Annotated in this window: 50 protein-coding genes and 1 tRNA gene (1 of these 51 running past the window's edge); 35 read left to right on the forward strand and 16 right to left on the reverse strand. The window is 65.4% G+C overall.

Features of this window, described 5'->3' with window-relative positions:
- From GVL61_RS19485 to GVL61_RS19495, 3 genes are all read right to left on the reverse strand, one after another.
- The coding region (locus GVL61_RS19485) for a hypothetical protein (protein ID WP_159982327.1) at positions 1-707 on the reverse strand (707 nt) is incomplete at its 3' end.
- Between the two features lie 122 nt (positions 708-829).
- Positions 830-2029 carry an acyltransferase gene (locus GVL61_RS19490; RefSeq protein ID WP_159982328.1) on the reverse strand — a complete coding sequence of 400 codons (1200 nt, stop codon included), beginning with the start codon at positions 2027-2029 and terminating at the stop codon, positions 830-832.
- Entirely contained in the window at positions 2019-4325 is a 2307-nt protein-coding gene (locus GVL61_RS19495) for a polysaccharide biosynthesis tyrosine autokinase (protein WP_159982329.1), read from the reverse strand. The genes GVL61_RS19490 and GVL61_RS19495 overlap by 11 nt, the downstream gene beginning before the upstream one ends.
- Positions 4326-4417: 92 nt before the next feature.
- Here GVL61_RS19495 and GVL61_RS19500 point away from each other — a divergent pair, with 92 nt between their 5' ends.
- Complete coding sequence (locus tag GVL61_RS19500) at positions 4418-5617, forward strand: glycosyltransferase (protein WP_159982330.1); 1200 nt, start codon at positions 4418-4420, stop codon at positions 5615-5617.
- Positions 5610-6752 (forward strand): glycosyltransferase family 2 protein, encoded by a 1143-nt coding sequence (locus tag GVL61_RS19505; protein ID WP_235037807.1) that lies wholly within the window; start codon positions 5610-5612, stop codon positions 6750-6752. The genes GVL61_RS19500 and GVL61_RS19505 overlap by 8 nt, the downstream gene beginning before the upstream one ends.
- A 98-nt stretch (positions 6753-6850) precedes the next feature.
- Here the strand turns inward: GVL61_RS19505 and GVL61_RS19510 are convergent, their stop codons facing one another.
- Both GVL61_RS19510 and GVL61_RS19515 read right to left on the reverse strand, forming a co-directional pair.
- A complete protein-coding gene (locus GVL61_RS19510) occupies positions 6851-7663 on the reverse strand; it encodes a transcriptional regulator (RefSeq protein ID WP_159982332.1) in 813 nt (270 codons plus the stop codon).
- Complete coding sequence (locus GVL61_RS19515) at positions 7660-8157, reverse strand: RNA polymerase sigma factor (RefSeq protein ID WP_159982333.1); 498 nt, start codon at positions 8155-8157, stop codon at positions 7660-7662. The genes GVL61_RS19510 and GVL61_RS19515 overlap by 4 nt, the downstream gene beginning before the upstream one ends.
- Before the next feature lie 83 nt (positions 8158-8240).
- Between GVL61_RS19515 and GVL61_RS19520 the strand changes: the two genes are divergently transcribed.
- Entirely contained in the window at positions 8241-9494 is a 1254-nt protein-coding gene (locus GVL61_RS19520) for a S8 family serine peptidase (RefSeq protein ID WP_159982334.1), read from the forward strand.
- A gap of 125 nt (positions 9495-9619) precedes the next feature.
- Positions 9620-10453, forward strand: coding sequence for a hypothetical protein (locus GVL61_RS19525; protein WP_159982335.1), 834 nt, complete (start codon positions 9620-9622; stop codon positions 10451-10453).
- 128 nt (positions 10454-10581) lie between these two features.
- Here the strand turns inward: GVL61_RS19525 and GVL61_RS19530 are convergent, their stop codons facing one another.
- Both GVL61_RS19530 and GVL61_RS19535 read right to left on the reverse strand, forming a co-directional pair.
- Positions 10582-11091: a DNA-deoxyinosine glycosylase gene (locus GVL61_RS19530; protein ID WP_159982383.1), complete on the reverse strand. Its 510-nt coding sequence runs from the start codon at positions 11089-11091 to the stop codon at positions 10582-10584.
- Positions 11092-11279: 188 nt separating this feature from the next.
- A tRNA-Ser gene (locus GVL61_RS19535) sits at positions 11280-11371 on the reverse strand.
- A gap of 275 nt (positions 11372-11646) precedes the next feature.
- Here GVL61_RS19535 and GVL61_RS19540 point away from each other — a divergent pair.
- The 3 genes from GVL61_RS19540 to GVL61_RS19550 all read left to right on the forward strand — a co-directional run bounded on the left by GVL61_RS19540 (position 11647) and on the right by GVL61_RS19550 (position 14298).
- Complete coding sequence (locus GVL61_RS19540; RefSeq protein WP_159982336.1) at positions 11647-12459, forward strand: DUF1134 domain-containing protein; 813 nt, start codon at positions 11647-11649, stop codon at positions 12457-12459.
- A 113-nt stretch (positions 12460-12572) separates the two neighbouring features.
- Entirely contained in the window at positions 12573-13751 is a 1179-nt protein-coding gene (locus GVL61_RS19545) for an aromatic amino acid transaminase (protein ID WP_159982337.1), read from the forward strand.
- A gap of 1 nt (position 13752) precedes the next feature.
- Entirely contained in the window at positions 13753-14298 is a 546-nt protein-coding gene (locus tag GVL61_RS19550) for a GNAT family N-acetyltransferase (protein WP_159982338.1), read from the forward strand.
- Positions 14299-14355: 57 nt separating this feature from the next.
- On the opposite strand, the gene GVL61_RS19555 is transcribed toward GVL61_RS19550, so the two are convergent.
- Positions 14356-16116, reverse strand: coding sequence for an acyl-CoA dehydrogenase (locus GVL61_RS19555; RefSeq protein WP_159982339.1), 1761 nt, complete (start codon positions 16114-16116; stop codon positions 14356-14358).
- Positions 16117-16200: 84 nt separating this feature from the next.
- Between GVL61_RS19555 and GVL61_RS19560 the strand changes: the two genes are divergently transcribed.
- Positions 16201-16764, forward strand: a complete 564-nt coding sequence (locus tag GVL61_RS19560) for a TetR/AcrR family transcriptional regulator (protein ID WP_235037808.1) — start codon at positions 16201-16203, stop codon at positions 16762-16764.
- A 29-nt stretch (positions 16765-16793) separates the two neighbouring features.
- Here the strand turns inward: GVL61_RS19560 and GVL61_RS19565 are convergent, their stop codons facing one another.
- From GVL61_RS19565 to GVL61_RS19585, 5 genes are all read right to left on the reverse strand, one after another.
- Positions 16794-17645 carry an acyl-CoA thioesterase II gene (locus GVL61_RS19565; RefSeq protein WP_159982341.1) on the reverse strand — a complete coding sequence of 284 codons (852 nt, stop codon included), beginning with the start codon at positions 17643-17645 and terminating at the stop codon, positions 16794-16796.
- Positions 17638-18048, reverse strand: a complete 411-nt coding sequence (locus tag GVL61_RS19570; protein ID WP_159982384.1) for a MerR family DNA-binding transcriptional regulator — start codon at positions 18046-18048, stop codon at positions 17638-17640. Before GVL61_RS19570 ends, GVL61_RS19565 begins: the two co-directional genes overlap by 8 nt.
- 53 nt (positions 18049-18101) lie before the next feature.
- Positions 18102-19811: a long-chain fatty acid--CoA ligase gene (locus GVL61_RS19575; RefSeq protein ID WP_159982342.1), complete on the reverse strand. Its 1710-nt coding sequence runs from the start codon at positions 19809-19811 to the stop codon at positions 18102-18104.
- Positions 19811-21109, reverse strand: a complete 1299-nt coding sequence (locus GVL61_RS19580; protein WP_159982343.1) for an OmpP1/FadL family transporter — start codon at positions 21107-21109, stop codon at positions 19811-19813. Before GVL61_RS19580 ends, GVL61_RS19575 begins: the two co-directional genes overlap by 1 nt.
- Before the next feature lie 68 nt (positions 21110-21177).
- Complete coding sequence (locus GVL61_RS19585) at positions 21178-21627, reverse strand: DUF2147 domain-containing protein (RefSeq protein ID WP_159982344.1); 450 nt, start codon at positions 21625-21627, stop codon at positions 21178-21180.
- A gap of 224 nt (positions 21628-21851) precedes the next feature.
- Here GVL61_RS19585 and GVL61_RS19590 point away from each other — a divergent pair, with 224 nt between their 5' ends.
- The 3 genes from GVL61_RS19590 (at position 21852) to GVL61_RS19600 (ending at position 27207) form a co-directional block, all read left to right on the forward strand.
- Positions 21852-22988 carry a thiolase family protein gene (locus GVL61_RS19590; RefSeq protein WP_159982345.1) on the forward strand — a complete coding sequence of 379 codons (1137 nt, stop codon included), beginning with the start codon at positions 21852-21854 and terminating at the stop codon, positions 22986-22988.
- Positions 22985-25309, forward strand: coding sequence for a 3-hydroxyacyl-CoA dehydrogenase/enoyl-CoA hydratase family protein (locus GVL61_RS19595; protein WP_159982346.1), 2325 nt, complete (start codon positions 22985-22987; stop codon positions 25307-25309). The genes GVL61_RS19590 and GVL61_RS19595 overlap by 4 nt, the downstream gene beginning before the upstream one ends.
- 107 nt (positions 25310-25416) lie before the next feature.
- A complete protein-coding gene (locus tag GVL61_RS19600; RefSeq protein WP_159982347.1) occupies positions 25417-27207 on the forward strand; it encodes an acyl-CoA dehydrogenase C-terminal domain-containing protein in 1791 nt (596 codons plus the stop codon).
- 76 nt (positions 27208-27283) lie between these two features.
- On the opposite strand, the gene GVL61_RS19605 is transcribed toward GVL61_RS19600, so the two are convergent.
- On the reverse strand, positions 27284-28336 hold the full coding sequence (locus tag GVL61_RS19605) for a Glu/Leu/Phe/Val dehydrogenase dimerization domain-containing protein (protein WP_159982348.1): 1053 nt from the start codon (positions 28334-28336) through the stop codon (positions 27284-27286).
- A 132-nt stretch (positions 28337-28468) separates the two neighbouring features.
- Here GVL61_RS19605 and GVL61_RS19610 point away from each other — a divergent pair, with 132 nt between their 5' ends.
- From GVL61_RS19610 to GVL61_RS19725, 24 genes are all read left to right on the forward strand, one after another.
- Positions 28469-28930 carry an Lrp/AsnC family transcriptional regulator gene (locus GVL61_RS19610; RefSeq protein WP_159982349.1) on the forward strand — a complete coding sequence of 154 codons (462 nt, stop codon included), beginning with the start codon at positions 28469-28471 and terminating at the stop codon, positions 28928-28930.
- An 80-nt stretch (positions 28931-29010) separates the two neighbouring features.
- Positions 29011-30321: an MFS transporter gene (locus tag GVL61_RS19615; RefSeq protein WP_200844759.1), complete on the forward strand. Its 1311-nt coding sequence runs from the start codon at positions 29011-29013 to the stop codon at positions 30319-30321.
- A 187-nt stretch (positions 30322-30508) separates the two neighbouring features.
- A complete protein-coding gene (paoA, locus tag GVL61_RS19620) occupies positions 30509-31147 on the forward strand; it encodes an aldehyde dehydrogenase iron-sulfur subunit PaoA (RefSeq protein ID WP_159982351.1) in 639 nt (212 codons plus the stop codon).
- Positions 31144-32094 (forward strand): xanthine dehydrogenase family protein subunit M, encoded by a 951-nt coding sequence (locus GVL61_RS19625; protein WP_159982352.1) that lies wholly within the window; start codon positions 31144-31146, stop codon positions 32092-32094. Before paoA ends, GVL61_RS19625 begins: the two co-directional genes overlap by 4 nt.
- A 12-nt stretch (positions 32095-32106) precedes the next feature.
- On the forward strand, positions 32107-34302 hold the full coding sequence (paoC, locus tag GVL61_RS19630) for an aldehyde oxidoreductase molybdenum-binding subunit PaoC (protein WP_159982353.1): 2196 nt from the start codon (positions 32107-32109) through the stop codon (positions 34300-34302).
- Between the two features lie 73 nt (positions 34303-34375).
- The gene (locus GVL61_RS19635) at positions 34376-35284 is read left to right on the forward strand and encodes a LysR family transcriptional regulator (RefSeq protein ID WP_159982354.1); all 909 of its coding nucleotides are present in this window, start codon (positions 34376-34378) and stop codon (positions 35282-35284) included.
- A 127-nt stretch (positions 35285-35411) separates the two neighbouring features.
- Complete coding sequence (gene fumC / locus GVL61_RS19640; RefSeq protein ID WP_159982355.1) at positions 35412-36794, forward strand: class II fumarate hydratase; 1383 nt, start codon at positions 35412-35414, stop codon at positions 36792-36794.
- A gap of 146 nt (positions 36795-36940) precedes the next feature.
- Positions 36941-37117 carry a DUF4089 domain-containing protein gene (locus tag GVL61_RS19645; RefSeq protein WP_159982356.1) on the forward strand — a complete coding sequence of 59 codons (177 nt, stop codon included), beginning with the start codon at positions 36941-36943 and terminating at the stop codon, positions 37115-37117.
- An 11-nt stretch (positions 37118-37128) separates the two neighbouring features.
- Positions 37129-38490, forward strand: coding sequence for an AtzE family amidohydrolase (locus tag GVL61_RS19650; protein WP_235037809.1), 1362 nt, complete (start codon positions 37129-37131; stop codon positions 38488-38490).
- Positions 38491-38669: 179 nt separating this feature from the next.
- On the forward strand, positions 38670-40010 hold the full coding sequence (locus tag GVL61_RS19655; protein WP_200844764.1) for an NCS2 family permease: 1341 nt from the start codon (positions 38670-38672) through the stop codon (positions 40008-40010).
- Complete coding sequence (locus GVL61_RS19660; protein WP_159982358.1) at positions 40010-40945, forward strand: 5'-methylthioadenosine/S-adenosylhomocysteine nucleosidase; 936 nt, start codon at positions 40010-40012, stop codon at positions 40943-40945. Before GVL61_RS19655 ends, GVL61_RS19660 begins: the two co-directional genes overlap by 1 nt.
- 10 nt (positions 40946-40955) lie before the next feature.
- The gene (locus tag GVL61_RS19665) at positions 40956-42533 is read left to right on the forward strand and encodes a gamma-glutamyltransferase family protein (RefSeq protein ID WP_159982359.1); all 1578 of its coding nucleotides are present in this window, start codon (positions 40956-40958) and stop codon (positions 42531-42533) included.
- Positions 42534-42705: 172 nt separating this feature from the next.
- Complete coding sequence (locus tag GVL61_RS19670; RefSeq protein ID WP_159982360.1) at positions 42706-43953, forward strand: allantoate amidohydrolase; 1248 nt, start codon at positions 42706-42708, stop codon at positions 43951-43953.
- Positions 43954-43978: 25 nt separating this feature from the next.
- Positions 43979-45199 carry an alanine--glyoxylate aminotransferase family protein gene (locus GVL61_RS19675; RefSeq protein ID WP_159982386.1) on the forward strand — a complete coding sequence of 407 codons (1221 nt, stop codon included), beginning with the start codon at positions 43979-43981 and terminating at the stop codon, positions 45197-45199.
- Positions 45196-46089: an allantoinase PuuE gene (puuE, locus tag GVL61_RS19680; protein ID WP_159982361.1), complete on the forward strand. Its 894-nt coding sequence runs from the start codon at positions 45196-45198 to the stop codon at positions 46087-46089. Before GVL61_RS19675 ends, puuE begins: the two co-directional genes overlap by 4 nt.
- Positions 46079-46459: an oxalurate catabolism protein HpxZ gene (gene hpxZ, locus GVL61_RS19685; RefSeq protein ID WP_159982362.1), complete on the forward strand. Its 381-nt coding sequence runs from the start codon at positions 46079-46081 to the stop codon at positions 46457-46459. The genes puuE and hpxZ overlap by 11 nt, the downstream gene beginning before the upstream one ends.
- Entirely contained in the window at positions 46456-46896 is a 441-nt protein-coding gene (gene uraD, locus GVL61_RS19690; RefSeq protein ID WP_159982363.1) for a 2-oxo-4-hydroxy-4-carboxy-5-ureidoimidazoline decarboxylase, read from the forward strand. The genes hpxZ and uraD overlap by 4 nt, the downstream gene beginning before the upstream one ends.
- The gene (locus GVL61_RS19695; protein ID WP_159982364.1) at positions 46893-48317 is read left to right on the forward strand and encodes an FAD-dependent oxidoreductase; all 1425 of its coding nucleotides are present in this window, start codon (positions 46893-46895) and stop codon (positions 48315-48317) included. The genes uraD and GVL61_RS19695 overlap by 4 nt, the downstream gene beginning before the upstream one ends.
- Positions 48314-48646, forward strand: a complete 333-nt coding sequence (uraH, locus tag GVL61_RS19700) for a hydroxyisourate hydrolase (protein WP_159982365.1) — start codon at positions 48314-48316, stop codon at positions 48644-48646. The genes GVL61_RS19695 and uraH overlap by 4 nt, the downstream gene beginning before the upstream one ends.
- Complete coding sequence (xdhA, locus tag GVL61_RS19705; RefSeq protein ID WP_159982366.1) at positions 48646-50076, forward strand: xanthine dehydrogenase small subunit; 1431 nt, start codon at positions 48646-48648, stop codon at positions 50074-50076. The genes uraH and xdhA overlap by 1 nt, the downstream gene beginning before the upstream one ends.
- Positions 50069-52393, forward strand: a complete 2325-nt coding sequence (xdhB, locus tag GVL61_RS19710) for a xanthine dehydrogenase molybdopterin binding subunit (protein ID WP_159982367.1) — start codon at positions 50069-50071, stop codon at positions 52391-52393. Before xdhA ends, xdhB begins: the two co-directional genes overlap by 8 nt.
- A complete protein-coding gene (xdhC, locus tag GVL61_RS19715; protein ID WP_159982368.1) occupies positions 52390-53310 on the forward strand; it encodes a xanthine dehydrogenase accessory protein XdhC in 921 nt (306 codons plus the stop codon). Before xdhB ends, xdhC begins: the two co-directional genes overlap by 4 nt.
- A 151-nt stretch (positions 53311-53461) precedes the next feature.
- Entirely contained in the window at positions 53462-54796 is a 1335-nt protein-coding gene (gene guaD / locus GVL61_RS19720) for a guanine deaminase (protein WP_159982369.1), read from the forward strand.
- Between the two features lie 7 nt (positions 54797-54803).
- Positions 54804-55817, forward strand: a complete 1014-nt coding sequence (locus GVL61_RS19725) for an adenosine deaminase (protein WP_159982370.1) — start codon at positions 54804-54806, stop codon at positions 55815-55817.
- 314 nt (positions 55818-56131) lie between these two features.
- Here GVL61_RS19725 and GVL61_RS19730 read toward each other — a convergent pair whose 3' ends face one another.
- A complete protein-coding gene (locus GVL61_RS19730; RefSeq protein ID WP_159982371.1) occupies positions 56132-56572 on the reverse strand; it encodes a septal ring lytic transglycosylase RlpA family protein in 441 nt (146 codons plus the stop codon).
- 177 nt (positions 56573-56749) lie between these two features.
- Positions 56750-57671, reverse strand: the 3' portion of a protein-coding gene (locus GVL61_RS19735; protein WP_159982372.1) for an argininosuccinate synthase. 296 nt of this gene lie beyond the right edge of the window; the window shows 922 of its 1218 coding nt (coding positions 297-1218); the start codon falls outside the window, past its right edge; its stop codon occupies positions 56750-56752.

A 57671-nucleotide genomic window follows, 5' to 3' on the forward strand; every position in this document is an offset into this window, starting at 1 on the left:
GCCATAGGGGCGAGGATGGGGCGAGTTGCGGGGACCTGCACTTTCAAGAAGTGTGCTTCCTTGGACTGGATGGCGATCACCGCATCTGCGCGCGACAACAGAGCAATCTCTGTCTCTCGGTCGAGATCGGCAACGGAATCACGCCCATCCGCTTGCCCGGTTCGGCTATGGAACAAGTCATGCATGATGATTGCGGAAGGGTGTTCGGGTAGGAGCGTAAGAGCCTCGGCCTGGAATGCGTAATCGGCGATAACGATATCGGTCACGCCGGAAGCGCGTTGGCGCACGAAGGCGCGGTCGGCCTCCGTCCAGGGTACGGCGATCGCGTAGGGACGCGGCCGGTCGGAAACCAAGGAACCTTGCAGTCCCAGTCGCCGCGCCAATCGCGATAAGACGGCGCGCAAGGCGTCCAGTCCGACGCGCGGGTCACGCGCTACGACCCAGTCTCCGATACGCGATACGCCGCGTATGACGTGACTTTCGAACACACCCATTTCCGGGCGCATGCGCATGAACGGCCAACGCCCCATGAGATCGGGCGATGGCTGCAGCAGATGCGGCGTGAAGCCGGCGCGACGCACTGCACCTGCCAAGTCTAGCAGGTAAGCGCTGCTGCCGTTGGTCCGCCCGGCGATGCGCTGGCGGCTGACGAACAGGACGTGGCCCTTGGTCCGCCCGAAAGCAGTGTCGCTGGATGCGTGGAGCATGATCGATCCGTGACTTGGCGCTGGAATTCGCGCGGGCGACCTGGCCGCCGCCCATCGCTCCAGAAACGGAGACAGGGGCGGGCCGGGTGAAGGGCGTAAGGCGACGCGCAAGTTCGTGCGTCTCACGTGCCATGAGATTGGGGTGGCTGCGGGGTGGGCACTGCCTTGGCGTGCAAGGGCAAGATCTGTGCGCTCAGCCAGCGCCGTAGCGCAGGGTCGATCGTCGAACCGATTAGCCACGCGGCACCCACTGCGCTGCAGGCGGTTATGATCAACAGCATTACGAAGCCGGGTGGGGCTAGGCCAAGGGACCTGAAGCCTGGCGGTAAAACTGTCTCGATAATGTGCTTTATCGGCACGTGGATGGCGTAAAGGGGATAGGAGATCATACCCAGCCACGCTGCCATTTTTTCCTGATGCATCGTGGGCTTTGTCACGCTGGACAGCATGACCAATGCCGGAGATAGCAACAGGACAAAGAGCAGATCATAGGCCGCCCGCGCCGCGCCCTCGAAAGCGGGGGCGAGCAGCGTCAGGCATGCCAGCATTAACCAGGGCATGGGTATCCGGGGAACGCGGGCCATCCAATGCCGCCGGGTACGGTGCAGCAGCAGGCCCAGCGCAAAGGAGAAAGCGATGCGGGCCAGTGCGACAGGCCAATCGCCCAAAACTACGCCTCTATCGAGATTGCCGACGAGCACGACGGATGCCGCCAGCCCCGCCAGTCCGGCAAAGCATATGGACGTCAGCGCCCGATCTATCCGTCGTCCGGTTTCCGCTTCGCTCTTTCTGGCGGTACCCGTGCGGATGCCAAATGCATATACGGCATTGGCTGCTAGTTCGTAGAAAAGGGACCAGGCTGGCGGATTGAACAGGAATATGCCCCAAGGCACCAGGACATTCGGCAATATCAGCAGGTTGGCCGGAAGCGAAGTGGCGATTGCAAAAAATCCCGGCGCATCATCAAGGTCGAGCAAACGCTGCGAGAGCGCAACAGCGAAGCCTGCCAACGTACCGATCGCGATCACCGGCTGTAGTCTTATGAAGCGCGCGATCATGAAGTTTGGCACTGATAACGATGCCCGCAATTTCTCCTCATAGGCATGGGATATGACGAAGCCGCTGAGTACGAAGAACAAATCCACCGCAAGATAGCCACTGTCGAAAGCATTCAAGGCACTGGCCGGGCCGTCTGGCGTCTTTAAATTGTGCAAGTGATAGAACAATACTGCAAATGCAGCTGCCCCTCGAAGCGCGTCGAGCGCAAGATAGCGGTGGGGGTGTCCACCAGAACCTGCAGAAGATAGGCCGTCAGTCGGCATAGTAGCCCTTGAACTTTTTGTAGTAGCCAAACGCGTCGGTCAGTCCGGCACAGGCGTATTCCTTGATATTCACGAGGCTGAGCGCGACGCCGCCGACTTTACTCCCGTTGTGCGACAGCAAGTCGAGCGCCGTACGCACTGCCTTGAGCGGCGTCGTCCGCCACCGTGCGACTACGAGCGTCGTATCGGAAAGACGCGAGACGATACGGGTTTCGGCGACGCCCAGCACAGGAGCAGAATCGATGATGACGATGTCGAAGCGGACCCGCAGCGCCGTCAGGAGCGCGGTCATTGCCTCTTCGGTAATCACGTCGTGTGGGCTTGACTGGCCCAGCGTGGTAAGAATTTGCAAGCCGGTGCGGTCGTCGGCGATTAGGGCTTCTTCAAGCGGAAGCGAGCCGTCCAGCACCCGGAACAGGCCTTCACGCTCGCGCCCGGGCGCAAGGGCATCGGATGTCGAGTGATGACGCACGTCGGCGTCGACGAGCACGACCTTATGCTTTCCCGTCGCCAGTGTACGCGCCAGACACATCGATGTGGTCGACTTGCCTTCACGGGGGAGGGCTGAGGTTATGGTGACGACCGCCGCACCCTGCTCGCTTCCGAAATGGCCGATGCCGAGGTACGTGGCCAAGTTGCGCAGGCTCTCGGTGAAAAGCGACATGCTGCGGATCGTTACGTAGTCCTGCGGGGTGATATCCCGCGTCTTTGATTGTGTAGCGGAGGCGAGGGTCGGGATTGCACCGGCGTAGACTGCGCAGAGGCCGCCTTCGATATCGGCGCGGGTCGCGACCGTGTCCTCCACATATTCGGCGATGCCGGTTGCCAGCCCTGCGACAAAAAGTGCAGCGACGAATCCGGCCAAGGCGCCGACGAGGTAGTTCGGCGAAGAAGGAGCGCCGGGCGGGCGGGCCTGCGTGGCGATGCTGGCATCCGCGTTGGGCAGCTCACCGGCTTGTGCGGTTTCCTTGGCGCGGGTAAGATAGGCGCTGTAAATCGCCCGGCTTGCTTCGGCCCTGCGCTCCAGTTCGAGCCGGCCCACTTGTGCGGATCCGTTCTGCACTAGCGAACCTTTCGCTTGCGCACGGCTTTCCAGAAGCGAGGCGAGGCGGGAGGCGGCGATCTGCACATCGGCTCGGAGGCCAGATACGATGCGTCCCAGTTCGGCGCTCAGCTGCCCGCGCACATCAGCCAGTTCATCGCGCGCCTGCACCACGTCCGGGTGCAACGCGCCGTAGCGGGCATCGAGCTGTGCGAGCCGGGCGCTGGCCTGCGCTTCTTGTTGGCGCAGTTGCCGAATGGTGTCGGATGCAAGGGCGGAACCGATGTCGGCACCGCCCCCCCCGTGCGCAATCTGTGCTTGTGCTGCGCTCAGTTTGCCGCGCTGCTCGGCAAGCTGAGCCTGAGCATCGGCGATCTGGCGATTGAGCTCTGACACTTCCTGCTCGGCCATGGTCGCGCCTTCCGCGCTCATCAGATTATGACGGATCATGTATTGCTGCAACGCGGCATCGTCTGACACGGCATGTTTGCGCAGAGCAGCCGCCTGGCTTTCGACGTAGCGGGCCGACTGCGCGTTGCGCATCTGCTTCTTGGCCGAATCGAGGCCGATGTAGCGGCGGGCGAGCGCATTGGCGATGAGCGCCGCCAGTTCCGGATCCGCCGACGAAGCCGTGATTTCGACAAGATACGTCACGCCTACGCGCCGCACGTAGCTGTGGGCGAGGAGCATGCCGGCAGCGCGCCGTTCGGCTGGGGTGATGGCGGCGACTTGCTCCCCAGCGCCTGTGGCTCCGTAGATTTCTGCACCGGGAGCAGAGGAGGGAATAGACGTTGCGGCAGGGCCATTGTCGTTGCCACCGAATTCGGGAATTCGATCGAGCCTGAGGCTGCGCACCACGTCGAGCGTTAAGGTGGGGGAGCGGATGATCTGGACGGCGGTGTCGATCAGGTTGTCATCCGCAGGAGCGACGAAACCACGATCGTTCACTTTGACCGGCTGCGCCTCACGTGGTTCGAGTAGAAGCGCGCTTGTCGCAATATAGGTGCGTGGTAGCATGCTGATGGCCAGCGCTGCGGTTGCTAGCGTAGCGAGGAACGCCATCGCAAAAATCCAGCGGCGTCGAAAGAATAGAGCGCCGATTTCGGAGGGATCTGGCAGTAGACGCTTTGACGCGACGATAGATATTTCGTCCGCTGCAGCGTCATGAGTCCTGTTACTCAAGACGTTCCTCCAAATAGGATCTTGTACGTATTGAAGGTATAGTCGGTAGATGCCTAAGCAGTTCGCCAACAAAGCGTTGTGGGCGTCTTAGGGACAATGCCGATGCACCCCGCCGCTGGGAACAGAATTTCGCTCCGTTTTGGAGCAAGTTTGGGGGTTTTCAGATGGAAACGGATCAAAGTCGCGCAGCGTCACTCGCCTATCTCGTGCATGATCTTGACGATGCTGCGGTTCGCCGCCGCGTGGACTTGCTTGCGGGAGAAGGATTCGTGGTGGGTCTTGGCGGTTTTCGCAGGCATCCCGAAGAAGTGACAGGGGCGACCGGGGCGTATCCGCCAAGCTTTTCCGCGCACACGACTTCGGGGTGCGGCGTCTTGGATCTTGGGCAGACGATGGATGCTCGGCTTGGCCAACGTCTAGTCGCGGTGACGAAACGGATGCTGTCGCCGGGCACGATGCGGGATCTTTGTGCCGGTGCGCCGGTAATCGTCGCCCGCAACCTTGAGATGCTGGTGCTGGCTTGGCGCATACGCCGGCCGCAGCAAAGGCTGGTCTACGAATGCCTGGACATCCATCGGCTTATGTTGGGATCGGGCGGCAAGTCGCGGTTGATGCGATGGATCGAACGGCGACTGCTGGCGCGGACAGACCTTGTCATCGTTAGTTCACCTGCGTTCGCGCGCGATTACTTCGCTACGCGGCAGGGGCGGCGCGAAAGGGTGTTGCTGGTCGAGAACAAGGTGCCAGTGGAGCGCCGGGCGGTTTCGGCAGTGGAGCGGCGCGTCGGCGACGGTACGGTATGGACGATCGGCTGGTTCGGGATGCTGCGATGCCGCAAGACGCTGGAACAGCTTGCCGGCCTAGCTGCATCGTCGCGCGGTCGGATCAAGGTCGTGATCGCCGGTATCGCCAGTCCGGCTGAATTCCCGGACTTTCCTGCGCAAGTGGCTGCGCTTCCCGGGCTGCGCTATCTCGGGCCGTTCAGGCAGAACGACCTCGCGAGCCTTTACGACAAGGTCGATTTCGTCTGGGCCATCGATTACTTCGAGCAAGGGCTCAATTCCGACTGGCTGTTGCCCAACCGCCTTTATGAAGGGCTCGCGAACGGGGTCCCTCCGATCGCGCTCAAGGGGGTGGAGACTGGTCGTTGGTTGCAGCAGCACGGTGTCGGCGTGCTGGTCCACGATCCCGTAGCTGAGCTTCCGGAGCTGTTGGCCAACCTGACCTCATCTGCGCACGGCCTGATGGGCGAGGCGATAGCGATCTTGCCCGAGCATGCATTATACCAGACTTCGGCAGAGCGCCGCGAGATCGTGGCTGCCATCGCGGGACATGCCCGGAACGAGGCGATTGTCTGTGTCTGAGGCTTCACCCATATTCGAGGTTTCGCGCGCGCCTGAGGTGGGGCCTTCCTTTGGAGAGAGCCGCAACAGCGACGTGCTGATTGTAGTGCCTTGTCTTAATGAGGAAGCGCACCTGCCGGCTTTGCTGGGGGGCTTGCTGGGCAATGCGCACGGCGCTCTGGTGGTCGTGGCCGATGGCGGGAGCGTTGATGCTAGCCGGGAGATCGTCATGGCTCTAGGCCGCAAACATCCCAACCTCGTGCTTCTGGACAACCCGCAGCGGATACAGAGCGCGGCGGTCAATTTGGCTGCCCGCCGTTTTGGCGCAGGACGCAACTGGCTGCTGCGCATCGATGCCCATGCTCATTATCCCGACGGGTTTCTGGATAATCTACGCCTGTCTGCCGGAAGCATGCGGGCCAGTTCCGTTGTCGTGCCGATGGTCACGAGCGGGACCGCTTGCTTCCAGAAGGCGGCGGCGGCGGCGCAGAACTCCGTGCTGGGTACGGGCGGCGCGCCGCATCGTCACCTTGGGCGCGGGCAGTGGGTCGATCACGGCCACCATGCCTTGTTCGACCTCAGGTTGTTCATGGCCGTGGGCGGCTACGACGAGGGTTTTGCCGCCAATGAGGATTCCGAACTGGACCGCAGGTTGATCGCGGCGGGCGGGCGGATCTGGCTCGAACCGCAAGCGGCGATCACTTACTTCCCGCGGCGCACGATGGGGGCGTTGTTTCGGCAATATCGCAAGTACGGCATCGGCCGTGCGCGTAACCTCAAGCGTCACCCGGCCCCGGTGAAGCTACGCCAGATGTTGCCGCTGGCGGTGGTGCCCTCGATCCTGGTGGCGCTGACGGGGCTCGCGTTGGCGCTGCTTCGGGTTGAGGCACTGGTACTTGTATTACCCATGCTATGTTGGCTGGTGGGTGCGTTGGTGGCCGGGGCCATGTTGGGCTGGCGTGCGCGTTCGTTGTGCGATGCCGGCGCCGGTGTTGCAGCGTTGACGATGCATGCCGGATGGTCGCTTGGCTTCATTGAGGAGGCGCTGAGCAGGCAGCGATTGCCCAACCCACCGCAGCCGTTGGGGTTTGAAAGCGTGGCTCTGCCGGATATGAATGGCGGGCGCCGAGTTTCCGGAGAGGTTTTGATCGCCTAGCGTCTGCGCATGTCGCCCAGGTATGGCGAGTCGTGCGATAAAAGGCGGCTTGGAAAAACCGACGCCTGCCTCCTATTCGTTGCGAGGCTGGCAAGCGGTTATTTGCCCCAGCCGTCGACCCGGGCCGCGCGTTCCTGTGCAGCGTCGAGGGGGGCGCCGACCGCCATGTCCTGGGCTGCCGTCATCAACTCGATCGCTGCCGAGCCGGCCTGCCGGTACTCGCCGCTTTCGCGCTGGCCGCTGGCCATGGTGCGTTCGAGCGTCCACTCACCCTTGGACTTGCAGGCGATGCCCGAAGTCGCGCCGGCATCGTAGACGCGGCAATATTCGCCGCCTTCGCGCCGGAAGCTGGACAGGATGCGCAATGCGCTCGGCTCGTTGGATGCGAGCTGCGTGTCCAGGCCGCGCGCGAGCGAACCCGATGCCACTAGCGCTCCATTGCGTTCGGTTACCAGGCTGCCCCCCAAGAACTGCGTGCCTAGCACCAGGCCCAACACGAGTGAGGCGGCGATGCCGGCGCCTATGCCCCAGCGTCGAGGAGCAGGGTTTTGCACGAACTTTGCCTCCTTGGCGTCCGCTTCGCGGCGCGCACGGGCGGCAGCGAAGTCCAGCACGCGTGCGGGCTGTGCTTGCATTTGAGGGGCCGCTTGCGTGGCAGGAGGGGTATCGATCATGTCCTGCTCCGTCTCCTCCGCTGCGGCTGCTGCGATCATAAGCGACAGGCTTTCGGGCACCGGTTCGCTCGCCACGGGATCGAGGTGACCGCGCAGCATGGCGCGTAGTTGCTGCTCGGAGTCGATCCTTGCAGCCAGCACCGGGTCGGCTGCGATGGCTGCGGCCATGCGGGCAGCATCGGTGCCGGACATCTCGCCATCGGCAAAGGCCATGAGTTCTTCATTGGTTACGCTCACGCCATGTCTCCCAGTTCGCGCATCAGCGCCTCGCGGCCGCGCCCCAAGCGCGAGGTCAGGGTGCCTTGCGGCACGCCGATGATCTCGGCTGCTTCCTTGTACGAAAAGCCCTCGACCAGCACGAGCACCACGGCTTCGCGCTGTTCCTCGGGCAGGCGGGCCAGAGCGCGGCCGATATTGCCCAGTTCCACCAGGTTTTCCGCATCGCGGTCGCCGGCCATGCCCACGTTCGCACCTTCTTCTTCATGGGCGAAAGTCTGCGAACGCCGCGTCCTTGCCCGTATCTCGTCAATCCACTGGTTACGCATGATCCTGTACACCCACGCATCGAGCCGCGTGCCCTCCTGCCACTGCTGGCGGGACTTGAGCGCGCGCTCCACGGTTTGCTGGCACAAGTCGTCGGCGTCGGCCGCATCATGGGTGAGGCCGCGTGCGAAGCGCCGCAGGCGCGGCAGCAGGGCTGTCAGCTCTTCACAGAAGCGGTTGTTGCTCATCGATTTCTCTTGCCTGGGGATGAAACGGATGGACAGCTGCGTTTCATCCCTGAGTGCTACGAATTTTCGCGACGGACAAGCTGATGCAACGACGTGCCTTAACATATTTGGTCCTGACGGCGGCGCTGGTGGCCGTCCCGGTACGTGCGCAACTGGGCGGCGCGATTGATCCTTTGGGCAATGCGGTGGGCAGGGTCGGGGATGCAGTGGGCGGGGCAGTGCGTGATATTACTACCCCCGCGTTGGAGCCGCTGGGCGAGGCAGTCGGCAGCGTGCGTAAGCTGGCACGCGACAGGGCGCTGCGGCTGGCGCGGCTGGTGTCCGACCATGGCGACCGGGTGGAATGGGACGAGCAACGCCAGCCCGCCGTGCGCGGAGAGGCGCTGCTGCTCGATCCTGATCCTGCTTCGCTGGAAGTGGTGCGGGGCCAGGGTTACGCGGTGATCGAGCAAGGAACGCTCGACGGGTTGGGCGTGGCCTATGCGCGGCTGGGCGTGCCCCTTGGGATTCCGCTTGGCAAGGCGGTGGAGGCTTTGCGCAAGGCGCTGCCGGGACGCGAGATTACGGCGGACCAGCTCCATTTTCCCGCTGGCAGGAGCGCCAAGAACGAGGCTGGCGCGGCATCGTCCACGGCGCTGCCGCGAGGCGGTACGGTGGGGGTGATCGACGGCGGCATTATTGCCTCGGATGCAGGGGCGCGGCGTCTCGTTTCCCGGCATTCCTTTGCATCGGGGACGAAGGCCAGCGATCATGCCAGCGCCATCGCCTCGCTGCTGACCGGCGCAGGTACGGCGCGGATTTATGGTGCGGATGTCTATGGCAGCGATCCGGCGGGCGGTAATGCTCTGGCCATCGCCAAGGCGCTGGGCTGGATGCAGGGGCAGGGCGTTCCGGTGGTGTCGATCAGCCTAGTGGGGCCGTCGAATCCGCTGCTGGCGCGGGCTGTCGCGGCCGCGCTGGGCAAGGGGATGGTGATCGTCGCCGCAGTCGGCAACGACGGCGCGGCCGCGCCGCCAGCCTATCCGGCCTCTTATCCCGGCGTAGTCGCGGTGACAGGCGTGGATGGAGCAGGCCGCGTACTGATCGAGGCGGGCCGCGCCGCGCACCTCGATTACGCGGCGCCGGGGGCCGACATGTCAGCACTCGTGCCGGGCCGGGGCCGGGTGTCCTTGCGCGGGACCTCCTATGCAGCCCCTCTTGCCGCCTCGCGCATTGCTGCCCGGCTGGCGGCGGGTGATGGCGCGCAGGGGTTCAAATCCGTGGATGCCGAGGCGCTCAAGGGGACGCGGCGCACCGGGCGCGGGGTACTCTGCAATATTTGTCGCTCGGGTCTTTAGGGAAAAAATCGGAAAAATCGCATCCACCACGGATGAAAGTGAAAGGCTCACCCGTTCCTTCCTTCAGAGACCCCCGAGGCAGGAGACCTGCTCCGGGATTGAACAACAAAGGAAGGAGCATACCCATGAACAAGCTCAACCTCGGGACCGCGATCACCGCTCTTGGTGCAACCCTCGCTATCTTCGCCATGCCAGGCGTGGCCAAAGCGCAGCTGCTGGGCGGTGGTGGAGTTGGCGGCGGTGGCGGTCTGGGCGGCTCGCTCGGCGGCGGCATTGGCGGTTCGCTGGGAGGCACCATCGGCGGTGTCGGCAGCTCGATCGATGGAGCCGCCAGCGGTGCCGGTGACATCAGCGCTTCGCGCGCTGGCCGCAGCGTTTCCTCGCGTGCAAATGGCAGCGGCAGGGCCAGCAAGTCGGTGAAGACCCCGCAGGTGTCCGCCCCTGACACTTCCGCTGCGACTGGCGCGCTCGAAGGCGCCCGCTCGGAGGCTGGCGGTCTTGCCGGGGCCACGCGTTCGGCCGCAGGCAATGCCGTCGGGGCCCTGAACTCGGTGAGCGGCAGCGCTTCCGGCTCGGGCACTGCGATGGGTTCGCTGACTGGTTCGAATGCCAGTGGCTCTGCATCGGGTTCCGGCGGGGGCAGCCTGACGGGCGGTACTCCGACGTCGCCGATCGATGCGGCGGGCACTGCCTCGCAGGTTGCCGGCACCGCTGCCGGTGCAGCCAGCGCTGCCCGTTCGGTCGGGACCGAAAAGGCGCGGGGCGTCGGCAGCAAGGCACGCGATACGGCAAGCAGCGTGTCGGACAGTTCGGCGACCGGTTCAGGTAGTGGCTCGGCTACGGCAAACGCTGGCAAGCACAGCGCCACTGCTACGGGCTCGGGCAGCGGCTCGGCTTCGAAGAGCGGGGCCAGCGGCTCCGTCAATCTGGGCGTGAGCGGCGGCGGCACCGAGCAGTAATTATTTCGACCTGATCCGCCGCGTTACCATGCCCCCCACCGACTGCGCGGCAGGGCAGCGCCCCCCGGGAGACCCACTCTCTCCCGGGGGCGTTTCTGCGCGTCCGAAGCCGGTCGATCTTGCTGTTTTCAGACCAGATAACGTTCGATTTTCCGCCACGCGGCCAGCTTCGCCGCACGCGGCATGCCCGCATATGCGGCGCTGGACGAAGGCAGGTCGATCAAGCTCCAATTGCTGTCGCGCCCGCCCAACTGGCGCCTGCCCACTTTCGCTGCCGTCCCGCCGTTAAAACCGATGGCGCGCAGCCGCGGCAGCCTTTTTGCGAACTCCTCAAGGTCGCGTAGCGTGGGGCTGCGTATCGCCGTATCGAGGCTTCCTGCCCGCTGCGCGCTTGCGATCACATCCCAAAGGCCGACGCCGTGCGCCTTGAGTCCTTCCAGTCGCTGGGCATAGGGCCAGTGGGAGAAGTCCGTTTCGCCAAGCACTTCGCCTATAAGCCACCAGAATGCATTGGTCGGGTGGGCATAATATTCCCCGGCCGCCAACGAACGCTCGCCGGGTAGACTGCCGAGCAGGAGGACGCGCGTGTCGCCGTCGACGCTGGGCGGAAATGCGGATTTTAAGGTCGCTGCGGTCATGGCCTTTAGCGTTGGAGCCAGCGGGCGGTACTTCCCAGTTTTTGGTGGGTCTTCAAGCTGGTCAAGGGCGGTCAGGTTCGATTCTGCGCCCAGGTTCAATCAAGTTCAATTCAGCTTGATGGGATTTCCCTGTGTCAGGGAGTTGGAGATGTCTCAGGATCACCTGAGACATCTTGCACCGGCCAGCATGGCGGAGACGGAGAGATTCGAACTCTCGGTGCCCCCTTAAGGGCACGACGGTTTAGCAAACCGCTGGTTTCAGCCACTCACCCACGTCTCCGGATGCGGCTCAGGCGGGCCCTATAGCGAGACGTTTGGAGGGCGGCAAGGGGCGATCAACGAACAAATGTCGATTTCCGAAAAAGCTGCGGAAACCGGCGTTTGCCGATTCGCCCTGTCGCAAAACAGACTCGTGTCGTCGCCCGTTCATTGCGAGGTCAGGCGCGGTGGATTCTTGTGGGATGGCACCATTTTGGCCGCGCATGGGGCGCGGGGTGGGGAAGCGCCGGCGACAGGCCGGCAACGCAGGGCAGTACGCCACGGAAGGGTCATCTCATGACGAACCGCAAGAATATCATCGAAGCGGGCGCAAAGGCGGAACGTCGCCGACCGGCCGTGGGTCCGCTTTTTGCCGCAGTTTCGGCGCTGTTGGCTGTGGTCACGCCGTTGGCGCCGGCCATGGCGCAAGTCACGACCGTCGATCCCGATGCGGCGATCGATGCCGACATCAACCGCGGCACCACCTACTCCGCTGCACCGCAGGCGGCGCCCGGCAATGGCACACCGATCGAGGCGCCTGCGACCGACTGGAACGGCCAGCCGGTGCCAGCCGCGCCCGTGCCTTCGCCCACGACCCCGCCAGCGGTGGTCGCTGGCGACAGCAGTTCAACCTATCGTGAGGATGACCTGATCGGCGCCGCCGAGGGCGTATTCGGCAAGGGCGCCAAGGGTCTTGCCGACGTAATCCGCGACCTGCTGGCGAAGCAGGGCGAACCCAACGCCTATATCGTCGGGCGCGAGGCCGGCGGCGCCATTGCCGTAGGCCTGCGCTACGGTTCGGGCACGATGCACCATAAGGTCGAGGGTGAGCGCCCCGTCTACTGGACCGGCCCGTCGATCGGCTTTGATGCCGGCGCCAATGCCGGCAGCGCCTTTGTGCTGGTCTACAATCTTTACGACACGCAGGACCTTTACCACCGCTTCGGCGCGGGTGAGGGGCAGGCCTATCTGATCGGTGGATTTACCGTCAGCTACCTGCGGCGCGGCAACACCGTGCTGATCCCGGTGCGTGCCGGTGCGGGCCTGCGACTGGGCGCGAACATCGGCTATATGAAGTTTTCCGAAAAGCAGCGCTGGCTGCCGTTCTGATGAGGTTTAACGCCCGGCCAGCCATGGTCGGGCGTAATCTTGTTGCGCCTCCACAAGACTTTGCGCACTCGCCTGTTGCGCTGTCCGGCCAGCGGGGTTAATGGCCGCCCGCCATGCTCAATGACCTCAAGCAACAGCCCGCCGACGCGCTTCTCGCGCTGATCAAGCTCCACAACTCGGACCCGCGTGCCGACAAGATCGACCTCGGCGTCGGCGTGTACCGCACGGGGCAGGGCGACACGCCCGTGTTCGGCGCGATCAAGGCCGCCGAAGCGAAGCTTGTCGCCGAGCAGGACTCCAAGGCCTACCTCGGTCCCGAGGGCGACATGGGCTTTGTTGAGGCGCTCATGCCCTACATCTTCGGCAAGCAGGACCCCGCAATGGGTGGCCGTATCGAAGGTATGCAGACCCCCGGCGGCACCGGCTCGCTGCGCCTCGCACTCGCGATGGTGAAGCGTGCGGGTTACAACCGCGTGATCGTCGGCAAGCCCAGCTGGCCCAACCACAACCAGATCTGCGCCGACCTCGGCCTCGAAGTTTTCGAATTCAACCACGCCGCCGCTGATGGCTCGACCGATATGGACGCCCTGCGCGGCGCCCTTGGCCACGCGCAGGCCGGCGATGCCATCCTGCTGCACGGCTGCTGCCACAACCCCACCGGCATCGACTACACCAATGCTGAATGGGACGAGATCGCCGGTCTGATCCTGGACAGCAAGGTGCTGCCGATCCTGGACCTGGCCTATCAGGGTCTGGGCAAGGGCATGGAGGAGGACGCCTATGGCGTTCGCCGCGTTCTCGCCGCAGTGCCGGAAGCGCTGGTCTGCTATTCGTGCGACAAGAATTTCGGCCTCTACCGTGACCGTGTCGGCGCGCTCTATGCGATGGTCGTCGATCCGGCGGACTTGACCCGCGTGATGTCGAACGGCCATGCGCTGGCCCGTGCCAACTGGTCGCAGCCGCCAGATCACGGCGCTGCTGCAGTACGCCTCGTCCTTGCCGACGAAGCCCTGACCGCGCAGTGGCTCGATGAAGTCGCCCAGATGTGCGAGCGCATGCGCCAGGTCCGCGCGACCCTGGCTGCGGCCGGCAAGACCGGCGGTGTCGACCTGACCCCAATCGGCAGCCAGAACGGCATGTTCTCGATTATCCCGTTCACGCCCGAGCAGGTTCAGGAAATGCGGTCGAAGCACGGCGTCTATTTCGCTGCTTCGGGCCGCATTGCCGTGGCCGGTCTGACCGCCGCCAATATCGACAAGTTCATTGCCGCAGTCGCGGACGTGACAGCCTGACATGAACCGTCAGCCGGTTCTCGAAGGGGGCCGGCTGACGCTCCGGCCCCTCTTCCCGGAGGATTGGGAGGCGCTGTTCGCGCTCGCCTCCGATCCCGCGATCTGGGCTGTGCACCCGGCGCACGACCGCTGGCAGGAGCCGGTGTTCCGCGCATTCTTCGACGAAGCCATCGCCGCCGGCGGGGCTTTCGCGATCATCGACAAGGCCAGCGGCGAAATCGCCGGATCGACCCGCTACGGCGTGGCCGAGGCGGAAGCGCCCGGTGAGATCGAGATCGGTTGGTCGTTCCTGGCCCGCAAGTACTGGGGCAGGGGCTTTAACGCCGAATTCAAGCGCCTGATGCTCGCCCATGCGCTGGAGCATTTCGACCGGGTGACCTTCCAGGTCGGCGCCGATAACGTCGTTTCACGCAGGGCCATGGCGAACATCGGCGGCATTCTGACCGACCGCACCCGCAGTTACGAACGGGGCGGGGCGATGGTCGAGCACGTGATCTTCGAGATCACCCGCGAGAGTTTCGCGAAGGGCCCGCTGGCTTCATCCTGAACTGGCCCGGTTCCTCCCCGTCGCGGCGCGGCAGGGAGGACAGGCCTGTGATTTTCTTCAGAATAGTTCCTCGTCCAGCGCCATGACCGGCTCCGGGCCGGCTGCGATGCGGGCCGCGTGCAGGCCGGCGCGGGGGAGCATATAGGTGGCATAGTAGCGGGCCATCGCTGCGTAGGCCTGCGGCGTACGCGTTGCGCCCAGCGCCGGCGAGGCGGCCAGAATCCGCACCCACATCCAGCCCAGCGAAACCAGCGCGAAAAGGTGGAGGTACTCGGTCGCCGCCGCGCCCAGTCGGTCGGTGTCGCCAGCGGCCGCCGCGATGGTCTTGCTTGCGGTTTCGAGCAGGGCCAGCGCCTCGCGCATCTGTGCGACGAGAGGATCGGCGAGTGCCGGGTCTGCCTTGGCGAGGTCGGCGGCGATCATGTCCAGATAGGCGCGCAAGGGGGCGCCACCCTCCATCGTCACCTTGCGCGAGACGAGGTCCATGGCCTGGACGCCGTTGGTGCCCTCATAGATCTGGGTGATGCGCGCATCGCGCACGAACTGCTCCATCCCGGCCTCGTGGATGTAGCCATGACCGCCGAAGACCTGCTGGGCCAGCACCGTCGTCTCGAAGCCGAAGTCGGTGAAGGCGGCCTTGATTACGGGGGTAAGCAGCGCGACGTCGGCATGGGCGGCGGCGCTGACCTGCGGATCGGGGTGGCGGTCGGCCACATCCATGCGGATCGCGGTCCAGGCGGCCAGCGCACGGGCGGGTTCGACGAAGGCGCGGCCTGCCAGCAGCATTTTGCGCACGTCGGCATGGGCGATGATCGGCACCGGACCGCTTCCGTCAGCGCCGCGTCCCTGCAGGCGCTCGCGGGCATACGTAATAGCGGCCTGGGTCGCCGCGTCGGCAAGGCCAAGGCCCTGGATGCCGACGAACAGGCGCTCGGCGTTCATCATCGTGAACATCGCATTGAGCCCGCGCCCTGCCTCGCCGACCAGCCAGCCGGTGGCGCCATCATAGTTCATGACGCAGGTCGGTTGGGCGTGGATGCCCATCTTGTGCTCCAGCGCCCCCACCGACATCGCATTGCGCGTCGTCCAGTCGCCGGCTTCCCCCGGTAGGAGCTTGGGGACGAGGAACAGGCTGATGCCCTTCACCCCGGCCGGGGCATCGGGCAGGCGGGCTAGGACGAGGTGGACGACGTTGTTGCCGAAGTCCTGATCGCCCGAGGAGATGAATATCTTGGTTCCGATGACGGAGTAGCTGCCGTCGTCGCGCGGGTCGGCGCGGGTGCGCAGCAGGCCCAGGTCGGTGCCTGCCGAAGCCTCGGTCAAAGCCATTGCGCCGCACCATTCGCCGGTGACCAGCTTTTCGAGATAGGTCGCCTTGAGTTCGTCGGAGCCATGTGCGGCCAGTGCCTCGGCAGCGCCGCGTGTCAGGCCGGGGAACAGTCCGAACGACAGGTTCGCGGCCGAGACCATCTCGTCGAGCATGATCTGAACCGTGCGCGGCAGGCCCTGACCGCCGAACGCGGGGTCGCCGGCAAGGCCGGACCAACCGGCCGCGACGAATTCTGCGTAAGCCTCCGCGAAACCGGGGGCAGTGATGACCTGGCCGTCGACCAGCTTCGATCCTGCCGCATCGCCCGGCAGGTTGAGCGGGGCGAGGCGTTCGGCGCACATGCGCCCGGCCACCGTCAGTACTTCCGAGGCGAGGTCGGCGCTGGCATCCTCGAAGCCGGGAAGCTGCGCCATCTGGGCATCGAAATCGAGGACGTGCTCCAGCAGGAACCGCATCGTCGCGACGGGGGGCTGGTACGATGCAGGCATGTTTATCTCCGGTCTTCGACTACTTGCGCTGGATGTCGATTTTAATGTACCAAACGATCGTTACAATCAAGAGTGAGTGCCCGTTTGACCGTCAAAGTCGCCACTCTGCGAGAGGAGGAAGTGCTGGCCGCCGCTGCTGCGCTGTTCGCGGCGCGGGGGTTCGCCGCGACCAGCATCCGTGACATCGGCGAGCGGGTGGGATTGCTGGGCGGATCGCTCTATCACTACATCAAGAGCAAGGACGCGCTGTTCATCCGCATCCATGACCGTGCGCTGCAGTCGGCGGAGGAGCGCATTCGCGCGGCGATCGCAGGTGAGGAAGATCCTTCGCGGGCATTGGCGACGGCGTGCCGGGTGCTGCTGGAAATCCAGCTCGACCCGGCCTCACTGACGATGCCTTTGATGAATGACTTTCGTGCCGTACCGGAAAGCGTGCGGGCGCAACTGGTGGAACGGCGCGACGCCTTCGAGCAGGTGTTTGCCGATCTGGTGGAGGCGGCGCCCCTGCCAGCGGGCGTGGACCGCGCGGTTTATCGTATCCTGCTGCTGACCACCCTCAACACCGCGAGCACCTGGTATCGACCGGGCCGTCTGGGCCTCGACGAGATCGCGCAGCAGATATTGCGGGTCTATTCGGTCGAGGGCTGAGCATCTACCGGAAACGTTCCGGCCGGCGGTCAGGGTTTCTTCTGGACCACCCGGCACAGGCCTTCCTGCGCTACACTGGCGACCAGCTTGCCGGCCCGGTCGTAGATCGAACCGCGCGCAAAGCCTCTCGCGTGGCCGGCCCATGGGCTGTCCATCGCGTAGAGTAGCCAGTCATCCACCTGCGGGGTCGAATGGAACCACACCGCATGATCGAGGCTCGCGACCTGGAGACCGGGCGTAAAGAAATTGGGCGCATGAGGCAGTACTGCCGTGCCCACCAGCGCGAAGTCGCTGGCATAGGCGAGGACGATACGGTTCAAGGCATCATCTGCCTCCATCGGTGCGGCAAGGCGGAACCACAGGAACTGGCGGGGTGTACCGGAATTTTCGACCGCAGGTGGTCCGGGCCGGATTTCGAAGGCGGCGAGGCGGTCGAGCATGGCCTGCGGGAACTTTTGGCCAGCGGCGGCGAGGGCGGAAGTGAAGTCCGGGCATTGTTCCGGCCCCGGAACCGGCGGCATCGCGGCGGCGTGGGCGAAGCCTTCCTCGCGCCGGTGAAAAGATGCGGCAAGGTTGAGGATCGGCTTGCCGCCCTGCATGGCGACTACGCGGCGGTTGGCGAAACTGCCGCCGTCGAAATCGCGCAAGGTCCGGTAGATGATGGGCCGCGTGGTATCGCCCGCACGCAGGAAGTAGGCGTGGAGCGAGTGGGCCTGCTGCGTTTCCGCCACGCCGCGCGCAGCGGCCGCAAGGGCCTGGGCGACGACCTGCCCGCCGAACACCCGGCCCGGTCCCTCGGCCGAAGCGGCGCCCCGGAACAGGTCGGTGTCGATTTCGTCCACTTCCAGCAGGGTGCGTAGTTCGGCAACCGCTTCAGTCATGCGAGGCTCCTGCGACAGGCCCGTCCACCGGCGTTACCGGCGTGCCGGCCAGCCAGGCCTGCGCCTGCCGGTCGATCGAGAGCAGTTCCTCCAGCGTCTGTTCGATCGCGCGCTTCTGCTTGCGCAAGTCGCCGATGCGGTCCCCCACGCGGGTGCGCAGGGCGCGGACCTGTTCGTGGTGTTCGGGGTCTACGTCGTAGAGGTCGAGGAATTCCTTGATCTCGCGGATCGAGAATCCCAGCCGCTTGCCGCGCAGAATTAGCTGCATCCGTCCGATCTCGCGGCGTGAATAGATGCGCGTGGTGCCGACCCGCTGCGGCGAGATCAGGCCCTTGTCCTCGTAGAACCGCAAGGTGCGCATGGTGACGCCAAGTTGCGTCGCCGCATCCTGGATGCCGATCATCTCGGGATGGACAGCGGCAGGATTGCCAACGAAATCAGGGGCAGGGGAAAGGCTCAAGCGGCTTGTCCGCCGTTCGGCGTACCACCGGCGCGCCGGGCGGTTTCCTCGGCAGCGAGGTCCTTCTTCGACAGCTTGCCGATCATCGTCTTGGGCAACGATTCCCGGAACTCGATCGAGGACGGAATCTCGATCTTGTTAAGCCGCTCGCGCAGGAAGGCGAGCAAAGTTTCTTCGTTCAAGATATCCCCCGGATGCAATGCCACGAACGCTTTGGGGGACTGCCCCCTGTAGGCATCCGGCACGCCGATCACCGCCGCCTCCCAGACCATCGGATGCTCATAGAGCGCCTCTTCGATAATCCGGGGATAGACGTTGTAGCCCCCGCACAGGATCACGTCCTTGATCCTGTCGACCAGGAACAGATAGCCGTCCTCGTCGAGATAGCCAATGTCTCCCGTGCGAAGGGCGCCGTAAATGAGGGTCTTTTCGCTGTCTTCGGGGCGATTCCAGTAACCCTTCATGACCTGTGGGCCACGGGCGCAGACCTCACCCTTCTCGCCCGGTGGGCAGGTGCGGGTGGGCTCGTTCGGGTCGCGGATTTCCAGTTGGGTGCCGGGGAAGGCGGGGCCGCAGGAGTTGTCCTTGACCAGTCCTTCCAGCGGGTTGCAGGCGATGATCGGGCTTGCCTCCGAGAGGCCGTAGCCTTCCACCACACGGACGCCGGTCTTCTGTTCGAACTCGCGGCGCACTTCGAGGGGCAGGGGCGCGCCGCCAGAGATGCACACGCGCACGTTGTCGAATTCGCCGTGGAGTTGCTGGCTGTTAAGCGCGGTGTAGAGTGTGGGCACCCCGAAGAACTGTGTCGGCCTGGTGCGCTTGGCGGTGGCGAGAAAGGACTTCATCTCGAAGCGTGGCAGCAGGATCATCTCGGCGGCGGTGTCGACCGAGTAATGCAGTACGGTAGTCAGCGCGAAGACGTGGAACAGCGGCAGGACGCCCAGGGTGCGCTCCTGCTTGTCGGGCATATGGCCGACATGCGCGATCATCTGTGCCGAGTTGGCGGCAAGGTTGGCATGGCTGAGCATCGCGCCCTTGGGCACGCCGGTGGTGCCGCCGGTATATTGCAACACCGCAAGATCGTTCGGCGAACGCTCAACCGGGTCGAGCGGGGCATCGCGGGCGATGAGGTTCTCGAAGCGGGCATAGCGCAGGTCGTGGGGTTCGTGGGCGATGTCGGCGCGCTTGAACAGCAGGAAGGCGCGGCGCTTGAAGGCGGGTAGCACGTCGGCGAAAGCGCAGACGACGACGCGCTTGAGGCAGGTCTTGCCGACCAGCGGTTCCAGCTTGGGCAGGCACAGCGCGAGGTCGGTGGCGATCATCACCTCGCAGCCCGAATCCGTGACCTGATGGGCCATTTCGCGCTCTGTGTAGAGCGGGTTGAAGTTCACCACGACCGCGCCGATCCGCAGGATTGCGAAATAGCAGATCACGTAATACGGCGTATTGGGCAGGCACAATCCAACCCGCGTTCCCTTGACTACGCCAAGGTCCTGCAGCCCGCGAGCGGCGCGCCGGGAAAGCGCGCCGAGCTCGGCATAAGTCCACTTGCGGCCCATGAAATCCACTGCCGGCCAGGCGCCGTGAGCGTCCACGGCATGGTCGAGCAGGTCGGTCAGCAGACGCGGCGTGATCGGCGGCATCTCGTCCGCATGTTGGGTGGGAGTGGCGGGAGCGACCCCGCCGATCGTCGCCGCGTCATTCATCAGAAGGCCATCCTTGCACCGAGGGAGAAGACGAGAGCGGAGGCATTCTCGAGCGTGCCGTTGGTAATCACCGGAGTCTGGACCGGGGTCCCAGCATAGGCGGCCGTGATGCGGTCGATGCTGGCGTCCTTGAAGGTGATGTAGGATGCCGCCGCATCGATGGTGAACGCCTTGCTCATGGCGTAGCTGGTGCCGGCAGAGAAGTTCCAGCGGTTGCTGTCAGGCACGCGCGCATCGCGATTGCCGTTCTGGGTAGGGGTCTGGCCGCGCTGGAAGCCGGTGCGTACGGTCCACTGCGGGGTCACGTCGTAATCGAGGCCCATCGCCCAGGTCCAGGTGTTGCGGTAGTTTTCAGGGATCGCCGTGTTGAGCGGGGCGCCGACGTCGATCGTATCGAATTCGCTCCAGCCCATGCGCACGATCTGCCCGTTGAAGGTCAGCTTGGGGCTAAGCTGCGCGCGCACGCCGGCGATCGCCTGCCACGGCGTGCTAAACTGGGCGGTGGTGTTGATGACGGCGTTCTGTCCGGCGAGTGGACCCTGCAGGCCCTCGATGGTCACGGTGCCGTCCAGCTTGTGCTTGATCGCGGACTTGTAGGCGAAGCCCAGCGTGACCGGGCCTTCGTGGATCTGCACACCGGCCGACCAGCCCACGTCCCAGCCCTTGCCTTTCAGGTTCTGGTGCCCGTCCGGCAGCAGCGGCGAGAGATTGGGCAGGTAGTTACCGAGCGAGGCGTCGACATGCTCGATGTTGGCGGCGGCGCCCACGCGCAGCCAGTCGGTCACCGCGACGGCGACGCTGGGCTGGATGTCGAAAGTGCGCAGCTTGGTCTTGTCGGCGGAATAACGCGCCCAGCTGTCCGCATCGTAGTCGGTAGTGAATGAATAAGGTGCGGTTACCGAGAGGCCAACGGCCACTTTGCCGAAGCCGTAAGCCACGGCGCCTGAAGGCAGTACGCCGTTGTTGATCGGGTTCTTCGCACGCGGATCGCCGCCTACCGAGGCAGGGGGCTGGCCCGGGCGCACGATTACCGTGCCGTTATCGACCACGTCGCCGCGCGGGCGGATGAAGCTGGCGCGCACGGACGCTTCGCCGCCTTCGATGTCGGCGATCGAAGCAGGGTTCCACCATAGCGAATCGACGCCGGTATCGGCGGCCTCGCCGGAGAAGGCACGGCCCTGTCCGCGCACGGACTGCTCCTGAAGGTAGAAGGCCTGCGCATGGGCGGCTCCGGCATAGGCGAAGGCGATCAGACTGGTCGCGCTGGCCAGCAGGATGCGGCCGGACTTGGTATTCATGAGGTACTCTCCCAGTGGTGTCGGCCTTGCTCTAGCAATGACCGCATTGTCGGTAACGAAGCGGACCCTCACTTGATCCGGTTCCATGTCTGCGTCTTGCACAGCGGCCAGACGATGCAGCCCTTCAGCTTGAGGCTATCGGGGCCGGCGGGGGTGATCGTGGCCTTGTAGGTGCCGCCGTCCTCGGGATTGTAGATCGAGCCGCCGGTCCACACGCCGTCGTCCAGTTTGAAGCCGCCGACGATCTGCAGCCCCTTGAGCTTGCGGTCCCGCCTGGCGGTGTCCTTGTTGTTGATGTCCTTCAGTTCGGGGTTGGTCTTGATGTGGTCCGACGACATCAGCTTGCCGCAGATTGATCCGCCGCAGCGGGCAATCTCGACGACGCCGTTCTTGGAAGGCGTGCGCCAGGTTCCCAATACCGAGTCCGCATCTGCGGCCACGGCGGGAACCGAAAGACCGATCATGGCAATGGGGGCGGCTGCAACCAATGCCAGCATCAGGGGTTTCATCACGTGCATTTGAGCGACCTCTCCATCTCTCTACCCGTGTTCGCTTATGTGCCTGGATCCGCCCCTTTTCATGAAGGTGGCTGTTCGATCCCGACCGGAACAAGAATCGGTCTAACCCAAAATTTGCTTGACGTATAGGGAAAGAATTGCACCTTTAGGGAAGACGTTCACGAGGAACGAGGATCGTAACGGATTCGGTATCAACCGAGCCGGTCCGCCCATGGAGAGAATGCATGCAAAGCGTCGTGATTGCGGGATACGCCCGCTCGCCGTTTCACCTTGCTGGCAAGGGCGCACTTGCCCGCGTCCGCCCCGATGACCTCGCCGCGCAGGTGATTCGTGGGCTGATCGGCAAGACCGGCGTGGAGCCTGCCGATATCGAGGACATCATCGTCGGCTGCGCCTTCCCCGAAGGCGAGCAGGGCCTCAACGTGGCGCGCCTGATCGGCCTGCTTGCGGACTTGCCGATCTCGGTGGGCGGCATGACGGTGAACCGGTTCTGCGGATCGTCGATGAGCGCGATCCACATCGCCATGGGCCAGATCGCCATCGGTGCGGGCGAAGTGTTCGTCTGCGCCGGTGTCGAATCGATGAGCCGGGTGCCGATGATGGGCTTCAACCCGCTCCCCAACCCCGCGCTGGCGAAGAAGAGCGCCGCCTACATGGGCATGGGTGAGACGGCCGAGAACGTTGCCACCAAGTACCAGATTTCGCGCGGCGATCAGGAAGCGCTCGCGGTGGAGAGCCAGAACAAGGCCGCCTCTGCCCGCGCCGAGGGCCGCTTGAGCGACGAGATCGTGCCGATCGAAACCAAGGCCGGAACGGTGAGCGAGGACGGCACCATCCGCCCGGAAACCACTGCGGAAGGCCTTGCCGGGCTGAAGCCCGCTTTCGACGCGCAGGGTTCTGTCACGGCGGGCACGTCCTCGCCGCTTACCGATGGGGCCAGCGCGGTCCTCGTCACGACCGAGGACTATGCACGCGCCCACGGGCTGCCGATCCTTGCCCGTATCAAGTCGGTGGCGATCTCGGGCTGCGCGCCCGAGACGATGGGCCTCGGTCCGATCCTCTCCAGCCAGAAGGCGCTGGAGCGGGCCGGAATTTCCGCTGCCGACCTCGATGTGGTGGAACTGAACGAGGCTTTCGCCAGCCAGGCGCTTGCCTGCATCAAGGACCTGGGGCTGGACCGCGCCAAGGTGAACATCGACGGCGGCGCCATCGCCATCGGCCACCCGCTGGGCGCGACCGGCGCGCGCATCGTCGGCAAGGCGGCATCGCTGCTCAAGCGTGAGGGCGGCAAGTACGCGCTCGCCAGCCAGTGCATCGGCGGCGGGCAGGGCATCGCCACCGTTCTGGAGGCCGTGGAATGAGCGAAACTATCAAGAAAGTCTGTGTCATCGGGGCCGGCACCATGGGTGCCGGGATCGCCGCGCAGGTCGCCAATGCGGGCGTGCCGGTTCTGCTGCTCGACATCGTTCCCAAGGATGCCGGAAACCGCAACGCCATCGCCGAGGGCGCGGTGGCGAAGATGCTAAAGACCGAACCCGCCCCGTTCATGAGCAAGTCGGCCGCCAAGCTGGTCGAAACCGGCAATATCGAGGATCACCTTGAAAAGATCGCCGAATGCGACTGGGTGATCGAAGCCGTCATCGAACGCCTCGACATCAAGCAGGGTCTCTACGCGCGAATCGAGGCGGTGAAGCGTGACGGGACGGCGGTGTCGTCCAACACCTCGACGATCCCGCTCGGCCAGCTGGTCGAGGGGCGTTCGGCAGCGTTCCAGCGTGACTTCCTCATCACCCATTTCTTCAATCCGCCGCGCTACATGCGGCTGCTGGAGATCGTCACCGGACCTGCGACCGACACCGCCATCACCGCGAAAGTCGAACATTTCTCGGATGCCGCTCTGGGCAAGACGGTGGTGCGTGCCAACGATACGCCCGGCTTCATCGCCAATCGCATCGGCACCTACTGGATTCAGCTCGGCCTTAACGCCGCGTTCGACATGGGGCTTACCGTCGAGCTGGCCGATGCCATTGCCGGCAAGCCGATGGGCGTGCCCAAGACCGGGATTTTCGGCCTCGTCGACCTCGTCGGCATCGATCTCATGCCGCATCTGCAGGCCAGCCTGACCTCGACTTTGGCCAAGGACGATCCGTACCACGCGATCGCCCGGACCATGCCGCTGATCGAGAAGATGATCGGCGAGGGCTACACCGGCCGCAAGGGCAAGGGCGGTTTCTACCGCCTTAACAAGGAGATGGGTCGCCGCAAGGAAACCATCGACCTGGCGACCGGCGAATACCGTGAAACCATTCGCGCCTTCGGTCCTTCGGGCGCGGCGGGCAAGGGTGACCTTCGCGCTCTGGTCGAAACCAAAGGCAAGATCGGCGACTATGCCTGGGCCGTACTTGGCGGGACTCTGGCCTATGCGGCAGCCCTCGTGCCTTCGGCTGCGGGCGACGTGGTGGCGATCGATGATGCCATGAAGCTGGGCTACAACTGGAAGGCCGGGCCGTTCGAGATGATCGACAAGCTGGGCGCAGCCTGGCTGGCACAGCGCCTTGAATCCGAAGGGAAGCCTGTTCCCGAAATCCTCAAGGTGGCAGGTGATCGACCCTTCTACCGGATCGAAAACGGCAAGCGGCAGTACCTCGACCTTGACGGCACCTATCGTGACATCAAACGCCCCGAAGGTGTCTTGAAGCTCTCTGACATCAAGCTGGCCTCCAAGCCGCTGCTAAAGAACGGTTCCGCCGCGCTTTGGGACGTGGGTGACGGCGTTGTCGCCCTCGAATTCACCGGCAAGATGAATGCGCTGGACGGCGACGTCATGAAGCTCATCGTCGAGGCCATCCCTTTGGTAAAGGCGCAGTACAAGGCGCTCGTGGTATATAACGACGCCGACAGTTTCTCGGCCGGAGCGAATCTGGGCCTTGCCCTTTTCGCGCTCAACATCGCCGCATGGGGCGAAATCGAGAAGCTGATTGCGGGCGGCCAGATGGCTTACAAGGGCCTTAAATACGCGCCGTTCCCGGTTGTCGGCGCGCCTGCGGGGCTGGCGGTGGGCGGTGGGTGTGAAATCCTGCTCCACTGCGATGCGGTGCAGGCGCATGCCGAGCTATATATGGGCCTCGTCGAATGCGGCGTCGGCCTGATCCCCGGCTGGGGCGGCAACGGCGAGATGCTGGACCGCTGGCAGAAGAACAAGATGATGCCCAAGGGCCCGATGCCGGCCGTCGCAAAGGTGTTCGAGACGGTCTCCACTGCTTCGGTATCGCGCTCGGCGGCGCAGGCGAAAGAACTGCTGTTCCTGCGTCCCGACGACGGAGTCACCATGAACCGTGACCGCCTGCTTTACGACGCCAAGCAGAAGGCGCTTTCGCTGGTCGAAGGCTATGTCCCGCCCGAGGCCCCGCATTTCCGCCTGCCGGGTGCAAGCGGACGCACTGCACTGGGCGTGGCGGCGCAGGGCTTTCACAAGCAGGGCAAGGCGACCGACTACGACATGGTAGTCTCGGACGCTCTTGCTGCCGTGCTTTCGGGCGGCGAGGCAGACCTCGTCGACATCGTCAGCGAGGCCGAACTGCTCAAGCTGGAACGCGAGACGTTCATGCGGCTGGTGCGCGAACCGCGCTCGATCGCTCGTGTCGAGCACATGCTCGAAACCGGCAAGCCGCTGCGTAATTGATTAGTGACGGTGCGCAATCCAGCGCCTTTTTCGTCATTCCCGCGAAGGTGGGGATGACGAACCAGGGCGGTCAGAGATTGCCGCACCGATCCCGAGGAGAGTGAGAAATGCAGGTCTACGAAGCGCCCTTGCGCGACATGCGGTTCGTGATCCACGAACTCCACCAGGACGACGGTTTCGGTAACATCGAGGCTCTCGCCGAGTTTACCCCCGACCTTGTCGACGCGGTGCTGGAAGAAGCGGCCAAGGTGGCGACCGAGGTGCTGCTGCCCCTAAACCGCTCCGGCGACATCGAGGGGTGCACCCTCGAAAACGGCGTCGTGCGAACCCCCAAGGGCTTCAGGGAAGCCTACGAAATGTTCCGCGAAGGCGGCTGGTGTGCGCTGGCGTCGGACCCCGAATGGGGCGGGCAGGGCCTGCCCGAGACGGTCAACAAGATGACCGAGGAGATGATCTGCTCGGCCAACCTGTCGTTCAGCCTCTATCCGGGCCTGACCCACGGCGCGACTACCGCGATCGAGGGCTACGCAAGTGATGAACTCAAGGCATTCTACCTGCCCAAGATGGTCTCGGGCGACTGGTCGGGCACGATGTGCCTTACCGAGCCGCACTGCGGCACGGACCTTGGCATGCTGCGGACCAAGGCGGTGCCGCAGGAGGACGCGTCTTACAAGCTGACCGGCTCCAAGATCTTCATCTCGGCGGGCGAGCATGACCTGACCGAGAACATCGTCCACCTCGTTCTCGCGCGGCTTCCTGACGCGCCTGAGGGGGTAAAGGGCATCAGCCTGTTCATCGTGCCCAAGTACCTGCCCAAAGACGACGGCACTCCCGGTCCGTCAAACGGCGTGTCGGTGGCGGCGATCGAGCACAAGATGGGCCTCAAGGCTTCGGCTACCTGCCAGCTCAACTTCGACGATTCCACCGGCTGGCTGGTCGGCAAGCCCCACAAGGGGATGGAGGCCATGTTCACGATGATGAACACCGAGCGCGTCTCGGTGGGCGTGCAGGGGCTGGGCGTTGGCGAGGCGGCCTATCAGTCGGCCGTCTGGTACGCGAAGGACCGTCTTCAGGGCCGTTCGCTCTCAGGCGTTAAGAACCCCAAGGGACCGGCCGATCCGATCATCGTCCACCCGGACGTGCGCCGGATGCTGATGACGATGCGCGCATATAACGAAGGCTGCCGCGCGCTGGGCGGCTGGGTCAGCCGTGCGCTGGATGCCGAGCGGTACTCCACCGATCCCGAGGTTAAGCAGCGCGCCGCCGACTTCATCGCCCTGATGACGCCGGTGGTCAAAGCGCTGTTCACCGACCTCGGCTATGAGAATGCCAACCTCGCAGTGCAGGTCTATGGCGGCCACGGCTACATCGCCGAGAGCGGCGTGGAGCAATATGTGCGCGATGGCCGTATCGCCATGATCTATGAAGGCACCAACGGCATTCAGGCGCTCGACCTTGTGGGCCGCAAGCTGCCCGCGCACATGGGCCGCAACTTGCGCAGCTTCTTCCACCCGGTCTCGCAGTTCGTCGAGGCCAACAAGGGTGACGAGCAGTTCAAGCCGATGATCGAGGCGCTGGAAAAGGCCTTCGGGGCCCTCCAGCTCTCCACTGCGACGATTGCCCAGAAGGGTATGAAAGACCCGGAGGAAGCAGGCGCGGCGGCGACCGACTATCTGCGCCTGACGGGGCTGGTGGCGATGGCGTACTGTTTTGCGCAAAGCGCCCTGATCGCGCGGAACAAGCTGGCAGGGGGCACCGAAGAGGCCGGTTTCTACAAGGCCAAGCTGACGACCGCGCAGTTCTACTTCGATCGCATTTTGCCGCAGGCGACCACCGCGTTCCTTGCTATCAAGGCGGGCAAGGCGTCGATGATGGCGTTGGACGCAGAGTCATTCTGATCGGGCGGGGCGGTTCCGCCCCGCCTGTCTGCCAAGGCCCACCCTTCCCGCAAACGGAGGGGTGGGCCTTTCAGTTTCAGACCAGTTCCGGCTCCGGGCGCATCATCAGCCCTTCGGCCATGCGGTCCGCCACCACCGGCGGGGACAGGCCATCGCTTGCCGCCGCTTCGAGGATTTCGCGGGTGCGCGGGCCGATCTCCAGCACGCGGGCGCGGACCTGGTCGGCGCTTTCGCCCAGGTATTCGGCAGCGACGTTGATGATGCCGCCCGCGTTGACCACGTAGTCAGGCGCATAGGCGATGCCGCGCGCCAACAGCGCCTGTGCCACGTGCGGTGCGGCGAGCTGGTTGTTGGCCGCACCGCATACCACGCCCGCGCGCAGCGCAGCCACGGTCGCATCGTTCAGCGCGCCGCCCAGCGCACAAGGCGCGAAGACCTGCGCATCGACGTCGGCGATAGCCTCGATCGGCACGATATGCGCGCCCGTTTCCTCGGCAACGTTGGCGCAGCGCAGGGGATCGATATCGGCGATGACGAGCTGTGCGCCCTCCGCCGCGAGCAGGCGGGCGAGGCCGGCGCCGACGTTACCCACGCCCAGCACCGCGACGGTCACGCCCGAGAGCGAACTGCCGAAACGGAAAGCGACCGCCTCCTTCATTGCCTCGAACACGCCCAGTGCCGTCCATGGCGAAGGATCGCCCCCGGCAAGTCCTGGCAGCGCGGTGCGTCCGGCGACGTGGCGGGTATGGCGCGCGACGCATTCCATGTCGGAGACGCCGGTGCCCACGTCTTCCGCAGTGACGTAGCGGCCGCCCAGCTTTTCGACTGCGAGACCGAATGCCTCGAACAGGGCGGTGCGGTCGAACTCGCCTTCCGGACGGCGCAGCACGGCCTTGCCGCCGCCTAAGGGCAGGCGGGCCATAGCGTTCTTGTAGCTCATACCCTCGGCAAGGCGGAAAGCATCGGCCATGGCTTCGGCCGAATCCGGGTAGGACCAGAAGCGGCAGCCACCCGCCGCAGGACCGCGCGCCGTCGAGTGGATCGCAATCACACCGTCGAGGCCGGCCTTCTCGTCCAACAGGCGAACATATTCCATCGGCGGCATCATGCGGTGGGTCTGGGCAATCATGCGAGGCTCCTGAGTGAGCTTTGATAAGGCCCTTATTGTGCCAAGATTACACAGCGAAATTTGACCTCATTTCGAGCCCTTGTGGCAAAATTGAACAAGACCTGTTCTGCATTGGCATGGTAAGAGGTTAAAATGACCGATCTTGATCCCTACGAGAGAAAAATTCTCCGAGAATTACAGCGCGACGCGAGTCAGACGACGGCGCAGATCGCCGAGCGCGTGGGCTTGTCCTCCTCACCCTGCTGGCGGCGCATCGACCGGCTGGAGCGCGAGGGGTTCATCCAGCGCCGCGTTGCCATCGTCGACCGCCACAAGGTGGGCCTGAATGCCCATGTCTTTGCGCAAGTGAAGCTCAACGCGCATGGCCGCGCCAACCTCGACGAGTTCGCCGCCAAGATCCGCGAATTTCCCGAGGTGCTGGACTGTTATGTGCTGCTGGGCTCGGTGGATTTCATGATCCGCGTGGTTGCGGAAGATATCAGTGCTTACGAGCGCTTCTTTTTCGAGAAGCTGTCGCAGCTTCCCGGAGTGCAGGAAATTACCTCGACCGTGGCACTGTCCGAGATCAAGGCGACGACGGCGCTGCCGATCTGAGGAGGGCCTGCTGACGGAACGGTTGTGATCGGCCGATGGCTCGCCCATAACCCCTGGCAACTGGTAGCCGGGGGAACATGATGGCCGAAAGTCCGACGATCGATGCCGTCCCGCCCAAGCCTGCGCTTACCGACGCCATGCGCCTGCGCGCCATCTTCGCAGGATCGGCGGGCAATCTCATCGAATGGTACGACTTTTACGTCTACGCCTTCACTGCGCTTTACTTTTCCTCCGAGTTCTTCCCTGAAAGCGACAGGCTGGTGCAGCTCATGGCCACCAGCGGCATCTTCGCGATAGGCTTTCTGATGCGGCCTTTCGGTGGGTGGTTCTTCGGCCGCTATGCCGACCGCAAGGGACGGCAGGCGGCGATGGTGGTCTCGGTGCTGATGATGGGCGCGGGCGCACTGCTGATCGCCGTTCTGCCGACTTATGCACGGATCGGCGTGGCTGCTCCGGCGCTGCTGCTGGTGGGGCGGATGCTTCAGGGCTTTTCCACCGGCGGGCAATACGGCACCGCAGCCACTTACCTGAGCGAGATCGCCGGGCCTGCGCGGCGCGGCTTCTGGTCCTCGTTCCAGTACGTGACGTTGATCGGCGGACAGCTTTGCGCGACGCTGGTTATCCTGATCCTCCAGCAATTGCTGGGCGAGGACGGGATGAAGGCGTGGGGCTGGCGGATCGCCTTTCTGATCGGCGCAGTGGCGGCGGGCTGCATCATCCTGCTTCGCGATCACATGCACGAAACCGCCAGCAGTGCAGACCGTGAAGGCGCGCAGGCCGGCAGCATCGTCGAACTGTTCCGCCATTCGACCCGCCCGTTCCTGATCGTCGCGGCGTTGACGGCGGGCGGCAGCCTGATGTTCTATTCCTTCACCACCTACATGCAGAAGTTTCTGGTGCTGACCGTTGGCATGTCCAAGGAAACCGCGACACTGCTGATGACGGCGGTGCTGATCGTGTTCATGGCACAGCAGCCGCTGATGGGCCTGCTGTCCGACCGGATAGGGCGACGCACCAACATGATCGTCTTTGCCGTGTTGGGCGCGGTGTGCATCGTACCTCTGTTCAGTACGCTGGCCACGGCGCAGAGCCCTGTCATGGCTTTCGTGCTGATCGTGGCCGGACTGACAATCTGCAGTTTTTACACGTCGATCAGCGGGCTGTTCAAGGCGGAGCTGTTCCCCGTCCATGTTCGCGCGCTGGGCGTGGGCCTGGCTTACGGCGTGTCCAATGCCATATTCGGCGGTACGGCGGAGTATTTCGCACTCCGCTTCAAGGAAGCCGGACTGGAGCACGGGTTTTACTGGTACGTCTCGGCGTTCTGCGTGGTCTCGCTGGTCGCCGCGCTGATGCTGCCCGATACGCGGCGGGACAATCCGCTCGACCGCTGAAGAACTATATTTCTGGATGCATAGAACTACGCGCAGTGATGAGCATTGCTCAACGCCGCGTGCAATCCCCATGCCATGGCAAGCCGCAACCAAAGCGCGCACAATGGGTTAAAGGGCACATCTGGGCCGCGCTCTGGGCAAGCAGGGGGCGGTTTACCGCGCTCGGTCCCGATAAAGGAACATCACCATGACGCAAGGATGCGGAGCCATCTCCAGGCGCGACGTTCTCAAGACAAGTGCGGCCGGTGCCGCCATCGCCGGTTCTCTGGGAACCGGCAGCGTCGCTCTTGCGCAGGCGGATGCGAGCGCGCCCCCCACCGCTGCAGTGCGTATGAAGGTCAATGGCAAGCAGACTTCGCTGACGCTGGACACCCGCACCACGCTGCTCGACACCCTGCGCGAGCATCTGAAGCTGACGGGCACCAAGAAGGGCTGCGACCATGGCCAGTGCGGGGCCTGCACTGTCATCGTCAACGGCCGCCGCATCAATTCCTGTCTGACGCTGGCGGTGATGCACGAAGGCGACGAGGTCACCACGATCGAGGGCCTCGGCACCGTGGGGGACCTGCACCCGATGCAGGCCGCCTTCGTCGAGCATGACGGCTATCAGTGCGGCTACTGCACGCCCGGCCAGATATGTTCGGCCGTCGCGGTGCTGGAGGAAATCAGGGCCGGGATTCCCAGCCACGTCACCGAGGATATTGGCGCGGCGCCCGGTATGACCACGTTGGAAATGCGCGAGCGGATGAGCGGCAACATCTGCCGCTGCGGCGCTTATTCGAACATTGCCGAAGCCATGGCGCAAGTAGCAGGGGTGGAAGCATGAGGCCCTTTACCTACGAGCGGGCCACCAGCGCACAGGACGCCGCCGCCAAGGCCGCAGCCATGCCCGGTGCCCGTTTCATCGCGGGCGGCACCAATCTGCTCGACCTGATGAAGCTGGAGATCGAGACTCCGGGGCATCTGATCGACGTCAATGGCCTGGGCATGGACCAGATAGTGGAGACGCCGGAAGGGGGGCTGCGCATCGGGGCTCTGGTGCGCAACACCGATCTTGCCGCTGACAGGCGCGTTCGCAAGGATTACGGCGTGCTGACCCGCGCGCTGGTTGCCGGTGCTTCCGGCCAGCTGCGCAACAAGGCGACGACGGCGGGCAACCTGCTGCAACGCACGCGCTGCCCCTATTTCTACGACGTCAACATGCCCTGCAACAAGCGCAAACCCGGTTCGGGCTGCGGCGCGATCGGCGGCTTTTCCCGTCAGCTTGGCGTCATCGGCACCAGCGAGGCCTGCATCGCCACGCATCCCAGCGACATGGCGGTAGCGATGCGCGTGCTGGATGCCAGCGTCGAGACGATGCGCCCGGACGGCACCACCCGCGCAATCCCCATTGCCGAGTTCCACAAGCTGCCCGGCCAGACCCCGCAGACCGAAACCGCGCTGGAAAAGGGCGAACTGATCATCTCGGTCGCTTTGCCTAAGCCGACCGGCGGCACCCACATCTACCGCAAGGTTCGCGACCGTGCGTCCTACGCCTTCGCGCTGGTATCGGTGGCGGCGGTGATCGGCCGGGACGGGAAGGGCGCCGTCGCCCTCGGCGGTGTCGCGCCGAAACCGTGGCGGGTCGAAGAAGCCGACGCGCTGCTGTCAAAGGGCGCGCAGGCCGTCTCCGACCGCCTATTCGCTGACGCCACCCCGCGCGAGGACAATGCGTTCAAGATCATGCTGGCGAAGCGCACCATCGCTTCCGTCATCGCTGAGGCCAAGGGCTAAGGAACCGGACGCATGAAGTTCGATACACCCGCAGGAATGAACCCGATCGACCGCCTGACCGTGGTCGGCAAGCCCACGCCGCGCATCGACGGCCCGCTCAAAGTCAGCGGCGGCGCGCCTTACGCTTACGAACACCACGACGTTCCGGGCAAGCCGGCCTATGGCTACGTGCTGGGAGCGGCGGTGGCCAAGGGCACGATCCGCTCTATCGATACCGCCCGCGCGCAGAGGGCGCCGGGCGTGCTGGCGGTGGTCACGCACCGCAATGCCGGCAAGCTGGGCAAGGGCAAGATGAACACCGCGAAGCTGCTCGCGGGGCCGGACGTCCAGCATTATCATCAGGCCGTGGCCGTGGTCGTCGCCGAGACGTTCGAGCAGGCGCGCTGCGCTGCTGGCATGATCGATATCGATTACGCGCGCAGCGACGGGGCCTTCGATCTGGTCGCCGCCAAGGCGGGAGCCAAGGAACAGGGCGGCAGTGACGCGCCGACTGCCGTGGGTGATTTCGAGGGCGCTTTCGCATCTTCCCCGGTCCAGCTCGACCAGAACTATACCACCCCGGACCAGAGCCACGCCATGATGGAGCCGATGGCCACCATCGCGGCATGGGACGGCGACAAGCTGACCGTCTGGACATCGAACCAGATGGTCAACTGGGGCTTGAAGGATCTGGCCGCGACGCTGCAGGTGCCGATCGAAAACGTGCGCCTGATCTCGCCCTATATCGGCGGCGGTTTCGGGGGGAAGCTGTTCCTGCGTTCGGATGCACTGATGGCCTCGCTCGGCGCGCGGGCGGCGAAGCGGCCCGTCAAGGTGGCGCTGCAGCGGCCGCTGATGGCAAACAACGCGACCCATCGCCCCTCGACGATCCAGCGCATTCGCCTTGGCTGCGGCAAGGACGGCAAGATCGCCGCTATCGGCCATGAAAGCTGGTCGGGCGATCTGGAAGGCGGCGGCCTTGAAGTGGCGGTGCAGCAGACCAAGCTGCTCTATGCCGGGGCCAACCGCATGACCGCGATGCGTCTTGCCGTGCTCGACCTGCCGGAAGCCAACGCCATGCGCGCGCCGGGCGAGGCGCCCGGCCTGATGGCGCTGGAAATCGCCATGGACGAAATGGCCGAGAAGCTGGGCATGGACCCGGTCGCCTTCCGCGTGCTGAACGATACGCAGGTCGACCCCGAAAAGCCCGAGCGCCCGTTCTCCCAGCGCAACCTCGTGCGCTGCCTTCAGGACGGCGCGGAGCGTTTCGGCTGGAGCCGCCGCAAGGCGCCCGGCCAGGTGCGCGACGGGCGCTGGCTGGTCGGCATGGGCGTGGCGGCGGCGTTCCGCAACAACCTCAACATGAAGTCGGGCGCGCGGGTGCGGCTGAATGGGCAGGGCACCGTCACCGTCGAGACCGACATGACCGATATCGGCACCGGCACTTACACCATCATGGCGCAGACCGCGGCAGAGATGCTGGGCGTGCCGCTGGCCAAGGTGGTGGTGAAGCTGGGTGACAGTTCGTTCCCGGTTTCCGCCGGGTCAGGCGGTCAGTGGGGCGCGAACAGTTCCACCGCCGGGCTTTATGCTGCCTGTGTCAAGCTGCGCGAGGCGATCGTCGAGAAACTGGGCTTCGGTCCCGGCGAGGCGTTGTTCGAAGGCGGGCAGGTCCACGTCGGCAACCGCTCGGCGGACATCGCCCGGGCCGCAAAGTCGGGTGAAATCGTCGCCGAGGATTCGATCGAGTTCGGGGATCTCGGCAAGAAGTTCCAGCAGTCCACTTTCGGCGCGCACTTCGTGGAGGCGGCGGTTGATCGCTATACCGGCGAGGCACGCGTGCGCCGGATGCTCGCGGTCTGCGCGGCAGGTCGCATCCTCAACCCCACGTCGGCGCGCAGCCAGGTGATCGGCGCGATGACCATGGGCGTGGGCGGCGCGCTGATGGAGGAACTGGCGGTCGACAAGCGCTTCGGCTTCTTCGTCAACCACGACCTCGCAGGTTACGAAGTGCCGGTCCACGCCGACATCCCGCATCAGGAAGTGATTTTCATCGACGAGGCGGACGACAAGGTATCGCCGATGAAGGCCAAGGGCGTGGGTGAACTGGGCCTCTGCGGCGTCGGCGCGGCAGTCGCGAACGCGATCTACAACGCAACCGGCGTGCGGGTACGCGATTATCCGATCACCCTCGACAAATATCTCGACCGGCTCGGCGAAGTGGCCTGATCGCCGCTGACGCGCTAAAAGGAAAAGGGTCGCCGTCCGGCGGCCCTTTTCACAGTACCGGGACAATCCGCAGATGCCGTTCAGGCGCGCCGACCTTGCCGATCTCAGCTACTTCCTCGCCATCGCGCGGCACCGCAATTTCCGCAAGGCTGCGACCGAACTGGGCGTGAGCGCCTCGGCGCTCAGCCATTCGCTACGCGGGCTCGAGGAGCGGCTGAAAGTGCGGCTGGTCAACCGCACCAACCGTTCGGTTACGCTGACGGCGGCAGGGGAGGATCTCGAACAGTCGATCCGCGAGCCCTTCGCCGCAATTCACGACGCCGAGGACCGGCTCAACTTCCACCGCGATGCACCGACCGGCCGTGTGCGCATCAACGTGCCGGACGATGCGGCGACGCAGCTTCTGGCGCCAATCCTGCCCGAATTCGTCGCGCGCTATCCCGATGTCGAACTCGACATATGCGTAGATAACGCGATGATCGACGTGACGCAGGAGGGCTTCGATGCCGGCATCCGTTTCGGCGGCACCGTGCCGGAGGACATGATCGCGCAGCGTCTCTCGGCCGATTTCAACTGGGTCATAGCCGGCTCCCCGGCGTACTTCGAGAGCCGGGGTGAGCCGCGCCGCCCGGAGGATCTGATGCGACACCAGTGCATCCGCATCCGGCTGGGCAACGACCGCATATACAAATGGGAGTTCGAGCGCGGCGAGGAAGCGCTGGTGTTCGACGTGCCGGGCGGAGTGACGGTCAACAACGGCAGCGCCAGCCGTTCGATGGCCTTGCGCGGGCTGGGGCTGATCTACATCGCCGAGGAGGGCATTGCCGACCTTGTCGCCTTGGGTCGCCTGCGCGTGGTGCTGGCGGATTGGGCCTCGCCGGGGCCGGGGTACTTCATCTATTATTCGAGCCGCCGCCAGGTTCCGCGCGGCTTGCGGCTGCTGGTAGATCTGATTCGCGAGCTGAAACCGCTGGGACTGTAGCATGCGTGTGGGATGGTCTTGCGCCGTCGGGACGGTAGGTCTTATGTTTGCAATTAAGTCTCATTAGCCATGGAAATGTTCGAGCCTGGGGCTATCTAGGGCTCCAGACCCAAAGGAGACCAGAGTCATGGAAACCCGCCGCGAGTCCGACAGCATCGGTGAAATCGACGTCCCCGCATCCGCCTACTGGGGCGCGCAGACGCAGCGAAGCATCGAGAATTTCCCGTTCGGTCCCTCCGAGCGGATGCCCATCGCGATCGTCCACGCCATGGCGCTGGTCAAACAGGCGGCCGCGCGCGTCAACCGCAAGCACGGGCTGGACGCCAGCCTGGCCGATGCGATCGAGGCAGCTGCGGCCGAAGTCGTGGCCGGCAAACTGGACGACCAGTTCCCGCTAGTGATCTGGCAGACCGGCAGCGGAACCCAGACCAACATGAACCTCAACGAGGTCATCGCCGGCCGCGCCAACGAGATGCTGGCGGGAACGCGGGGCGGCAAGTCTCCGGTGCATCCCAACGACCACGTCAACAAGGGGCAGTCGTCGAACGACAGCTTCCCCACCGCGCTTCACGTTGCAGCAGCGCGGGCTGTCACGGATACGCTGTACCCCGCACTCGACACGCTGTTCGGCGTGCTCGATGCCAAGGCGAAGGCCTGGGCGGATATCGTCAAGATCGGCCGCACCCACCTGCAGGACGCCACGCCGGTGACGCTCGGCCAGGAATTCTCCGGCTATGCGCATCAGGTCTACCGCTGCCGCAAGCGCATCGAGCCTGCCGTCTCGCATGGTATGACCGCGTTGGCCCAGGGCGGCACGGCAGTTGGCACCGGGCTCAATTCTTCACCCGGTTTCGATGTGGACTTCGCCGAGGAAATGTCGCGCCTGACGGGCCTTGCGTTCCGGCCGGCCGAGAACAAGTTTGAGGCGCTGGCCTCCAACGATCCGCTGGTGCATCTTTCCTCGACGCTGGCGACGCTGGCAGTGGCGCTGACCAAGATCGCCAACGACATCCGCTGGCTAGGTTCCGGCCCGCGCTCAGGCCTTGGCGAACTCGATCTTCCAGCGAACGAGCCAGGCAGCTCGATCATGCCGGGCAAGGTCAATCCCACCCAGTGCGAAATGCTGACGATGGTCTCCGCGCAGGTCATCGGTAACCATCAGGCGGCGACCATCGGCGGCCTGCAGGGCGCGTTCGAGCTGAACGTGTTCAAGCCGCTGATCGGAGCGGCGGTGATGCGTTCGATCGACCTGCTTTCGGTCGGCATGGTCAGCTTCGCGGAGCGCTGCGTAGAGGGTATCGAGCCCAACCGCGCGCGGATCGCCGAACTGCTCGACCGTTCGCTGATGCTGGTGACGGCGCTGGCGCCCGAAATCGGCTACGACAACGCCGCCAAGATCGCCAAGCATGCCCACACCAAGGGGCAGACCCTCAAGGAGGCCGCGCTGGAGCTGGGTCTGGTGGACGAAGCGACCTTCGACCGGGTGGTGCGCCCTGAAACGATGATCTGATACCTTGCACTTCCTATGAAGAGAAAGGAGTGCTCCAATTTTTGCAACGATCCGTTCCGATCATTGCGTTTGATCGATAGGGGGTGAGCGGGCAGGAAAGAAGCGTTACACCGCTATTTCCTGCCGCGCCAACCGATCGTGAGACAATGGCCGAAACCCCCGCCGCGCCCGTCAGTGCCGCAGTTCCCCTGAGTGCCGCGGAAGTTGCCGCTGCTGCCGCCGCGCGCGGCTTGCCGATCCTGCCCGATTGCGAGGCCGGCGTCGTCACGAACCTTGCCTTGCTGGCACGCCATGCTCGCACGATGCGGGGCGAAGCGGCATGACGGGGCCGGACATGCCCATCCGCGAAATCGCCGCCGCCGTGCGCGAAGGGCGACTGAGCGCCCGCGTTCTCGTCGAGCAGGTGTTCGCTGGGCTGGTGGAGGCAGACCGCACGCTGATCGCCGTTACCCGCATCCTGCACGACCGCGCCCGCGCCGAGGCCGCTGCCATTGACGCGATGGTCGCAGCCGGGCGCGATCCCGGACCGCTGGCGGGCGTGCCCTACGGTGTGAAGGATCTGTTCGACCTGGCCGGACTGCCCACCACCGCCGGGTCCACGCTCTATGCGGACGCCGCGCCTGCGCTCGCCGATGCCGAGGCCGTCGTGCGCCTCAAGGCTGCCGGTGCCATTGTGGTCGCTACGCTCAACATGGACGAATTCGCCTACGGCTTTGCGACTATCAATGCTGCTTACGGCACCACCCGCAATCCCCACGACCCCTCGCGGCTGGCCGGTGGTTCCTCTGGCGGATCGGCGGCGGTGGTCGCGGCGGGTCTGCTGCCTTTCTCGCTCGGGTCCGACACCAACGGGTCGGTGCGCGTGCCCGCCAGTCTGACAGGCATCTACGGCCTCAAACCGAGCAATGGGGATCTGCCGCTTGGCGGCGTATTCCCGTTTGCCAAGAGCTTCGACGATGTCGGCCCCTTCACCCGCTCGGTGGACGACATGGCGCTGGTCTGGGAAGTGCTGACGGGCCGCAGCGCCGGGGCGCCGGGCCGCAGGATGCGCGTGGCCCGCCTCGGCGGCCGTTTCCGTGAAAACGCGGACTCCGACCAGCTTGCCGCCATCGATGCCATCGCGCCCTATGCTCCGCTGATCGAACTGCCCGAGATTGCCCGCGCCCGCTCGGCCGCGTTCCTCATCACCGCTTATGAGGGCGGTGCCCTCCACCGCGAAGCACTGGCCGAAAACGCCATGGCCTTCGACCCGCAGGTGCGCGACCGACTCCTTGCGGGAGCCTTGCTGCCTGATGCTCTCTATGCGGAGGCGCAGGCCTTCCGCACCGCCTACCGCGCCCGCATCGAGGCGCTGGTGGCAGACTATGACGTGCTGCTGGCCCCGGCGACGCCGACGACAGCGCCGCTGGTGGACGATCCGCACATCCTGATCGATGGCGTGCTCAGCCCGGCGCGCGCAGATCTCGGCATTCATACCCAGCCGATCAGCTTCACCGGATTGCCGTCGCTGGCGGTTCCGCTCTACCGTCCGGGCAAGCTGCCCATCGGCCTCCAACTGATCGGTGGACCGGGGCACGAGGCGGACCTGTTCGCCTTTGCCGCCGCGTTGGAGCACCAGGAGGTGACCGGCTTTTCGGCGCCGGCGAATGAAATGGCGTCCGCCGTCCCTCCCATGCAGGGGGAGCCGATCCCCTGAGACCGGGATAGGAAGCGAGACAGGAATTGCATCCCGATCCGATACGGACGGGGTGAACATGAACAAGCATCGAAGCTGCGGGGGCGGCAAGTTTCAGGCATTTTCACCGCTCGGCGCGGTGTTGGGGGCATAGCGTGACGCAGACACAAACTATTGACGGCGGGCCGGGTGGATCCGACATCCCGGAGGCCGCGCCTTCGGGCAAGCTCGACCGCTATTTCTCGCTCACCGCGCGCGGCACCAATGCGCGTACCGAAGTGCTGGCGGGGGTGACCACCTTCCTCACCATGGCCTACGTGGTGCTGGTCAATCCGGCGATCCTGGGCAGTGCCGGAATGCCGGTCGCGTCGGTGGCGGCAGCGACTTGTTTCGCGGCAGCCTTTGCTTCGATCCTGATGGGCTTCGTCGCCAATGTGCCGCTGGCGCTGGCGCCGGGCATGGGCCTGAACGCCTATTTCAGCTTCACCGTCGTCCAGCAGATGGGCGTGCCCTGGCCGGTGGCGCTGGGCTGCGTGTTCCTATCCGGCATTGCCTTCCTGTTGTTGACCCTGACCGGCGTGCGCCAGCTCATCGTGTCGGCCATTCCGCAATACCTCTTCGCAGCGGTGGCGGGCGGCATCGGCCTGTTCATCGGCTTCATCGGCCTCAAGGGTGCCGGCATCGTCGTCGCCAATCCGGCGACATTCGTGGCGCTGGGCGACTTGAAGACGCCCGGGGCGGGTCTGGCGCTGTTCGGTCTCGTCGTGATCGGTGCGCTGAGCGTGTGGAACGTGCGCGGGGCAATGCTGGTCGGCATCGTCGCCACCACGCTGGTCGGCTGGCTGGCCGGGATGGTGACCGTCAGCCCGGAACCCTATTCGCTAGATGCGCTGACCGGCACGGCCTTCCAGCTGGATATTGGCGGCGTGTTCGGCCTGTCCGGCAAGCAGGGGCTCGGCCTTCTTGAAATCCTCTTCGTGTTTCTCTTTGTGGACCTGTTCGACAATATCGGAACGCTCGTCGCTGTCACCAAGCGGGCAGGGCTTATGGACGCAGCCGGCCGTATCCCGCGCCTCAATCGCATCCTCATCACCGATGCCGCCGCCACCATCGTCGGTTCGATGGCAGGCACCAGCACCGTCACCTCCTACGTCGAGAGCGCGGCGGGCGTGCAGGCGGGCGGCCGCACCGGCCTTACCGCCGTCGTCACCGGCCTGCTGTTTCTGGCGACGATGTTCGTCGCGCCTTATGCGCAGGTGATCCCGCTGGCGGCGACCGCGCCCGCGCTCATTATCGTCGGCGGTCTCATGCTGCTGCCGCTGACCGAAGTGGAGTGGGAAGACCCGCTTTCGGCGATCCCGGCGTTTCTGACCGTGGCGATGATCCCGCTGACGTTCTCGATCGCGAACGGCCTTGCCTTCGGTATCACCGCCCATGCCATCCTCAAGATCGTGCGCGGCACGATCCGCAAGAGCGACGGTTTCCTGCTGGTTCTGGCCCTGCTGTTCGTGGTCCGCTTCGTCTGGATGGGAGCCGCCTGATGTTGAAGTATGCCCTGACCGCCGCGGCCTTCACGCTGGCCGCCGCTCCGGCAATCGCCGACGAACGGCTGGACATTACGCCGCGTACCTTGGTGATGACCGCCTACCAGCCTGAGTGGAACGCGCTCGTCCACGCCGTGACCGAGGGCAGGGAATACCAGCTCAACGGCATGACCTACATGACCGGCATGATGGAAGGTAAGCCGATCCTGCTCATGCAGAGCGGCGTGTCGATAGTGAATGCGGCGATGAACACGCAGCTTGTGATCGACAGGTTCACCGTCAAGCGCATCGTCTTTTCCGGTATCGCCGGCGGCGTCGACCCCGGCCTTTCGATCGGGGACGTGATCGTGCTGGAGGATTGGGGCCAGTATCTGGAGGTCAACTTTGCGCGTAAGGCAGGCAAGAAGGGTTGGAAGTCGCCCGAGGCAGTCGCTCCCGAGGCGCCGGGCAACTGGAACTTCATCTTCCCGCGCGGGGTCAGCGTGGCCAACGCCGCCACGCCGATGAAGCGCATCTTCAGGTTTCCGATGGACGCAGGCCTGCTCGATCTCGCCCGCAAGGTCGCGCCCACGGTGGACATGGAACGCTGCGTGCCGCCATCGCCCAGCCAGCTTCCCGATACCGAACTGTGCCTGAAGAAGGCGCCCAAGGTCGTCGTCGGCGGCACCGGCGTCAGCGCGGGCGTCTATGCCGACAACGCTGAATTCCGCGAATATCTCTTCAAGGCCTGGCACGCCCGCGTGCTCGACATGGAGAGCGGGGCGGTGGCGCAGGTCGCCTATGCTAACCAGGTGCCGACGATCGTGTTTCGCTCGCTTTCCGACCTTGCCGGGGGCGACAGGCACAAGAACATGGAAGACACGTACGAGCATCTCGCCGCCGTGAACTCCGCCCACGTCGTGCGCGCATTCGTTGCCGCGCTTCCCGATTGAGGCTGCTGGAATGAAAACCGTAACCGCCGAAAACGGCATCGTCACCGCGCCGCACTACCTCGCGGCGCAGGCCGGGCGCGATGTGCTGGCTGATGGCGGCAATGCCGTCGAAGCCTGCGTCGCGGTCGCGGCGACGCTGGCCGTCGTCTACCCGCATATGACCGGGATCGGCGGCGACGGATTCTGGCTGATCCGCGAGCCGGATGGCCTTGTCCATTCGATCCACGGCTGCGGCGGAGCGGCGGCAAAGGCGGACCTTTCGCTCTACACCGGGCTGGCCGCAGTGCCCACGCGCGGGCCGCTGGCGGCGAACACGGTCGCGGGTACGATCTCGGGCTGGGCGGCGGCGCTGACAGGGGACGGCTGCACTTTGCCGCTGGACCGCCTGCTGCGCGATGCGATCAGCCACGCCGAAACGGGCGTGTCGGTGACGGCGGGCAGCGCCGGCATCGCGAGTGCCAAGGGCGGCGAACTGCGCGGTCAACCCGGCATCTATGCGCAGGTGTTCGAGCCTGAGGGCAAGCCGCTGGCCGAAGGCGACGTGCTGCGCCAGCCGCTGCTGGCGGCAACCTTGCGCAAGCTGGCGGCGAACGGTCTGGACGATTATTACCGCGGCGAACTGGCGCAGTTGATCGCGCAGGACCTTGCCGCGCTGGGCAGTCCGGTGTCGCTGGCGGACCTGAATGCCCATGCCGCCAGCCGCCCCGATCCGCTGCACACCGCCATCACCGGCGCGGCGCTCTACAATGCAACCCCGCCGACGCAGGGCTTTGCCGCGCTGATGATCCTGGCGCTGTTCGACCGTCTCAAGGCCGATGCGCCGGACACCTTCGATCACGTCCACGGCCTGATCGAGGCGACCAAGCAGGCGTTCCTGCTGCGCGACGTCCACGTCGGCGATCCGGCCTATGCCGACTTCGATTTCCAGGGTCTGCTCTCCGATCCGGCGGCGCTGGACGAACTGGCCTCTCGCATCGACCCCGCCAAGGCGCTTGCCTGGCCGCAGCCGCCGCAGTGGGGGGATACCTGCTGGTTCGGCGCTGCGGATAGCGAAGGGAGGGTGGTGTCCTGTATCCAGTCCACCTACTTCGAGTTCGGTTCCGGGCTGGTCCTGCCGCAGACCGGTATCACCTGGCAGAACCGGGGCAGCTCTTTCAGCCTCTCGGAAGGCGGCTGGAATGCGCTGAAGCCCGGCCGCAAGCCTTTTCATACGCTCAATCCGGCGCTCGCGGTGTTCGAGGACGGCCGCATCATGGCCTATGGCACCATGGGCGGAGAGGGGCAGCCGCAGACGCAGGCCGCGCTGTTCAGCCGCTACGCCCGCTTCGGCGTGGACCTGCAGGAGGCCATCAGCGCCCCGCGCTGGCTGCTCGGCCGGACCTGGGGAGAACAATCGACCACCCTGAAGCTGGAGGACGGCTTCGACGAGGGGCTTTACGCGGCCCTTGCCGAGGCTGGCCATGACGTCGAGCGCGTGGGTCCGCTGACGGCGACGATGGGCCATGCGGGCGCCTTGGTGCGCCTTGCCGATGGCGGGTTCGAAGGCGCTACCGATCCGCGCAGCGACGGGGGAGTGCTGGGATGGTGACATTTCGGCCAAGCGCGGTGCTGGGCGGCAGGGGCTTCGACAGGCTCAGCTTGAGCGGGTTTTGCAGGGCATCGTTCTCGGCTTTGCTCGAGCTTAGAGGGAATGGGAACACTGCCCTTCCTACCCAGCTCAGGCTGAGCCTGTCGAAGCCCCTGCGCACAGGCGCACGGCTATGATCGCCGCAGACCTCCAACCCGGCGGCACACGCGCCGTCGCCCGCTGCGATGCGCTGGGCGCCCCGCCCTATTCCGACATGGAAGGCGGATTGTTTCGCGGCTACCTGACGCCCGCCTACGCAGCCTCGCAGGAGGCGCTGGCCGGTTGGATGGAAGCCGCTGGCATGACCGTGCGCCGGGATGCCGCCGCCAACCTCATTGGCCGGTATGAAGGCCGCCTTGCCGATGCCCCGGCGCTGGTGATCGGCAGCCATCTCGATTCGGTGCGAGATGCGGGCTGCTACGACGGGCCGCTCGGCGTGATGCTGGGAATCGAGGCGGTCGCCGCGCTCCACCAGCAGGGCCGAAGGATGCCGTTCCCGATCGAGGTCTATGCGTTCGGCGATGAGGAAGGCTCGCGCTTTCCTGCCGCGATGCTGACCACGCGCGCGGTTGCCGGAACGCTGGACCCCGCCGCGCTGGACGTGGCGGACGCCGAGGGCATCACCCTCGCGCAGGCATTGCCTTGCGTGGCGGACTATCTCGATGCCCGGCGCGATCCCGCCGCCACGCTGGCCTACCTCGAAGCGCATATCGAACAGGGCCCGGTGCTGGAGGCGGATGGTCTCGCAGTCGGCACCGTCACCGGCATCGCCGCGCAGCTGCGGTACGCCGTCACCGTCAAGGGCATGGCGGGCCACGCCGGCACCACCGCGATGCGCCTGCGCCGCGATCCGCTTGCCGGGGCGGCGGCGATGATACTTGCCGTTGAGCAGCTTGCGCGGGGTGACAACTCGGACGTTGTCGCCACGGTCGGCACGATCGAGGCGCTGCCCGGCGCAGCCAATGTCATTCCGGGCGAAGTCCACTTCACCATCGACGTGCGATCAGGGTCGGAAAACCGGCGCAATGCCGTGGCCGAGGCGATCCTTGCCCGCCTGCGCGAAATTGCCACGGCGCGCGCGCTGGAGCTAGACACCGCGCTTGTCCACGACCTTGCCGCCAGCCCCTGCGCGCCCGCGCTCATGGATATCATGGACGAGGCGCTCGTCGCTGCCGGGCAGCCGGTGCGCCGCCTCGTTTCGGGCGCCGGGCACGATGCCATGGTGATGGCGTCGCTGTGCCCCACCGCCATGCTGTTCATCCGCTGCACGGGCGGCATCAGCCACAACCCCGCCGAACATGTCGAGCCTGCCGATGTCGAAATCGCGCTTCAGGTCATGCTCGGCTTCATAGATCGCCTTGGAGATTCCTTTGCCGCCTGAACTGGACCCCCTCGCACTCGGCCAGATGCTGTTTGGCGAGATCGACCCGCCCCAGCGCCTGCTGATGGGCCCCGGCCCGATCAACGCCCACCCGCGCGTGCTGCGTGCGATGAGCGCAGACCTGCTGGGCCAGTTCGATCCCGAGATGACCGGGTTCATGAACCAGGTCATGGCGCTGTACCGCCCGATCTTCGGCACCCAGAACAAGTGGACCATGCTGGTCGACGGCACTGCCCGCGCCGGGATCGAGGCGGCGCTGGTCAGCCTCGTTTCGCCCGGAGACGTGGTGCTGGTGGTAAACTTCGGCCGCTTCGGCCTGCTCCTCACCGAGATACTCCAGCGCATCGGCGCGGTGATCGAGACGGTCGAGGCCCCCTGGGGCGAAGTGGTGCCGCTGGACCGGATCGAGGCCGCCATTGCCCGCGCCCACCCCAAGATCGTCGCCGCCATCCACGGTGATACCTCGACGACCATGGCCCAGCCGCTGGAAGGCTTCGGCGCGCTGTGCCGGGCGGCGGGCGCGCTGTCCTACGTCGATGCGACCGCGACCATCGGCGGCATGGAACTGGCCGCAGACCGCTGGGACGTGGACGTGGTGACGGGCGGTTTGCAGAAGTGCCTCGGCGGGCCTTCCGGTTCGGCACCGATCACCATTTCGGACAGGGCAGCCGAGCATATCGGCAAGCGCCGTCACGTCGAGCAGGGCATCCGGGGCGCCGATACTATCGACGGGCAGGGGCCGCGCATCCGCTCCAATTATTTCGACCTCGCCATGATCATGGATTACTGGTCGGACAAGCGGCTGAACCACCATACCGAGGCGACCTCGATGCTCTATGCCGCGCGTGAGTGCGCCCGCATCGTGCTGGGCGAGGGGCTTGAGGTGCGTTACGCCCGCCATGCCTCGGCGGGCCGGGCGATGACGGCGGGCCTGCGGGCGATGGGTCTTACCGTGTTCGGCGACGACCGTTACCGCATGACCAACGTGACCGGCGTCTACATCCCCGACGGCGTCGATGGCGAAGCGGTGCGCATGGCCATGCGAGAACTGTTCGAGATCGAGATCGGCACGGCCTTCGGCCCGCTTCAGGGCAAGGTCTGGCGGCTGGGCGCGATGGGGTACAATGCGATGAAGCACAAAGTCCTGCTGACACTGGCGGCGCTGGAATCGTGCCTGCGGATGGAAGGCTTTGCGCTTCCTCTGGGCGAGGCGGTTCCTGCGGCGATGGAGGCCTGGGACGCATGAGCGCGCCCCGCGACCTCACCGGCTACGGCCAGACCGCGCCTGACGCGCAGTGGCCGGGCGGCGCGCGCGTGGCCGTGCAGTTCGTCATCAACTACGAGGAAGGCGCGGAAAACTCCGTCCTCAACGGCGACAAGGGCTCGGAGGCATTCCTGTCCGAGATGGTCGGCGCGGGCAGCCACCCGGACCGGGCGATGGCGATGGAGAGCCTCTACGAATACGGCAGCCGCGCTGGCTTCTGGCGCCTCCACCGCCTGTTCACCGAGCGCGGCCTTCCCGTGACGGTGTTCGGCGTGGCCAAGGCCATGGAGATGAACCCCGAAGCCGTCGCCGCGATGCAGGCCGCCGACTGGGAAATCGCCAGCCACGGCCTGCGCTGGATCGACTATCAGTACGTGGCCGAGGACGTGGAACGCGCCCACATCGCCGAGGCCATCGCGCTCCACAAAAAGCTCACCGGCCAGCGCCCGCTTGGCTGGTATCAGGGCCGCACCTCTCCCAACACCGCGCGGCTGGTGGCCGAGGAGGGCGGCTTCACCTACGATGCCGACAGCTACGCCGACGACCTGCCTTACTGGGACACCCGTTACGGGACACCGCAGCTGATCGTGCCTTACACGCTCGACGTGAACGACATGAAGATGGTCGCGCTCAACGGCTTCACCGAGGGCGAGCAGTTCTTCCGCCACATGCGCGATACCTTCGACCAGCTGCGCGAGGAGGGCGGACGGATGATGTCCATCGGCCTCCACGCCCGCATCGCCGGAAAACCGGGACGCGCGCGCTGGCTGGCGCGCTTCCTCGACCATGTGATGGCCAGCGGTGATGGCTGGGTGGCGCGCCGCATCGACATCGCCCGCCACTGGCAGGAAGTGCACCCCTATGCGGATTAACGACCCGGTCCTGCTCGCCGAAGTGACCCATGCGTTCCATTCCTATGAACTCGCCCTGATGGCGGACGACGGGGCCGCGATGGACGCATTGTTCCACGATGCGCCCACCACCAACCGCTACGGCGTGGGTGAAGTGCTTTATGGCATCGAGGAAATCCGCGAATTTCGTAGAGGGCGCGGCGGCTCTCCCCAGCGGAGGCTCGGGCGCGTGGCGATTACCGTTTACGGGGACAGCTTCGCCACCGCTGATGCCGAATTCTTCCGCGAAGGTTCGCAGCAGCGCGGCCGCCAGACGCAATCCTGGGTGAAGTTCGCGGGCGGCTGGAAAGTCGTCTCCGCCCATGTCAGCCTTGAGGGGACAACCTCGTGACCGCCCTGTTCGAACACAGCCCCTGGGTAGAGGAACGCGCCGATGCGCAGCCCTCCAGCGGCGACCGTCATGCAGACCTGATGGCCGTGATGTATGCGGCTAGCCCCGAGGAACAGCTGGCGCTGATCCGGGCCCACCCGGAACTTGCGGGGAAGGCGGCGATCGACAAGACGCTGACCGATGCCAGCAGCGCCGAACAGGCCAGCGCCGGCCTCGACCGTCTGACGCCGCAGGAATTCGACCAGTTCCATGTCCTGAACGGGGCTTACCGGGACAAGTTCGGCTTTCCCTTCATCATCTGCGTGCGCCTGACCGACAAGGCTGGTATTCTCACCGCCATGGAACGCCGCCTCGGCAACGAGCGCGAGGCGGAAGTCGAGACGGCGCTCGGGCAGATCGGCGAGATCGTGCGCCTGCGTCTGGAAGACCTGAAATGAGCGAAACCATCGGCCTCCGCGCCCTCGAAGCGCAGCTTGCGCGCGACCTCGACCTCATCGGTTTCTATCGCCCTGAATGGGTGCGTCCACGCGCACCGGACGGTGAGGATGTCCTTGATGTCGCGGTGATCGGCGGCGGCCAGTGCGGTCTTTCCGCCGCCCTGGGCCTGCGCCGCGAAGGCGTCACCAACGTCGTGGTCTTCGACGAGAACGAGCCGGGTTACGAAGGCCCCTGGGAAACTTATGCGCGCATGGTCACCTTGCGCACGCCCAAGCACCTCAACCCCATCGACTTCGGCGTGCCCTCGCTGACCTACCGTGCCTGGTGGGAAGCGCAGCACGGCGCCGCGGGCTGGGAAGCGGTCGACAAGATCGCGCGCGGCGACTGGATGGAATATTTGCGCTGGTATCGCCGCGTGCTGAAACTGCCGATCGAGAACGGCGCAAAGCTCGAACGGATCGAACCTATGCCGGGTAAGGGCCTGCACCGCCTGCATTTTGTTGGCGGCGCGGCGCGGTTGGCCCGCAAGGTCGTGCTGGCAACTGGCATCCAGGGCGGCGGCGAGTGGCACACTCCGGCGATGGTGCGTGACAACCTGCCCAAGTCGCTGTGGGCGCATACCAGCGAACCGATCGATTTCGCGCGGCTGCACGGCAAGCGCATCGGTATTCTCGGCGGCGGTGCTTCGGCGTTCGACAATGCCAATTACGCGCTGACCCAGGGCGTCGCGGCGGCGGAGGTGTTCATGCGCCGCAAGGAACTGCCACGCGTCAACCCGATCCGCTTCATGGAGCGCGTGGGCTTCACCGCCCGCTACCCGGCGCTGGACGATGCGACCAAGTATGCGGCGATGGACTGTTTCCTCGGCCACAACCAGCCGCCCACCAACGACACGTTCGCCCGTGCCGCCGCATGGCCGGGCTTCGCGCTGCATCTTGGCGCACCGTGGCTGGACGTGGCCGAGCATGAGGGCGGTGTGCGCGTAACCAGCCCGCACGGGTTCCATGATTACGACTTCGTGGTCGTATCCACCGGCCTCCTGAGCGATCCCGGCCTTCGCCCCGAACTTTCGGACGTTGCCGATCTCATCGTCCGCTGGGGCGACCGGGTAACACCTGCCGGCAAGCGCAACGCCCTGATCGACGCGCACCCCTACCTCGGCGCGGCCTTCGAATTCCTCCCCCGCGAGGGCGTGGATGGCGTGGCCCTGCACGGTCTGTTCGCCTTCAACTACTCCGCGCTGGTCAGCCTTGGCCTTTCCGCCTCGGCGCTCTCGGGCCTGCACAACGCGCTGCCGCGCCTCATCAAGGGGGTGGCCGACCAGCTTTTCCTCGACGACCGCGATGAACTCGTTGCCGACTTTCTGACCTATGATGAGCATGAGTTCCTCGAACAGTGGCCGAAGGAGACGGCGGCATGAGCACCTTGTCCACCCACGTCCTCGATACCGCGCACGGCAGTCCGGCAGCGGGCATCTCGCTGGTCCTCGAAACCGAGAGCGGAACCGTGCTGTTCGAAGGCACGACCAATGCCGACGGACGCTGCCCGGGCGTGCCAGAACTGCCCACCGGCACATATCGCCTGACCTTCTCGGTCGCCGCCTATTTCCGGGGCCGCGGCGTGCATCTGCCGGAGCCGCCGTTCCTCGACCGGGTTGCGATCGACTTCGGCATTGCAGATCCTGCCGGGCATTATCACGTACCGCTGCTGGTCTCCCCCTTCGGCTATTCGACCTACCGGGGGAGCTGATGGCTGGGGTGCGTTTCCTCCTCGACGGCGAAGTGGTGGACCTGCCCGAGGTCGATCCGACCGCGACGCTGCTCGACCATTTGCGCTACAAGATGCGCCGCACCGGCACCAAGGAAGGCTGCGCGGAAGGGGACTGCGGTGCCTGCACCGTGCTGGTAGGCTCGCTGGAGAATGAAAGCGTGGCATGGCGCGCGGTCAATTCGTGCATCCAGTTTCTGCCGATGGTGAACGGCAAGGCGCTGATGACGGTCGAGAGCATCAAGGCCGGGGATGGGGCGCTCTGCCCGCTGCAGGAGACGATGGCGGCGAACGGCAGTTCGCAGTGCGGGTTCTGCACGCCGGGCTTCGTGATGTCGCTCCACGGCCGGAGCATTGGCGCAAAGGGCTGCGACCTGCCCGTGGCCGACGTGATCGCGGGCAATTTGTGTCGCTGCACCGGCTACGGCCCGATCCTCGACGCGGGTGAGAACACGCCGCTGCAGGAACGCGGCGAAGCCGATCTGGCCGATAGCCTCAAGGCGCTGACGAGTAAGAGTGGCTCGGGCGAATGGCAGGGCCGCCTTTGGTTCGCCCCGCGCTCATCGGACGAACTTGCTGCGCTGCTGGCCGAGCATCCGGATGCCCGCCTGATCGCGGGCGCAACCGATGTGGGCCTGTGGGTGACCAAGGGGCTGCGCGAACTGGGCACTGTGATCTTCCTCGGCGACGTGGCCGATCTTGCGCAGATCGAGGAAACAGACGAGGCGCTAATCCTCGGCGCAGGCGTGCGCTATGCCGATGCCCACGCCGCCATGGCGCGCCTCCACCCGGACCTTGGCGAACTGGTGCGCCGTATCGGAGGGCTTCAGGTGCGCAATGCCGGCACCGTGGGCGGCAACATCGCCAACGGCTCGCCTATCGGCGACGGCCCGCCGGCGCTGATCGCGCTGGGGGCGCTGCTGACGCTGCGCAGCGTGGACGGTCGGCGCACGATGCCGTTGGAGGATTACTTCCTCTCCTATGGCAAACAGGACCGCCGCGCGGGCGAGTTCGTTGAATCCGTGCATATCCCTCGCCCCGGCGCCGATGCGGTGATCCATATTGCCAAGCTCTCGCGCCGTTTCGACAGCGATATCTCGGCGGTTTGCGGCGCCTTCATGCTGAATGTAACGGATGGCGCGATCACCTCCGCCCGGGTTGCCTTCGGCGGCATGGCGGCCACCCCCAAGCGCGCCGCGACTTGCGAGGCCGCGCTCATCGGAAAACCCTTCGACGATGCCACCGTCACCGCCGCCATCGAGGCGCTCAAGGCGGACTTCGAACCGTTAAGCGACGTGCGCGGTTCTTCGGCCTACCGCGCGGAGACTGCGGCCAACCTCCTGCGCCGCCTGTGGCTGCGGCATCAGGGAATGGCGATTTCGGTGCTGGAAGTGGAGGCATTCGATGGCTGAACGCGACCCTGCCTGGAAAGCGCTGCAGAAGCCTTCGCACCCCCACGACAGCGCCCGCCTGCACGTCAGCGGCGAGGCGCGCTATGCCGACGATCTGGGAGAGCCGGCGGACATGCTCCACCTCGCTTTCGGCCAGTCGAGCGAGGCGCGCGCGCGCATCCTCTCGATGGATCTGGGCGCCGTGCGCGCCGCCCCCGGCGTGGTCGCGGTGTTCACCGCCGCCGACATTCCCGGTGCCAACGACGTCAGCCCGGTAGCCGGGGACGACCGCCTGCTCGCGGACGGAGAGGTTATCTGCCAGGGGCAGTCGGTGTTCCTCGTCGCCGCCACCAGCCAGCGCGCGGCGCGCGTCGCGGCCCGCCTTGGCAAGATCGAATACGAGGTGCTTCCCGCCGCCATTACCATCGTCGATGCGCAGGCCGCGCAGGCCCTGATCGAGCCGGCCCAGCGCATGGCACGCGGCGACGCTGCCGCAGCAATGGATGCCGCCCCCCGCCGCCTTGCGGGGCGTTTCGAGATGGGGGGGCAGGATCACTTCTACCTCGAAGGGCAGGTCGCCGTCGCCACGCCGGGCGAGGACGGGCAGGTCCACGTCCTCAGTTCCACCCAGCACCCCAGCGAAGTGCAGCACCTGATCGCGCACATGCTGCACCTTTCCTCCGCCGACGTGACGGTAGAAGTGCGGCGCATGGGCGGCGCATTCGGCGGCAAGGAGACGCAGGCCGCGCTTTTCGCGGGAGCCGCCGCGCTGGTCGCCCACCGCACCGGCCGGCCCGCCAAGTTCCGCTGCGACCGCGACGACGACATGGTGATGACCGGCAAGCGCCACGAATTCGAGGTCGCCTACGAAGTCGGCTTTGATGAAGTCGGGCACCTGCTGGCACTTTCGCTGCACCTTGCCTCGCGCTGCGGCGCGACTGTGGACCTCTCGCCCGCGATCAACGACCGCGCGATGTTCCATTCCGACAACTGCTACTTCCTTCCTCATGTCGAGGTCGTGTCCGAACGGCTCAAGACCAACACCGTCTCGGCCACCGCATTCCGGGGCTTTGGCGGACCGCAGGGAATGCTGGCGATCGAACGCGTGGTCGACGACGTGGCCGCGCATCTGGGTATCGATCCGCTGGAAGTGCGCGTGGCCAACCTCTACGGACCGGGGCGCGAAACCACGCCTTACGAGATGGTGGTGGCAGACAACGTCGCACCGCAGATTATCGCCCGCCTTCGCGAAACCTCGCGCTACGACGAACGCGCCCGCGCTGTCGCAGCCTTCAACGCGGCCAGTCCGGTCCTCAAGAAGGGCATTGCACTCACCCCGGTGAAGTTCGGGATCAGCTTCACTACCACCCACCTCAACCAGGCGGGTGCGCTGGTGCATGTCTATGCCGACGGTTCGATCCAGGTGAATCACGGCGGCACCGAGATGGGGCAGGGGCTCTACGTCAAGGTCGCGCAGATTGTGGCAGACGTGTTCGCCGTACCGCTGAGCGCTGTGCGCATCACCGCCACGCGGACCGACAAGGTGCCCAACACTTCGGCCACGGCCGCCAGTTCCGGCGCCGATCTCAACGGCATGGCGGCCTACAACGCAGCCGCCGCGATCCGTGAGCGGCTGACCGAATTTCTCGCCCGCACATACGGCTGCGGCGAGGACGGGGTGCACTTCACCCCCGGCGGCGTGCTGGTCGGGGCGGAGACGCTGACTTTCGGGCAAGTCGCGCGCAAGGCGCATATCGGGCGCATCTCGCTATCCTCGACCGGCTACTATGCCACGCCGGGCATCGACTACGACCGCTCGGTCTTCAAGGGCCGCCCGTTCTACTACTTCGCCTATGGCGCCTCCGTCAGCGAAGTGGTGATCGATACCCTGACCGGCGAGCACAAGGTTCTGGCGGTCGACATCCTCCACGACGTCGGCCGGTCGCTGAACCCGGTGGTCGACATGGGCCAGATCGAGGGCGGTTTCATCCAGGGGCAGGGTTGGCTGACGACCGAGGAACTGGTCTACGACGCTAAAGGCCGCCTGCTCACCCACAGCCCGGCAACCTACAAGATCCCGACCGCTTCGGACCGCCCGAAGCACTTCACGGTAACCTTGTGGGACGGCGAAAACGTGGAGCCGACCATCAACCGCTCCAAGGCGGTGGGGGAGCCGCCATTCATGTTGGCGAATTCGGTATTCTCCGCGCTGAACCGTGCAGTGGCGGCAACCATGCCGGACAACCGCGCCATCCCGCCGCTAGATGCCCCCGCAACGCCCGAGCGTATCCTCAAAGCCATTGCTGGACATAGGGCCGGGCACAGGGCCGAACCATGACGCAGTGGATCGGCTGGCTGCGGCGGCTGGACAGGGACGTGCCGACAGCGATGGTCTCCATACTCGCCAGCGAGGGTTCGGCCCCGCGCGGCGCGGGCACGCGGATGCTGGTGACGGCGCAGGGTCAGGAAGGCACCATCGGCGGCGGCCAGCTGGAGTACCGCGCGGTTGATCAGGCGCGCGCGATGCTGGACCATGCGCCGGGCACGTGGCGGGTGCAGGACTATCCGCTGGGACCGCTACTGGGCCAGTGCTGCGGCGGGCGGGTGCGGCTGCTGGTGGAACATCTCGATCCTGCTGCGCTCGGCTGGCTGCATGATGCCGAACCGGGGCGGATGCTGGCGACGATACTGGAGGAAGCCGGGCCGCTGCGCACGATCTTTGACCGTGAAACCGCCACCCGTCAGTCCGCCCGAGGCCCGCGTGCCGAAGCAGGCGCGCGCATGGTGGAGCCGGTGGGTGAACGTCCGCGCCCGGTCTACCTGTTCGGTGCCGGCCATGTCGGGCAGGCCATCGCGCGGCACATGACCGGCCTGCCGCTGCACCTCGCCTGGTTCGATACCCGGCCGGAGCAGGGCGGCATCGACGGCGTCACCGTGGTGCCCGAGGAAGAGATCGCGACCTGCGTGGAGGAAGCCCCGGCGGACGCGGCGATCCTCATCCTCACGCACGATCATCCGCTGGACTATCATCTCACGCTCACCGCGTTGCGGCGTGAGAGCGCGGCTTTCGTGGGCCTGATCGGTTCATCCACCAAGATCGCCCGCTTCCGCTCGCGGCTTGCGGCGGACGGTATTTCACCCGAGGCGCTTGAGCGCCTCACCGCGCCGATCGGAGTGCCGGGCGTCATGGGCAAGGAGCCCGACGTGATCGCCATCTCCGTCTGCGCGCAGCTTCTGCAATTGAGAGGGAAATGAGTACAGCAAGACAAGTCCTCCCCGGCACGGGGAGGGGGACTGCCCGAAGGGTGGTGGAGGGGACTCGCGCCCGGACGCAGCCTGGGGTGAGGACGCCAATCCCCTCCGTCAGCCCTCCGGGCTGCCACCTCCCCGAACCGGGGAGGACGGCATGATCCACGCCTACCGCGCCGAACTGTTGTCCGTGGCCCATGACCCGCGCGATGCCGGGCCCGAGGCCGTGCGCCACGAACCCGATGGCCTGCTGGTCATCGAAGACGGCATCGTCATCGCCAGAGGCGCCTATGCCGATCTTGCCCCCCGATACCCCGGCGTCGGAATCGAAACGCTGCCCGGCCTCGTCGTCCCCGGCTTCATCGACGCGCACGTCCACTATCCCCAGACCGACCGCATCGCCTCCCACGGCGAACAACTGCTCGACTGGCTGGAAAAGCATATCTTCCCCGCCGAGAAAGCCTTCGTCGACAAGGCCCATGCCGACGCGGTGGCGGCTTTCTTCCTCGATGAACTGCTGCGCAACGGTACCACCAGCGCGCTGGTATTCCCGACCGTCCACGAACAGTCGGTCGACGCCCTGTTCGAGGCTGCGCTGAGCCGCCGGATTCGCATCGTCTCGGGCAAAGTGCTGATGGACCTTGGCCCCGAGGGCCTGAACGACACGGTCCGCACCGGCCGCGCTGAAACCGAAACGCTGATCCGCCGATGGAAGGGCAGGGGCCGCCTCGGCTACGCAGTAACCCCGCGTTTCGCTCTGGCCTCCAGCGACGAGCAGCTCGCCAATGCGGGCGCCTTGCTGGCCGAACATCCCGACGTGCTGATGCACACCCACCTCTCGGAAAACCTGCACGAGATCGCCGCCGTGGCGGGGCGTTTCCCCGATAGCGCCGATTACCTCGACGCCTACGACCGCTTCGGCCTCGTCACGCCGCGCTCGGTCTTCGCGCACGGCGTCCACCTGTCGGACCGCGCCTGCTCGCGGCTGCACGACAGCGGGGCAGGAGTGGCGATCTGCCCGTCGTCGAACCTGTTCCTCGGCTCGGGGCATTTCGATTTCGGACAGGCCGACCGCCACGCCCTGCGCCTTGGCCTGGGTACCGATATCGGCGCGGGCACTTCATTCTCGATGCTGCGGACCTCGGGGCTTGCCTATCAGGCCGCACTGGCCCGCGAGGACCGGCTGGACCCCTTCCGCGCGCTTTACCTCGCCACGGCCGGCTCTGCCGCGCTGCTTCACATCGAAGACCGCGTAGGCGCGCTGGAGCCGGGGCAGGAGGCTGACTTCGCGGTCCTGGATTGTAGCGCCACGCCGCTCATCGCCCGCCGCACGCACGAAGCAGACCTTGCGACACGCCTCTTCGCGCTCCAGATACTGGGCGACGATCGCGCCATCGCGCGCACCTACATCATGGGCGAATGTGCGTGGAGCCGTTCGTTCGCCGCATTTTCGGATTCGCCGGGTGTACACCCGACCAGAAAATGCTTCTGAGGAAACCATGACCCACACCGATTTCATCGCCGGCCTGCCCAAGGCCGAACTCCATCTCCACATCGAGGGCAGCCTTGAGCCGGAACTGATGTTCCAGCTTGCCCAGCGCAATGCGGTATCTATCCCCTATGCATCGGTGGAGGAAGTGCGTGCCGCTTATGATTTCTCCAACCTGCAGGACTTCCTCGACATTTACTACGCGGGCGCCGACGTGCTGCGTACGCGGCAGGATTTCCACGACCTCGCGATGGCCTATTTCACGCGCGCGGCGGCGGACGGGGTGCTTCACGCCGAACTCATGTTCGACCCCCAGACCCACACCGACCGGGGCATCGCCTTCGAGGAAGTGATCGAGGGCCTGCTTTCCGCCATGGCGGCGGCCGAGGCGCAGTTCGGCATGACTTCGCAGCTCATCCTCTCGTTCCTGCGCCATTTGTCCGAGGACGCGGCCTTCGCAACGCTGGAAGCGGCGGAGCCGTGGCTGGACCGCGTCACGGCGGTAGGTCTCGACAGCTCCGAAGTTGGCCATCCGCCCGAGAAATTCGCCCGCGTCTTCGCGGCAGCGCGGGCGATGGGGTTGAAGATCACCGCCCATGCCGGCGAGGAAGGCCCGCCCGCCTACGTCCATGAGGCGCTCGATCTGCTGCGTGTCGACCGTATCGACCATGGCAACCGCGCGCTTGAGGACGAGGCGCTGGTGGCACGCCTCGCGGCCGAGGGCATGACGCTGACCGTCTGCCCGCTATCGAACCTCAAGTTGTGCGTAGTGAACGACCTTGCCGACCATCCGCTGGACCGGATGCTGGCGCTGGGCCTAAGGGCGACAGTGAATTCGGACGATCCGGCCTATTTCGGCGGCTACGTGGCGGACAACTACCGCGCCGTGGCAGAGGCGAGGGGACTGTCGCGCGGCGATCTGGTAGCGCTTGCGCGCAACAGCTTCACCGGCTCGTTCCTGCCTGCCGAGGCGATTGCGGCGAATCTGGAAAAGTTGGAAGCCTACGCGGCGGAGCAAGCTTGAACCGATGTCGAACTGACGGGGCGCGTTGAAGAGCAGCGGGGGCCTGAAGATCCCCGCTGGACTCAACCCCTGCGTGGCGGGAGGTTTGGTTGGGCCTTGCCGTGTTGCGCGCAGGATGCCGATGAATTCACTGGCGCGGTGTGCGATGCTCAGGCCGCATTGGCCGGATCGACAAAAGCGCAGGGGGCCGGGAACTTACCCGCGCTTTCGCCGTTATAGGGTGTGAAGGCCGGCGCGGCGCTTCCCCCCCCTCCCGAGCTGCGCCGGTCGACTTTTTCCTCCCCGAAAAATCAGAGAGCGGTCGGCTTTTCAGCTCAGTTGGAAAGTACGGCCAGTTCAACCACGCCGCTGCCCTTACCGATGATGCCGATTTCCTCGGCCGCGGCGTCGGACAGGTCGATCACGCGGTTGCCGTGGAAAGGGCCGCGATCGTTGACGGTGACGACGACTGATTCGCCGTTGGCCGGGTTGGTTACCTGAAGCTGGGTGCCAAAGGGCAGGGTGCGATGCGCGCAGGTCAGTGCATCGGGGTCGAAGCGTGCGCCGCTGGCGGTGCGCGCGCCGGCAAGGTGGCGGCCATAGTAGCTGGCCATGCCGCCCTTGATCGGCGAAAATTCGAGTTCGAGCGAAGGCGCCTCGGCGGCGGTCACCGGATCGGTGAGGATCGAGGTGGGGGCGGTGCTGATCGCGGCTTCTGCTGCGACCGGAATCATCCGGGAATCGGCGTGGACAGGCCCTGCGAGGGTCAGGGTCATGACTGCGGCAATAGCAGCCAGTCGGCCGGTTCGACGGATTTTCAAGCAATACCCCACTGCGTCGTTGACGACGAGCGGAGTCCTAGCTTCCGGGTTCCCGGCTTACCACCCATGCAAAAGCGGCCCGTCGCGCGTTGGCAACGGGCCGCCTGATGCGGTTAAGCTGTTGGAAAGACTCTATCGACGCTGCTGGGCGAGCAGGCGCAGGCGAAGGGCGTTGAGCTTGATGAAGCCCGCCGCGTCCTTCTGGTCGTAAGCGCCAGCGTCGTCCTCGAAGGTGACGTGGCGTTCGGAGTACAGCGAATCGGGGCTCTTGCGGCCGACTACCGAGACCGAACCCTTGTAGAGCTTGAGGCGCACGGTGCCGTTCACGCGGGCCTGCGAATGGTCGATCGCGGCCTGCAGCATCTCGCGCTCGGGGGCGAACCAGAAGCCGTTGTAGATCAACTCCGCGTACTTCGGCATCAGCTCGTCCTTGAGGTGAGCTGCGCCGCGGTCGAGGGTGATCTGTTCGATACCGCGGTGGGCGCGTGCGTAAATCTCGCCGCCCGGCGTCTCGTACATTCCGCGCGACTTCATGCCCACGAAGCGGTTTTCCACCAAGTCGAGGCGGCCGATGCCGTGCTTGCGGCCCAGTTCGTTGAGCGCGGTGAGCAGGGTGGCCGGGCTCATCGCCTCGCCGTTCAGGGCAACGCCGTCACCCTTCTCGAAGTCGACAGTGATGTATTCCGGCGCGTCGGGGGCGTCTTCCGGGTTCACGGTGCGCGAGTAGACGTAGTCCGGGGTCTCGTTCCACGGGTCTTCCAGCACCTTGCCCTCGGACGAGGTGTGCAGGAGGTTGGCGTCGGTCGAGAACGGGCTTTCGCCGCGCTTGTCCTTGGGGACGGGGATCTGGTGCTGTTCGGCCCACTGGATCAGCGCGGTACGGCTGGTCAGGTCCCATTCGCGCCACGGCGCGATGACCTTGATGTTCGGGTCGAGCGCATAGGCCGACAGTTCGAAGCGGACCTGGTCGTTGCCCTTGCCGGTGGCGCCGTGGGCGACGGCGTCGGCGCCGGTCTCGTGCGCGATCTCGATGAGGCGCTTGGAGATCAGCGGG

The sequence above is a fragment of the Novosphingobium sp. 18050 genome, assembly GCF_902706195.1.
In the GTDB taxonomy this organism is placed as follows: Bacteria; Pseudomonadota; Alphaproteobacteria; order Sphingomonadales; family Sphingomonadaceae; genus Novosphingobium.

What these genes read in the sequence shown, in the direction of transcription:
- GVL61_RS19490 (WP_159982328.1), bottom strand. Translation starts at nt 2,029, where the DNA reads ATGCCGACTGACGGCCTATCTTCTGCAGGTTCTGGTGGACACCCCCAC.
- GVL61_RS19500 (WP_159982330.1), top strand. Translation starts at nt 4,418, where the DNA reads ATGGAAACGGATCAAAGTCGCGCAGCGTCACTCGCCTATCTCGTGCAT.
- GVL61_RS19515 (WP_159982333.1), bottom strand. Translation starts at nt 8,157, where the DNA reads ATGAGCAACAACCGCTTCTGTGAAGAGCTGACAGCCCTGCTGCCGCGC.
- GVL61_RS19520 (WP_159982334.1), top strand. Translation starts at nt 8,241, where the DNA reads ATGCAACGACGTGCCTTAACATATTTGGTCCTGACGGCGGCGCTGGTG.
- GVL61_RS19525 (WP_159982335.1), top strand. Translation starts at nt 9,620, where the DNA reads ATGAACAAGCTCAACCTCGGGACCGCGATCACCGCTCTTGGTGCAACC.
- GVL61_RS19530 (WP_159982383.1), bottom strand. Translation starts at nt 11,091, where the DNA reads ATGACCGCAGCGACCTTAAAATCCGCATTTCCGCCCAGCGTCGACGGC.
- GVL61_RS19540 (WP_159982336.1), top strand. Translation starts at nt 11,647, where the DNA reads ATGACGAACCGCAAGAATATCATCGAAGCGGGCGCAAAGGCGGAACGT.
- GVL61_RS19545 (WP_159982337.1), top strand. Translation starts at nt 12,573, where the DNA reads ATGCTCAATGACCTCAAGCAACAGCCCGCCGACGCGCTTCTCGCGCTG.
- GVL61_RS19550 (WP_159982338.1), top strand. Translation starts at nt 13,753, where the DNA reads ATGAACCGTCAGCCGGTTCTCGAAGGGGGCCGGCTGACGCTCCGGCCC.
- GVL61_RS19555 (WP_159982339.1), bottom strand. Translation starts at nt 16,116, where the DNA reads ATGCCTGCATCGTACCAGCCCCCCGTCGCGACGATGCGGTTCCTGCTG.
- GVL61_RS19565 (WP_159982341.1), bottom strand. Translation starts at nt 17,645, where the DNA reads ATGACTGAAGCGGTTGCCGAACTACGCACCCTGCTGGAAGTGGACGAA.
- GVL61_RS19570 (WP_159982384.1), bottom strand. Translation starts at nt 18,048, where the DNA reads ATGATCGGCATCCAGGATGCGGCGACGCAACTTGGCGTCACCATGCGC.
- GVL61_RS19575 (WP_159982342.1), bottom strand. Translation starts at nt 19,811, where the DNA reads ATGAATGACGCGGCGACGATCGGCGGGGTCGCTCCCGCCACTCCCACC.
- GVL61_RS19580 (WP_159982343.1), bottom strand. Translation starts at nt 21,109, where the DNA reads ATGAATACCAAGTCCGGCCGCATCCTGCTGGCCAGCGCGACCAGTCTG.
- GVL61_RS19585 (WP_159982344.1), bottom strand. Translation starts at nt 21,627, where the DNA reads ATGCACGTGATGAAACCCCTGATGCTGGCATTGGTTGCAGCCGCCCCC.
- GVL61_RS19590 (WP_159982345.1), top strand. Translation starts at nt 21,852, where the DNA reads ATGCAAAGCGTCGTGATTGCGGGATACGCCCGCTCGCCGTTTCACCTT.
- GVL61_RS19595 (WP_159982346.1), top strand. Translation starts at nt 22,985, where the DNA reads ATGAGCGAAACTATCAAGAAAGTCTGTGTCATCGGGGCCGGCACCATG.
- GVL61_RS19600 (WP_159982347.1), top strand. Translation starts at nt 25,417, where the DNA reads ATGCAGGTCTACGAAGCGCCCTTGCGCGACATGCGGTTCGTGATCCAC.
- GVL61_RS19605 (WP_159982348.1), bottom strand. Translation starts at nt 28,336, where the DNA reads ATGATTGCCCAGACCCACCGCATGATGCCGCCGATGGAATATGTTCGC.
- GVL61_RS19610 (WP_159982349.1), top strand. Translation starts at nt 28,469, where the DNA reads ATGACCGATCTTGATCCCTACGAGAGAAAAATTCTCCGAGAATTACAG.
- GVL61_RS19615 (WP_200844759.1), top strand. Translation starts at nt 29,011, where the DNA reads ATGGCCGAAAGTCCGACGATCGATGCCGTCCCGCCCAAGCCTGCGCTT.
- paoA (WP_159982351.1), top strand. Translation starts at nt 30,509, where the DNA reads ATGACGCAAGGATGCGGAGCCATCTCCAGGCGCGACGTTCTCAAGACA.
- GVL61_RS19625 (WP_159982352.1), top strand. Translation starts at nt 31,144, where the DNA reads ATGAGGCCCTTTACCTACGAGCGGGCCACCAGCGCACAGGACGCCGCC.
- paoC (WP_159982353.1), top strand. Translation starts at nt 32,107, where the DNA reads ATGAAGTTCGATACACCCGCAGGAATGAACCCGATCGACCGCCTGACC.
- GVL61_RS19635 (WP_159982354.1), top strand. Translation starts at nt 34,376, where the DNA reads ATGCCGTTCAGGCGCGCCGACCTTGCCGATCTCAGCTACTTCCTCGCC.
- fumC (WP_159982355.1), top strand. Translation starts at nt 35,412, where the DNA reads ATGGAAACCCGCCGCGAGTCCGACAGCATCGGTGAAATCGACGTCCCC.
- GVL61_RS19645 (WP_159982356.1), top strand. Translation starts at nt 36,941, where the DNA reads ATGGCCGAAACCCCCGCCGCGCCCGTCAGTGCCGCAGTTCCCCTGAGT.
- GVL61_RS19650 (WP_235037809.1), top strand. Translation starts at nt 37,129, where the DNA reads ATGCCCATCCGCGAAATCGCCGCCGCCGTGCGCGAAGGGCGACTGAGC.
- GVL61_RS19660 (WP_159982358.1), top strand. Translation starts at nt 40,010, where the DNA reads ATGTTGAAGTATGCCCTGACCGCCGCGGCCTTCACGCTGGCCGCCGCT.
- GVL61_RS19665 (WP_159982359.1), top strand. Translation starts at nt 40,956, where the DNA reads ATGAAAACCGTAACCGCCGAAAACGGCATCGTCACCGCGCCGCACTAC.
- GVL61_RS19670 (WP_159982360.1), top strand. Translation starts at nt 42,706, where the DNA reads ATGATCGCCGCAGACCTCCAACCCGGCGGCACACGCGCCGTCGCCCGC.
- GVL61_RS19675 (WP_159982386.1), top strand. Translation starts at nt 43,979, where the DNA reads ATGCTGTTTGGCGAGATCGACCCGCCCCAGCGCCTGCTGATGGGCCCC.
- puuE (WP_159982361.1), top strand. Translation starts at nt 45,196, where the DNA reads ATGAGCGCGCCCCGCGACCTCACCGGCTACGGCCAGACCGCGCCTGAC.
- hpxZ (WP_159982362.1), top strand. Translation starts at nt 46,079, where the DNA reads ATGCGGATTAACGACCCGGTCCTGCTCGCCGAAGTGACCCATGCGTTC.
- GVL61_RS19695 (WP_159982364.1), top strand. Translation starts at nt 46,893, where the DNA reads ATGAGCGAAACCATCGGCCTCCGCGCCCTCGAAGCGCAGCTTGCGCGC.
- uraH (WP_159982365.1), top strand. Translation starts at nt 48,314, where the DNA reads ATGAGCACCTTGTCCACCCACGTCCTCGATACCGCGCACGGCAGTCCG.
- xdhA (WP_159982366.1), top strand. Translation starts at nt 48,646, where the DNA reads ATGGCTGGGGTGCGTTTCCTCCTCGACGGCGAAGTGGTGGACCTGCCC.
- xdhB (WP_159982367.1), top strand. Translation starts at nt 50,069, where the DNA reads ATGGCTGAACGCGACCCTGCCTGGAAAGCGCTGCAGAAGCCTTCGCAC.
- xdhC (WP_159982368.1), top strand. Translation starts at nt 52,390, where the DNA reads ATGACGCAGTGGATCGGCTGGCTGCGGCGGCTGGACAGGGACGTGCCG.
- guaD (WP_159982369.1), top strand. Translation starts at nt 53,462, where the DNA reads ATGATCCACGCCTACCGCGCCGAACTGTTGTCCGTGGCCCATGACCCG.
- GVL61_RS19725 (WP_159982370.1), top strand. Translation starts at nt 54,804, where the DNA reads ATGACCCACACCGATTTCATCGCCGGCCTGCCCAAGGCCGAACTCCAT.
- GVL61_RS19730 (WP_159982371.1), bottom strand. Translation starts at nt 56,572, where the DNA reads ATGACCCTGACCCTCGCAGGGCCTGTCCACGCCGATTCCCGGATGATT.